The organism is Halobaculum sp. XH14, assembly GCF_032116555.1.
GTDB lineage: Archaea > Halobacteriota > Halobacteria > Halobacteriales > Haloferacaceae > Halorarum > Halorarum halobium.
Genome location: NZ_CP134949.1, coordinates 2548986 through 2602223 on the forward strand (window position 1 = coordinate 2548986; position 53238 = coordinate 2602223).

At 70.7% G+C, this 53238-nt stretch carries 58 protein-coding genes (1 of these 58 cut by a window edge); 28 read left to right on the forward strand and 30 right to left on the reverse strand.

Annotated features, from left to right (window positions below; all coding sequences use genetic code 11):
- On the forward strand, positions 1-104 hold the 3' portion of the coding sequence (gene gcvPA, locus RJT50_RS13045) for an aminomethyl-transferring glycine dehydrogenase subunit GcvPA (RefSeq protein WP_313691879.1). It extends 1228 nt beyond the left edge of the window; 104 of the gene's 1332 nt are visible here — the last part of the coding sequence; its start codon lies beyond the left edge, outside the window; its stop codon occupies positions 102-104.
- Positions 104-1582, forward strand: a complete 1479-nt coding sequence (gene gcvPB / locus RJT50_RS13050) for an aminomethyl-transferring glycine dehydrogenase subunit GcvPB (protein ID WP_313691881.1) — start codon at positions 104-106, stop codon at positions 1580-1582. The genes gcvPA and gcvPB overlap by 1 nt, the downstream gene beginning before the upstream one ends.
- Positions 1583-1625: 43 nt before the next feature.
- Here the strand turns inward: gcvPB and RJT50_RS13055 are convergent, their stop codons facing one another.
- A complete protein-coding gene (locus tag RJT50_RS13055; RefSeq protein WP_313691882.1) occupies positions 1626-2108 on the reverse strand; it encodes a hypothetical protein in 483 nt (160 codons plus the stop codon).
- A 312-nt stretch (positions 2109-2420) separates the two neighbouring features.
- Here RJT50_RS13055 and RJT50_RS13060 point away from each other — a divergent pair, with 312 nt between their 5' ends.
- The 6 genes from RJT50_RS13060 (at position 2421) to RJT50_RS13085 (ending at position 5883) form a co-directional block, all read left to right on the forward strand.
- On the forward strand, positions 2421-2549 hold the full coding sequence (locus tag RJT50_RS13060; RefSeq protein ID WP_313691884.1) for a hypothetical protein: 129 nt from the start codon (positions 2421-2423) through the stop codon (positions 2547-2549).
- On the forward strand, positions 2546-2716 hold the full coding sequence (locus tag RJT50_RS13065) for a hypothetical protein (RefSeq protein WP_313691886.1): 171 nt from the start codon (positions 2546-2548) through the stop codon (positions 2714-2716). Before RJT50_RS13060 ends, RJT50_RS13065 begins: the two co-directional genes overlap by 4 nt.
- Positions 2713-3750, forward strand: a complete 1038-nt coding sequence (aceA, locus tag RJT50_RS13070; RefSeq protein WP_313691887.1) for an isocitrate lyase — start codon at positions 2713-2715, stop codon at positions 3748-3750. The genes RJT50_RS13065 and aceA overlap by 4 nt, the downstream gene beginning before the upstream one ends.
- Before the next feature lie 132 nt (positions 3751-3882).
- Positions 3883-4557 carry a bacterio-opsin activator domain-containing protein gene (locus tag RJT50_RS13075; protein WP_313691888.1) on the forward strand — a complete coding sequence of 225 codons (675 nt, stop codon included), beginning with the start codon at positions 3883-3885 and terminating at the stop codon, positions 4555-4557.
- Positions 4558-4803: 246 nt separating this feature from the next.
- A complete protein-coding gene (locus RJT50_RS13080) occupies positions 4804-5118 on the forward strand; it encodes a HalOD1 output domain-containing protein (RefSeq protein ID WP_313691889.1) in 315 nt (104 codons plus the stop codon).
- A gap of 147 nt (positions 5119-5265) precedes the next feature.
- Positions 5266-5883 (forward strand): DUF2391 family protein, encoded by a 618-nt coding sequence (locus RJT50_RS13085; protein ID WP_313691891.1) that lies wholly within the window; start codon positions 5266-5268, stop codon positions 5881-5883.
- Between the two features lie 116 nt (positions 5884-5999).
- Here the strand turns inward: RJT50_RS13085 and RJT50_RS13090 are convergent, their stop codons facing one another.
- Entirely contained in the window at positions 6000-6797 is a 798-nt protein-coding gene (locus RJT50_RS13090) for an alpha/beta fold hydrolase (RefSeq protein WP_313691892.1), read from the reverse strand.
- 145 nt (positions 6798-6942) lie between these two features.
- Between RJT50_RS13090 and RJT50_RS13095 the strand changes: the two genes are divergently transcribed.
- The gene (locus RJT50_RS13095; protein ID WP_313691893.1) at positions 6943-7629 is read left to right on the forward strand and encodes a helix-turn-helix domain-containing protein; all 687 of its coding nucleotides are present in this window, start codon (positions 6943-6945) and stop codon (positions 7627-7629) included.
- A gap of 120 nt (positions 7630-7749) precedes the next feature.
- Here the strand turns inward: RJT50_RS13095 and RJT50_RS13100 are convergent, their stop codons facing one another.
- Positions 7750-7929 (reverse strand): DUF7838 family putative zinc beta-ribbon protein, encoded by a 180-nt coding sequence (locus RJT50_RS13100; protein WP_313691894.1) that lies wholly within the window; start codon positions 7927-7929, stop codon positions 7750-7752.
- Positions 7930-8028: 99 nt separating this feature from the next.
- Between RJT50_RS13100 and RJT50_RS13105 the strand changes: the two genes are divergently transcribed.
- The 3 genes from RJT50_RS13105 to RJT50_RS13115 all read left to right on the forward strand — a co-directional run bounded on the left by RJT50_RS13105 (position 8029) and on the right by RJT50_RS13115 (position 10196).
- Positions 8029-8514: an HPP family protein gene (locus RJT50_RS13105; RefSeq protein ID WP_313691895.1), complete on the forward strand. Its 486-nt coding sequence runs from the start codon at positions 8029-8031 to the stop codon at positions 8512-8514.
- A gap of 84 nt (positions 8515-8598) precedes the next feature.
- Positions 8599-8988 (forward strand): acyl-CoA thioesterase, encoded by a 390-nt coding sequence (locus RJT50_RS13110; protein ID WP_313691896.1) that lies wholly within the window; start codon positions 8599-8601, stop codon positions 8986-8988.
- Positions 8985-10196, forward strand: a complete 1212-nt coding sequence (locus tag RJT50_RS13115; protein ID WP_313691898.1) for an MFS transporter — start codon at positions 8985-8987, stop codon at positions 10194-10196. The genes RJT50_RS13110 and RJT50_RS13115 overlap by 4 nt, the downstream gene beginning before the upstream one ends.
- Before the next feature lie 38 nt (positions 10197-10234).
- Here the strand turns inward: RJT50_RS13115 and RJT50_RS13120 are convergent, their stop codons facing one another.
- The 6 genes from RJT50_RS13120 to RJT50_RS13145 all read right to left on the reverse strand — a co-directional run bounded on the left by RJT50_RS13120 (position 10235) and on the right by RJT50_RS13145 (position 14426).
- Complete coding sequence (locus RJT50_RS13120; RefSeq protein ID WP_313691899.1) at positions 10235-10753, reverse strand: TrmB family transcriptional regulator; 519 nt, start codon at positions 10751-10753, stop codon at positions 10235-10237.
- Positions 10754-10883: 130 nt separating this feature from the next.
- Positions 10884-11747 carry an NAD(+) synthase gene (nadE, locus tag RJT50_RS13125; protein WP_313691900.1) on the reverse strand — a complete coding sequence of 288 codons (864 nt, stop codon included), beginning with the start codon at positions 11745-11747 and terminating at the stop codon, positions 10884-10886.
- On the reverse strand, positions 11744-11920 hold the full coding sequence (locus RJT50_RS13130) for a DUF7501 family protein (RefSeq protein WP_313691901.1): 177 nt from the start codon (positions 11918-11920) through the stop codon (positions 11744-11746). Before RJT50_RS13130 ends, nadE begins: the two co-directional genes overlap by 4 nt.
- Positions 11921-12155: 235 nt before the next feature.
- On the reverse strand, positions 12156-12992 hold the full coding sequence (locus RJT50_RS13135) for an NAD-dependent epimerase/dehydratase family protein (protein WP_313691902.1): 837 nt from the start codon (positions 12990-12992) through the stop codon (positions 12156-12158).
- 366 nt (positions 12993-13358) lie between these two features.
- The gene (locus tag RJT50_RS13140) at positions 13359-13814 is read right to left on the reverse strand and encodes a DUF892 family protein (RefSeq protein ID WP_313691904.1); all 456 of its coding nucleotides are present in this window, start codon (positions 13812-13814) and stop codon (positions 13359-13361) included.
- 90 nt (positions 13815-13904) lie between these two features.
- Positions 13905-14426 (reverse strand): archaemetzincin family Zn-dependent metalloprotease, encoded by a 522-nt coding sequence (locus RJT50_RS13145; protein ID WP_313691906.1) that lies wholly within the window; start codon positions 14424-14426, stop codon positions 13905-13907.
- A 40-nt stretch (positions 14427-14466) separates the two neighbouring features.
- Here RJT50_RS13145 and RJT50_RS13150 point away from each other — a divergent pair, with 40 nt between their 5' ends.
- The 3 genes from RJT50_RS13150 to RJT50_RS13160 all read left to right on the forward strand — a co-directional run bounded on the left by RJT50_RS13150 (position 14467) and on the right by RJT50_RS13160 (position 16039).
- Positions 14467-14895, forward strand: coding sequence for a UPF0146 family protein (locus RJT50_RS13150; RefSeq protein WP_313691907.1), 429 nt, complete (start codon positions 14467-14469; stop codon positions 14893-14895).
- A gap of 78 nt (positions 14896-14973) precedes the next feature.
- Positions 14974-15840 carry a TIGR01548 family HAD-type hydrolase gene (locus RJT50_RS13155; RefSeq protein WP_313691908.1) on the forward strand — a complete coding sequence of 289 codons (867 nt, stop codon included), beginning with the start codon at positions 14974-14976 and terminating at the stop codon, positions 15838-15840.
- A gap of 1 nt (position 15841) precedes the next feature.
- Positions 15842-16039 (forward strand): DUF7534 family protein, encoded by a 198-nt coding sequence (locus RJT50_RS13160; RefSeq protein ID WP_313691909.1) that lies wholly within the window; start codon positions 15842-15844, stop codon positions 16037-16039.
- A 44-nt stretch (positions 16040-16083) separates the two neighbouring features.
- Here RJT50_RS13160 and RJT50_RS13165 read toward each other — a convergent pair whose 3' ends face one another.
- Entirely contained in the window at positions 16084-16596 is a 513-nt protein-coding gene (locus RJT50_RS13165; protein WP_313691911.1) for a hypothetical protein, read from the reverse strand.
- A 217-nt stretch (positions 16597-16813) separates the two neighbouring features.
- On the opposite strand from RJT50_RS13165, the gene npdG reads away from it, so the two are divergent.
- Positions 16814-17482, forward strand: a complete 669-nt coding sequence (gene npdG, locus RJT50_RS13170) for an NADPH-dependent F420 reductase (protein WP_313691913.1) — start codon at positions 16814-16816, stop codon at positions 17480-17482.
- A gap of 397 nt (positions 17483-17879) precedes the next feature.
- On the opposite strand, the gene RJT50_RS13175 is transcribed toward npdG, so the two are convergent.
- The gene (locus RJT50_RS13175) at positions 17880-19406 is read right to left on the reverse strand and encodes a carboxypeptidase M32 (RefSeq protein ID WP_313691915.1); all 1527 of its coding nucleotides are present in this window, start codon (positions 19404-19406) and stop codon (positions 17880-17882) included.
- 92 nt (positions 19407-19498) lie between these two features.
- A complete protein-coding gene (locus RJT50_RS13180; RefSeq protein ID WP_313691917.1) occupies positions 19499-20620 on the reverse strand; it encodes a M20 family metallopeptidase in 1122 nt (373 codons plus the stop codon).
- A 91-nt stretch (positions 20621-20711) separates the two neighbouring features.
- Between RJT50_RS13180 and RJT50_RS13185 the strand changes: the two genes are divergently transcribed.
- Entirely contained in the window at positions 20712-22586 is a 1875-nt protein-coding gene (locus RJT50_RS13185) for a PINc/VapC family ATPase (RefSeq protein ID WP_313691919.1), read from the forward strand.
- A gap of 478 nt (positions 22587-23064) precedes the next feature.
- Here RJT50_RS13185 and RJT50_RS13190 read toward each other — a convergent pair whose 3' ends face one another.
- The 5 genes from RJT50_RS13190 to RJT50_RS13210 form a co-directional block, all read right to left on the reverse strand.
- Complete coding sequence (locus tag RJT50_RS13190; protein WP_313691921.1) at positions 23065-23385, reverse strand: NifU family protein; 321 nt, start codon at positions 23383-23385, stop codon at positions 23065-23067.
- A gap of 73 nt (positions 23386-23458) precedes the next feature.
- Positions 23459-24955 carry an LVIVD repeat-containing protein gene (locus RJT50_RS13195; protein WP_313691923.1) on the reverse strand — a complete coding sequence of 499 codons (1497 nt, stop codon included), beginning with the start codon at positions 24953-24955 and terminating at the stop codon, positions 23459-23461.
- A 109-nt stretch (positions 24956-25064) separates the two neighbouring features.
- Positions 25065-26525, reverse strand: coding sequence for an LVIVD repeat-containing protein (locus RJT50_RS13200; RefSeq protein WP_313691925.1), 1461 nt, complete (start codon positions 26523-26525; stop codon positions 25065-25067).
- A gap of 73 nt (positions 26526-26598) precedes the next feature.
- Complete coding sequence (locus RJT50_RS13205; protein WP_313691926.1) at positions 26599-27567, reverse strand: ROK family protein; 969 nt, start codon at positions 27565-27567, stop codon at positions 26599-26601.
- Between the two features lie 107 nt (positions 27568-27674).
- Positions 27675-28115, reverse strand: coding sequence for a universal stress protein (locus tag RJT50_RS13210; RefSeq protein ID WP_313691927.1), 441 nt, complete (start codon positions 28113-28115; stop codon positions 27675-27677).
- 145 nt (positions 28116-28260) lie between these two features.
- Between RJT50_RS13210 and RJT50_RS13215 the strand changes: the two genes are divergently transcribed.
- Positions 28261-28995 (forward strand): SDR family NAD(P)-dependent oxidoreductase, encoded by a 735-nt coding sequence (locus RJT50_RS13215; protein WP_313691928.1) that lies wholly within the window; start codon positions 28261-28263, stop codon positions 28993-28995.
- Positions 28996-29120: 125 nt separating this feature from the next.
- Positions 29121-29342: a DUF7535 family protein gene (locus RJT50_RS13220; RefSeq protein ID WP_313691930.1), complete on the forward strand. Its 222-nt coding sequence runs from the start codon at positions 29121-29123 to the stop codon at positions 29340-29342.
- Positions 29343-29385: 43 nt separating this feature from the next.
- Here the strand turns inward: RJT50_RS13220 and RJT50_RS13225 are convergent, their stop codons facing one another.
- The 4 genes from RJT50_RS13225 to RJT50_RS13240 form a co-directional block, all read right to left on the reverse strand.
- Entirely contained in the window at positions 29386-30378 is a 993-nt protein-coding gene (locus RJT50_RS13225; RefSeq protein WP_313691932.1) for an ornithine cyclodeaminase family protein, read from the reverse strand.
- A gap of 141 nt (positions 30379-30519) precedes the next feature.
- Positions 30520-32160 (reverse strand): thermosome subunit beta, encoded by a 1641-nt coding sequence (gene thsB / locus RJT50_RS13230; RefSeq protein ID WP_313696018.1) that lies wholly within the window; start codon positions 32158-32160, stop codon positions 30520-30522.
- Positions 32161-32400: 240 nt separating this feature from the next.
- Complete coding sequence (locus tag RJT50_RS13235; protein ID WP_313691934.1) at positions 32401-32817, reverse strand: DUF7383 domain-containing protein; 417 nt, start codon at positions 32815-32817, stop codon at positions 32401-32403.
- 49 nt (positions 32818-32866) lie between these two features.
- Positions 32867-33040, reverse strand: a complete 174-nt coding sequence (locus RJT50_RS13240) for a hypothetical protein (protein WP_313691935.1) — start codon at positions 33038-33040, stop codon at positions 32867-32869.
- A gap of 80 nt (positions 33041-33120) precedes the next feature.
- Here RJT50_RS13240 and RJT50_RS13245 point away from each other — a divergent pair, with 80 nt between their 5' ends.
- From RJT50_RS13245 to RJT50_RS13270, 6 genes are all read left to right on the forward strand, one after another.
- Positions 33121-35541 (forward strand): penicillin acylase family protein, encoded by a 2421-nt coding sequence (locus tag RJT50_RS13245; RefSeq protein WP_313691937.1) that lies wholly within the window; start codon positions 33121-33123, stop codon positions 35539-35541.
- Positions 35534-35911, forward strand: a complete 378-nt coding sequence (locus tag RJT50_RS13250; protein WP_313691938.1) for a hypothetical protein — start codon at positions 35534-35536, stop codon at positions 35909-35911. The genes RJT50_RS13245 and RJT50_RS13250 overlap by 8 nt, the downstream gene beginning before the upstream one ends.
- 219 nt (positions 35912-36130) lie before the next feature.
- Positions 36131-39109, forward strand: coding sequence for an excinuclease ABC subunit UvrA (uvrA, locus tag RJT50_RS13255; protein WP_313691939.1), 2979 nt, complete (start codon positions 36131-36133; stop codon positions 39107-39109).
- 36 nt (positions 39110-39145) lie between these two features.
- Positions 39146-39532, forward strand: coding sequence for a hypothetical protein (locus tag RJT50_RS13260; protein WP_313691940.1), 387 nt, complete (start codon positions 39146-39148; stop codon positions 39530-39532).
- 21 nt (positions 39533-39553) lie between these two features.
- A complete protein-coding gene (locus tag RJT50_RS13265) occupies positions 39554-40573 on the forward strand; it encodes a WD40/YVTN/BNR-like repeat-containing protein (protein WP_313691941.1) in 1020 nt (339 codons plus the stop codon).
- Between the two features lie 222 nt (positions 40574-40795).
- Entirely contained in the window at positions 40796-41875 is a 1080-nt protein-coding gene (locus RJT50_RS13270; protein WP_313691942.1) for a geranylgeranyl reductase family protein, read from the forward strand.
- Between the two features lie 240 nt (positions 41876-42115).
- Here the strand turns inward: RJT50_RS13270 and ygfZ are convergent, their stop codons facing one another.
- Positions 42116-43219, reverse strand: a complete 1104-nt coding sequence (gene ygfZ / locus RJT50_RS13275; protein ID WP_313691943.1) for a CAF17-like 4Fe-4S cluster assembly/insertion protein YgfZ — start codon at positions 43217-43219, stop codon at positions 42116-42118.
- Positions 43220-43289: 70 nt separating this feature from the next.
- Positions 43290-43589, reverse strand: coding sequence for a DUF6432 family protein (locus RJT50_RS13280; protein ID WP_313691944.1), 300 nt, complete (start codon positions 43587-43589; stop codon positions 43290-43292).
- A gap of 105 nt (positions 43590-43694) precedes the next feature.
- Here RJT50_RS13280 and RJT50_RS13285 point away from each other — a divergent pair, with 105 nt between their 5' ends.
- From RJT50_RS13285 to leuS, 3 genes are all read left to right on the forward strand, one after another.
- A complete protein-coding gene (locus tag RJT50_RS13285) occupies positions 43695-45080 on the forward strand; it encodes a DUF7093 family protein (RefSeq protein ID WP_313691945.1) in 1386 nt (461 codons plus the stop codon).
- A 135-nt stretch (positions 45081-45215) separates the two neighbouring features.
- Positions 45216-45599: a DUF5611 family protein gene (locus RJT50_RS13290; protein WP_313691946.1), complete on the forward strand. Its 384-nt coding sequence runs from the start codon at positions 45216-45218 to the stop codon at positions 45597-45599.
- A gap of 491 nt (positions 45600-46090) precedes the next feature.
- Entirely contained in the window at positions 46091-48793 is a 2703-nt protein-coding gene (gene leuS / locus RJT50_RS13295) for a leucine--tRNA ligase (RefSeq protein WP_313691947.1), read from the forward strand.
- Positions 48794-49031: 238 nt separating this feature from the next.
- On the opposite strand, the gene hsp14 is transcribed toward leuS, so the two are convergent.
- The 7 genes from hsp14 to RJT50_RS13330 all read right to left on the reverse strand — a co-directional run bounded on the left by hsp14 (position 49032) and on the right by RJT50_RS13330 (position 53129).
- On the reverse strand, positions 49032-49463 hold the full coding sequence (hsp14, locus tag RJT50_RS13300; protein WP_313691949.1) for an archaeal heat shock protein Hsp14: 432 nt from the start codon (positions 49461-49463) through the stop codon (positions 49032-49034).
- Between the two features lie 166 nt (positions 49464-49629).
- Positions 49630-50076, reverse strand: coding sequence for an Hsp20/alpha crystallin family protein (locus RJT50_RS13305; RefSeq protein ID WP_313691951.1), 447 nt, complete (start codon positions 50074-50076; stop codon positions 49630-49632).
- A 196-nt stretch (positions 50077-50272) separates the two neighbouring features.
- Positions 50273-51094, reverse strand: a complete 822-nt coding sequence (gene pheA / locus RJT50_RS13310) for a prephenate dehydratase (protein WP_313691953.1) — start codon at positions 51092-51094, stop codon at positions 50273-50275.
- A gap of 84 nt (positions 51095-51178) precedes the next feature.
- Positions 51179-51817, reverse strand: a complete 639-nt coding sequence (hisH, locus tag RJT50_RS13315) for an imidazole glycerol phosphate synthase subunit HisH (RefSeq protein ID WP_313691955.1) — start codon at positions 51815-51817, stop codon at positions 51179-51181.
- Positions 51818-51927: 110 nt separating this feature from the next.
- Entirely contained in the window at positions 51928-52275 is a 348-nt protein-coding gene (gene hisE, locus RJT50_RS13320) for a phosphoribosyl-ATP diphosphatase (protein ID WP_313691957.1), read from the reverse strand.
- Positions 52272-52889, reverse strand: coding sequence for a pyridoxal 5'-phosphate synthase glutaminase subunit PdxT (gene pdxT / locus RJT50_RS13325; protein ID WP_313691958.1), 618 nt, complete (start codon positions 52887-52889; stop codon positions 52272-52274). The genes hisE and pdxT overlap by 4 nt, the downstream gene beginning before the upstream one ends.
- Positions 52890-52967: 78 nt before the next feature.
- Positions 52968-53129 (reverse strand): preprotein translocase subunit Sec61beta, encoded by a 162-nt coding sequence (locus RJT50_RS13330; protein WP_313691959.1) that lies wholly within the window; start codon positions 53127-53129, stop codon positions 52968-52970.
- Positions 53130-53238: the final 109 nt, after the last annotated feature.

The window sequence follows — 53238 nt, forward strand, 5'->3', positions numbered from 1 at the left end:
CGGTCCACGTCCTCGACGGAGACACGCTGCAGGTCTGTGTCACGGACCTCACCGCCGGGGAGACGGACGGACTGGTCGCGGCGTTCACGGAGGTGGCGAACTGATGAACTACGATCAGGCGCGGTACGGCGACGACGAGCGGTACGAACCGCTGCTCTCGGAGAAGGACGGGAAGGCGGTCGACCCGGGCGAGGACTCGGCGCTCCCGGACGAGTTGACCCGCGACTCGCTCGAACTCCCCGAGCTCTCGGAGCCGGAACTCGCCCGGCACTACACCCGGCTCTCACAGATGAACTGGAGCGTCGAGGCCGGGCCGTACCCGCTCGGCTCGTGCACGATGAAGTACAACCCGTCGTTCACGGACGTCGTCGCAGCCGACCCGAACGCCGCGGTCCACCCGGACCGGGACCCGGAGACGGTTCAGGGGACCCTGAAACTGCTCTACGGGTTACAGGAGTACCTCGCGGAGGTCGGCGGGATGGACGCCGTGACGCTCCAGCCGCCGGCGGGCGCCGCGGGCGAGTTCGCCGGCATCACCGTCGCCAAGGCGTACCACGAGGCGAACGGCAACGACCGGAGCGAGATAATCGTCCCCGCGTCGGCCCACGGCACCAACTTCGCCACGGCGGCGATGGCCGGCTACGACGTGGTCGAACTCCCGTCGGGCGAGGACGGCCGGGTCGACCTGGAGGCGCTGGAGGCGGCCGTCTCCGGGGACACCGCGGCGCTGATGCTCACGAACCCGAACACGGTCGGGCTGTTCGAGCGCGACATCGAGGAGATCGCGGGGATCGTCCACGACGCGGGCGGCCTGCTCTACTACGACGGCGCGAACCTGAACGCGCTGCTCGGCCGCGCCCGCCCCGGCGACATGGGCTTCGACATCATGCACTACAACGTCCACAAGACGTTCGCGACGCCTCACGGCGGCGGCGGACCGGGCGCCGGCCCGGTCGGCGTCGTCGACGACCTCGCCGAGTTCCTCCCCCGACCGCAGGTTCGTGAGGTCGGGAGCGACTCGGACGGGAGCGACGTGGACGGGGGAGCCGGCGACGACGCCGCCGGCTACGAACTGTTCGACCCCGAGCGGTCGGTCGGCAAGGTTCACGGCTTCGGCGGCAACTGGCTGGTGCTGATCAGGGCGTACGCCTACATCCACCGGCTGGGTGACGAGGGCCTGCTCGACGCCTCCGCGAAGGCGGTGCTGAACGCGAACTACCTCGCCGAGCGGGTCGAGTTCGACGTGCCCTACGGCCCGTTCCACCACGAGTTCGCCGCGACCTCGGGCGACCGGGACGCGGCCGACGTCGCGAAGCGCATGCTCGATTACGGCGTCCACCCGCCGACGACGAAGTGGCCCGAGATGGTCCCGGAGGCGATGCTCACCGAGCCGACCGAGGCCGAGAGCAAGGCCTCGCTGGACGACCTCGCGGCCGCGTTCAACGCCGCCGCGGCCGACCCGGTCGAGGACCTCGAAGCCGCGCCCTCGAAGACGACTGCCCGCCGCATCGACCAGACGAGCGCGGCGCGGAACCCGCGGCTCTCCTGGCACGCGCTGGCCGGGTCGGACGACGACTCGTAGCGGGCGGGCCGTCGTCGTCACCTGCCTGGAGAACCGTCGACGCTCAGGGGTCCCCCCACGCTGCCCGTCGCCGCCTGAGCGCCCCAGACAGCGACTCGGCGGTGTCCCGGTCGGCGTACAGGTAGTAGGTTTTGTCCCCCGTCGCGAGTCTGAGCCGCACGAGCGGCTCGGTCGCGACTACCTCGTTCGCGTAGCGCGAGAGGCCGTGGGGCGTGACTGGGTTGGCGGTGGTCAGTCGCCGGCCGAGGGCGGTGGCGCCGGTCAACACGATGGCCGCGCCGAGGACGACGAGGTCGGCGACGATGCGCGTCTCGCCGTGCCGGTCGCTGACCGGGACCGAGTCCAGCGCGCGCAGGTCGACGTACCGGAGGATCGCACGCCGTCCGTCCCCCGAGAGCGTCAGCGTGTCCGCCTCGAGCACCGCCCGGGTCCACGACTTCCCGAACGGCCCCGGCACCGCGAGCCGGTACGTCTCGCCCTCCCGGTCCGGCGGCTCCTCCCCGCCGCCGGGCGCGTCGTCGCTCACGGTGCAGTCGCCGGCGTCGAGCGCCCTATGCCTTGCTACCAGTTGGTACGAGTCCCCGGGTCGGTGCCGACGCTCGCGGGGTCGACGTCGGACGGGTCGGGCGGTCGCCGGGGTGTGTCACGCCGTCCCAATTAAACGTCCTTCCAGCCTCAAAATGCATTATAGAATATTATCATTATAGTTCATTAACTTTATTTGGTCCCTCCCACTCCATCCCGACGAGGTGCCACAGATGGGCGTACACGGACGACTCACCGACGATGGTAGCGCGCGACCGACCACACCCGAACCACCCACACCACCAGAACGAGAATGCAGTTGACCTTCGACCCGAACCCGAGCACGGACATCGACCGAATCGACGACCGAGAACTGAGCCTGTTCGACGCCGAGGGGAGCGGCCCGACCACGACCGCGGGGACGCGGGGGCGACGCCGATGACCCGCCGCCGCCCGACGGTCGACCGGCCGGCCGCCCCCGTGGGCGAGGCGGACGCGCCGCTGGTTCCCGACCTCGGCCGTCCCGGCCGCGCCGGCGAACCCGGTCCCCGACCCCGCCGCCGACGAACCGACCCGTTCGAACTCGACCTCATGGAGGACGCCGAATGAACCCGACCGAACTCGACACCGACCCGTACATCCGCGACGTCGACAACCCGAAGGGCCGACAGCTGCGCGACATGCTCGACGAGCAGGAGTTCGTCTTCGCGCCCGGCCTGTATCACGCGCTGGACGCCCGCCTCGCCGAGATGGCGGGGCTCGACGCCGCCTACATGAGCGGCTACTCGACCGTGCTCGGCCAGTTCGGCTTCCCCGACCTGGAGATGGTGACGATGACCGAGATGGTCGAGAACGCGAAGCGCATCGTCGAGGCGACGTCGCTCCCGGTGATCGCCGACTGTGACACCGGCTACGGCGGCACCCACAACGTCCGCCGCGCCGTCCGCGAGTACGAGAAGGCCGGCGTCGCCGCCGTCCACATCGAGGACCAGACGACGCCCAAGCGCTGCGGGCACATCGCGGGCAAGCAGATCGTCTCCCGCGAGCAGGCCCGCTCCCGCTTCGAGGCGGCCGTCGACGCCAAGCAGAGCGAGGACACGGTCGTCATCGCCCGCACGGACGCCTACGGCTCCGCCAACGGCGACTGGGAGGAACACCTCGAACGCGGCCGCATCTACGCCGACGCCGGCGTCGACATGGTCTGGCCCGAGATGCCCGACCCCTCGCGCGAGGACGCCGTCGAGTACGCCGAGACGATCCACGAGACCCACCCCGACCTCTCGCTCGCGTTCAACTACTCCTCGTCGTTCGCGTGGAGCGAGGAGGAGGACCCGCTCACGTTCGCGGAACTGGGCGACCTGGGCTACGAGTACATCTTCATCACGCTGTTCGGCCTCCACTCTGGCGCACACAGCGTCTACGAGGACTTCTCGAAGCTGGCCGAGGCCGACGAGGAGGGCCAGTTCGATCTGGAGGAACGCTACCTCGGCCACGAGACCGAGAGCCACCACGAACTCTCGTTCGTCGACCGCTTCCAGGACATCGAGACGCGGTTCGACCCCGAGGCCGAGGAGCGCATCGCCTCCTCGGAGGGGTTCAGCGAGGACCAGTCGGACCCCATCTCCTCGGAGACCGACGACTGACCGGCCCGTTCGGCGGCGCGACCGCCGGAACCGGGACCGAACTCCGCGGCCGCCGTCCTCACACGCCGGGCCGCCGCGGCCACCCGCCCGGCGCATCACTTTACGGTGCCGCGGCCCGTATTTCTTCCACCGATGAGCATCCTCGCCGAGTTCACGGTGCCGGCGGACGAGTTCGTCCTCGCGGACACGCTGACGGCGGCCCCGGGGATGCGGATCGAGATCAAGCGCGTCGTCGGGGGTGAGGCGTCCGTCACGCCGTACTTCTGGGCCGCCGACGGCGACTTCGGCAGGTTCGAGGACGCGCTCCGGGACGACGAGATGGTCCGGGAGGTGCTCACGCTCGAGGAGCACGACGACCCCGACGAGGGGCTCCAGCGGGAGGAGCGGTTCTACCGCGTGACCTGGGCGACGGACGTCCCCAACGTCATCGCCGCCGTCTCGGCCGCCAGGGCCACCGTCCTGGAGGCGGTCAGCGGCGACACCGGTCGCTGGGAGCTCCGCGTCCTCTTCCCGGCCGACGAGGCGCTCTCCGAGTTCTACGACTACTGTCTCGAGCACGGGTTCGACGTCGAGCCGACCCGGGTGTACAGACCGGAGAACCCCGAGGAACGGGCCGAGTACGACGTGACCGCCGACCAGCAGGAGGCGCTGGAGGCGGCCTACCACGCGGGCTACTTCGCCGTCCCGCGCGAGCGGACGCTGACCGACGTCGCGGCGGACCTGGACCTCTCGCGGAACGCCCTGTCGGCCCGCCTGCGCCGCGGCCACCGGAACCTCCTCGCCAACACCCTCATCCACGAGGAGTGAGTCGGGCCGCGGACGACGTCCGCGCCGGCACCGTTCAAAAGCAGTGGTCGTACGAACACAGAACGCTCTCACCGCCTCGTCGGCAATACCGTCCCGGGGTAGCAGTGGTACCATGACCAGTACAGACACGTCAGAGGCAGTCGAACGCGGGATGCAGCGTCGGACGATCACGCGTCGAGGGGTGTCGTCCGCGGGAACCTCGGGGGGGGCTGGCGGGCCCGGACGCGCGCCGGAGGTCCCCCCGGGATGACCGCCTCACGCGAGCGTGGGGACCCGACGCCGACCAGCGAGCGGGTCGTCGAGGCCGTCGCGGCAGAGATCGGAACGACCCCCGATCGGCTCGACCCGCTGTACTACACCGTCGACCCGGAGAGCCTGGACCGGTTGTTCCCGGCCGGCGTCGACGGGTCCGATCCGAACCGTCGGCTCCAGTTCACCTACGAGGGCCACGTCGTGAGCGTCCCGGCCGACGGGCCGGTCGACGTGTTCCGGCCCGGCACCGCCGCCTCCGACGGCTCCTCGGTCGCCCCCGACGGGGGAACGACCGGGACGCCGGACTGAGCGGAACCGACCGGACGCGACCGGCCGTGTTGCCGACCGGGACCCGAGCGTCGAGGAGTATCGGTCCGTTCCGATCGACGGGCGCGGGACCCCGGACGGATGCTCCGACCGGCGGAACTACGTCGAAGCGGGGAGAGCCGACCCAACATGAGCGATGGCACGGCTGGTCCGACCGCCGACACGAGGCCGACGGCGGGCGACGGCGGGACCGACGGCGACCCCGAATCGGAACCGACCGTCGACGACCTGCTCGACCAGCTCGAGACGCTGGAGGAGACCGTCGACGAGGAGGAGGAGGTAGCGAAAGTCCGCGACGCGATGCGGACGGCCACGAAGCTCTCGCGGCCCACCGTGTTCGGCCGCATCGTCCACGGCTTCGACCGCGGCGACATCGCGGAGGCGCTGCTGGGCAGCATCATCTTCGGCGTCCCGATGCTGGTCGAGGGCGGCACCCAGGAGGTCGGCGCGCACCTGGCGACACACCCGGCGTACCTGGTCGGCACGTTCGTCGTGACCGTCGCGGCCGTGGTCGGCATCGTCTACGTCGCCGACTTCCAGGACGTCCGGGTAGACGACCCGTTCCTGGGGGTCGTCCCGCGACGGCTGGTGGGCGTGCTCGGCGTCGCGCTTGCGGTCGCCGTCCTGGGGTTGACGGCGTGGGGCCGGATCACCTGGGCGGAACCGATGGTGGCGCTCGGGAACGTCGTGGCCGCGCTCCTCCCGATGGCGGTGGGCGGTGCGCTCGGCGACCTGCTCCCCGGCTGAGGGGAGACCAAGCGGGGAACGGGCCGCCGTCCGAGCACGCCATCGGACGACGGATCTCACCGGACGACGAACCCACCGGAGGACGGACCCATCGGACGACGGTGTCGTTCCGACCGCTACCGACACCCCCGGAGGAAGGCGTCGACTTCCGCCGAGATGAGCTCCGGCGCCTCGCCGGGCCCGCCGTGGCCGACGCCGTCGAACTCGACGAGGCGACTCTGGGGGAGCGCCTCGTGAACGCGGCGAGCGCTCTCGCGGAGGAACGCCGGACCGTCGGTGCCGGTCAGGACGAGCACGGGCGCGTCGACGTCGAGCCGGTCGGGAAGCCGATACCGCTCGACGGCGCGGTTCATCCGGACGACCTCCTCGGCGAGCTCCACGCAGTCGGGCCAGACCGGCCACTCGGCCAGCCACGCGTCGAGGTCGTCGATCCCGTCGGGATGGAGGACCTGCTCGACGTAGCGTTTCACCGCCTCGCCGGGTTCGTCCTCCTCGACCAGCGCCTCCATGCGGTCGGCGAGGTCGGCCTCCCGCCGGAACTCGTCGGGGAGGACCGCCGGTTCGTACGCGAGGATGGCCCCGACGTCCGCCTCCGTCGCGGCCTCGATCGCGGTGAGCGCGCCGTACGAGTGGCCCAAGAGGATCGGATCGCCGTCCACGGCGTCGACGAGCGTTCGGACGTACTCGGTCTCGCGTTCCAGCACCTCGTCCGCGCTCGTCCCCGCCGGGTCGTCGAGACAGGTGCCGAACCCGGGACGCTGGGGGACGACGGCGGCGTACTCCTCGAAGTGGGGGACGACCGGGTTCCAGTACGCCGGGGGCGCCATCCCCCCGTGGAGCAGGATCAGCGGCCGCCCGTCGCCGTGTCGTTCGTAGGTCACTCCCGTGTCGTCTACGGATCGTGTCGTCTGCATGCGGGTTCGCGTTCGAGCGCGACCGGGCTAACCCGTTCCCTCAGTGATGGGGCCTTTTATGAAGGGGCGATGGTGACGGGTCCCGGCCGTTCCGTCGGCCCGAACCGGTAGACTCTCGCGGTAGCACGGACAGGGGCGATACCGTATGGGACTCGTCGCCGAGTTCGAGATCCACTGTGACGCGCTCCCGCTCGTTACGGTCCCGACAGCGGTCCCCGAGGCGACGGTGACGCTCGACCTGCAGTTCACCCACGGCGACCGGCCGCTGTTCATCGCCACCGTGACCGGGGGCTCCCGGACGGCGGTCGAGAACGCTCTCGACGACGCCGTCGACGTTCGGGCGTGGACCCTCGTGGGTCGCGCCGGGGACACCCGTCGGTACCAGGTCCACCCGGCGCTCAGCCTGGAGGAACAGCTCGGCGAGCGCCTCGACGACCTCGCGGGGCTCGAAGCGCTCGCCACGGCCGACGCCATCATCGAACGCATCGAGGTGGAGCCGGACGGGTGGCGCCAGACGGGCTGGTTCGCCGACCGGGACGCGTTCGGGTCGTTCTCGTCGTTCTGGCGGCGGAACGTCGGGTTTCGGCTGCACCGGCTCACCCGTGACGGCGAGCCCGAATCGCCGGGCGACGGGCTCACCGACCGCCAGCACGAGGCGCTCCGAACGGCCTACGAACTGGGGTACTTCGACGTTCCACGCCGGACGTCGCTGGACGCGGTTGCGACGGAGTTGGGTATCTCGGCGTCCTCGGCGTCGGAGCGGCTGCGTCGCGCTCAGAGCCGGCTCATCGAGGAAACGGTGGCGACGACGTGGCCGCCCCTCCCGGACTGACGGCTGCGGGCGTCTCCGAAAACGGATGCGGAACGGACGGTCGCGGAACGACCGACGAAATCGACTCGACCGTCGCCCCACGAACCGTGACCGACGACGGGAGTTCGGCGGAGCGGTCGATTACGCGTCGATGCGCGAGGAGTCGATGTCGGCCCCCTCGTTGATGAGCACGAAGCCGTAGTCGCACTCCGGACAGCGCCACTTCGTCTTCTCGCCGAGGTGGACCTCCATGCTGGCGGTCCGCCAGAACGTCCGTGACTCCTCACAGCGCGGACAGCCGTGTTCCAGTTCGAGGCTCATACGACCCCGTCGGACCCGGTACGGTTTCAAAACTCCGATTGCCGGGATGCCCGTGGTCGGAATCAACGAGTTCATCCGACGCTGCACGAACGGGCCACCGTGAAACGAACGCTCGCGGAGGCGACGTACGCCGGCGCGCTGCTCGCGGCGGCGGGCGCGCTCGCGTGGGCGACCGGCAGGCCGCTCGTCTTTCCGAGCCTCGGCCCCTCCGCGTACCTGCTCGCGACCGCGCCCGAGCGGACGAGCGACCGCGAACTGCTCGGGGGCCACGCGATCGGCGTGCTCGCGGGGCTCGTCTCCTATCACGCGCTGGCGGCCGGCAACGGAATCCTGGTCGGCTTCGACCCCGGCGGCGCGGTCGGCGCCCACGTCGTCGCCAGCGGGGTCGTCTCGGTCGTCCTCACGACGGCCGGGATGGCGCTCACCGACGCCCGGCACGCGCCGGCCTGCGCGACGACGCTCATCGTCTCGCTCGGCCTGCTCCCCACGCTGGGCGACGCGCTCGTCATCGCCGTCGGCGTGAGCGGCCTGTACGCCGCCTCGGTGGTCGCGGAACGACTGGGGTTCGCCGGCCGACCCCGGTAGCCCGGACCGGGACGCCGGCACTCGACGGCCGTGGCGAATGCCGGGAACGGTACGCAAAAGCCCCCGCCCCGAGACGTGTCGACCATGACCTTCGAGACGACCGTGGAGCCGCGGTATCGGGACCTCGACACGATGGGTCACGTCAACAACGCGGTGTACGCCTCGTATCTCGAACACGGACGCGCCGCGTTCTTCCGCGAGGAGATCGGGACCGAGCTTCACGAGTCGAACGTCGCGCTCGCCTCGCTCTCGATCGACTTCCGGCGGCCGATCGAGGGGCTCGACGAGGTGACCGTCTCGCTGGCCGTCGAGGACCTCGGGACCACCAGCGCGACGATCGCCTACGAGATCAGCCACGACGGCGAGCCGGCCGCGTCGGCCGAGACGGTGCAGGTCGCGCTGGACGACGACGGCCGACCGACGCCGATCGAGGGCGCGGCCAGGGACGCGTTCGAGCGTCATCTCGACTCGTGAGCGACCAGCAGGTGGCCGACGGCGTGGCGACGGGCCGGACCGGAACCGGATCGCGGCGCGTGCTCGCGGTGGTCGCGGGCGCGAACTTCAGTCAGCTGGGCGTCAGGTTCCTGCTCGGCGCGGTCGTCCCGTTCGTCCTCGTCGAGTTCGAGACGTCCAAGTCGGTCGTCGGGCTCGCGCTCACCGGGATGTGGGCCGCCTACGCGCTGTTGCAGTTCCCGAGCGGCGTGCTCGCCGACCGGTTCGGCGAGCGCCCGCTGCTCCTCGCCGGGGTTGGTGGCGCGGCGGGCGGCGCGACGCTGGTGGCGGTCGCGCCCTCGGTCGCGCTGTTCGGCGTCGCGGCGGTCCTGCTCGGCGCGGGGGCGGGGTTGTTCTTCGCCCCCGCGTCGTCGCTGCTCTCCCGGCTCTTCGAGGCACGGGGCGGCGCGCTCGGCGCGCTGACGGCCGGCGGCGCGTTCGCCGGCGTCGCGTTCCCGGCGCTCGGCGGGGTCGTCGCCGAGGCGTGGGGCTGGCGGGTCGCCGTCGGGCTCGGCGCGCTGGTCGCGGTGCCGGTGCTCGGGGCGACGGCGGCGATCGTGCCCGACCTCGACCCGACCAACCCGGGCCGCGAGTTCGCCGCCGCCGTGGACCCCGGTCGGCTGGTCGGGCTGCTGACGCGGCCGGGCCTCGCGTACACGACCGTCGTGGCCAGCTGCACCGGCTTCACGTTCCAGGCGGTCTCCTCCTTCTTCCCGACGTTCCTCGTCGAGTACCGGGGTCTCGACCCCGCGACCGCGGGGCTGGCGTTCGGAGCCGCGTTCGCCCTCTCCTCGCTCGCCCAGCCGCTGGCCGGCCGGGCGTCGGATCTCGTCTCGCGGGACGCCGCGATCGCGGGGAGCGTCACGCTCGCCGGGCTCGGGATCCTCACGCTCGTCGAGGTTCCCGGGACGGGAGGGCTCTTCGTGGGCACCGCGGTACTCGGGGTGGGAATCTCGTGGCCCGGGACGATCCAGGCGCGGGTCATGGACCGGCTCTCGGACGCCGAACGCGGCTACGGCTTCGGGCTCGTCAGGACGACGTACATGCTGCTGGCCGCGTCCGGGAGCGTCGTGGTCGGCGCGCTCGCGGACGCGGGCGGCTGGCCGCTGGCCTACGGGACCGTCGTCGGGCTGCTGTCGTGCTGTCTGGCGCTGCTCGGGCTGAACCGGGCGCTTCGGCTCGGGCTGTAGGGAGTCCGGCGTCGGGACGGCCCGAACGGGACCCGACGCTACCCGTCCGAGAACGGCGCTTCCATCGCGCCAACGTCCAGAACGACCTCGTCCGCGGTCTCCGCGACCGCCTCGACCGCGCCGACGACCACGAGCTTCGAGACGGGGGTCGGCCCGACGACGACCGGATCGCCGACCGCGAGCCCGTCGACGGCCTCCTGGAAGTGGATCCGCGCCCGGCAGCGGTCCGGCTCCCCGACGTCGATCAGGTCGATCGTGTCGACGGTCGCGCTGACGCGGTCGTGTTCGTGCGCGAGGACGAGCCGTTCGGGCTCCTCGAGGTCCTGATAGCTCAGGACGTCGTAGGCGGCCGCGGTCGGCTTGTAGCCGCCTTTCGGCCCGGGAATCCCCTCGATCAGCCCCAGCGCCTTCAGGCTCCGGAACTCGTTGCGGGTGCTCCCCGCGGTCCGGTCGAGGGCGTCCGCGATGATCTCCCCCTTCACGGGCGCGCTCTCGTACTCCTCGAGCAGCGTCGCGAGTATCCGTCGCTGCGTCGCGCTCAGCTCCACCTGGCTCATGCCGGGAATCGTCGGTGTCCACATTTATAGGTGTGGGAGGAGGACGGTTCTGTCCCCGACCGTGACGATTTCGACCGAACGTCGTCAAAGACGCGAAGATAGTCGTCGTTCGTGAACGTCGAGCGAGTAGTCATCCGGAAGTCGCCTCGTTTCGGTCGGGACGTGCGGGACGACGCCGCTTGTGGCGGGTGCCCGCGTGCCGGCCGGCGAGGTGTTCGACCAGTTCCGCGTCGACGCCGAGCGCGTCCGCGGTGCCCTCGACGGTCCGACCGTCCTCGATCGCCAGCGCGAGGACGCGATCGACCGTCTCGGCGGGGACGTCCCGGGTCGGTTCGTCCGCGAACCCGCCCCACCGATCCGGTCCCGCGGATGGTTCGATCACGAACTCGGGCACGTCGAGGTGGGCCGCGAGCGCCCGAACCTCCGTCTCGAACAGGTGGCCGAGCGGGAGCAGGTCGGCCGCGCCGTCGCCGTGTTTCGTCCAGTCGCCGAGCAGCCGGTCGGTACGCGTCGTCGACCCGACGACGAGTCGGCGGGTCGCGTTCGCCAGGAAGTACGCGCAGGTCATCCGGAGCCGGGCGACCACGTTCATCGTCGTGACCGTGTCCGCGGCGGGGGCCAGTTCGCCGCCGACGGTCTCCCGGAAGCCGGCGAGGAGCCTGTGGAGCTGAACCCGCGTCGCGTCGACGCCGAGCAGGTCGGCGACCGCCTCGGCGTCCCGGGCGTTCGCCTCGCTGCCGAGGGTGCAGGGCAACACCAGCCCGTGGACGTCGTCGGCTCCGAGCGCGTCGACCGCGACGGCGGCGGTCACCGTCGAGTCCACGTCGCCGCGGAGCCGGACCACGACGCCGTTCGCGCCGCTCTCGTCCACGACGCTCCGCACGAACGAGGTCGCTCGCTCGTGTGTCGACGCCAGCCGTTCCGGGTCCGTTCGCAGCGCCCGCCGTGGCTCGCTCCGGCCGGCGTCGGCCCCGCTCGTCTCGGTGCCCGTCACCCGCTCCAGTCTCCCTGAATGTCGTCGCCGATCCGATCCCGCCAGACCCCGAAGCGGGACTCGCAGTCGGGCGTCTCGTCGATGTGGTCGACGAACCCCGCCCCCGGCGACGGCAGCTGTTCGCCACAGAACGGGCAGCTGTTCGGGTCGGTCCACGTCTCGGTCGCTGACATGGGAGACGATGGCGTCCGAGACGCATTAAACGTTGCCGGAGAACAACACAAACGGACTAATATTCCTTTTATCCATATCCGAACGTCACGCCGGTTCGCGTAATAACGAAGGAACACCCATTATTTATCGCTCAGGTGGACGGGCGGACAAGCCGGGTCGACACACCGGCCGACGAACTGGACGCCCGTCCGGAGCCGTCGGGAGGACCCGGGGTGAACCGGCGTGACGCGACGGTCACTCGGGCGGGCCGTCCCACTCCTCGCCCGCGTCGCGGGGGTCGTAGCCCACGGTCTCGCGGGCGTACGCCAGGTCGTCGAGCCAGCGGCGCTCGTTCGCGCTCACCCCGTAGAAGTGGTCCCACTCGACCGACTCGTCCTGCAGACAGCAGTCGACCATGTGGGCCACGTCGCGGCGGGACTGCCAGAGCCCCTTCAGGCGGGCGACCTGCTCGTCGTACGCCTCGCTGCCCCGCTCCCAGTCGCCCCGGTCGACGCCCCGTTCGGCGTCGCCGTACGGGTGGTCGTACTCGGGCGGCTTCACGGAGCCGAGCCGGAGCCCGTAGAACCTGATCCCGTGCGCTTGGGCGGCCAGCCTGCCCAGGTCCTCGCCGTAGCTCTTCGTCAGCCCGTAGCGGGAGTCGGGTCGGTGCGGTTCGTCGTGGCCGGCCAGCACCTCGCCGTCGTGATAGACGTCGGGGGCGTTCCGGACCTCGACCATCCCGACGGCGTGATTCGAGGAGGCGAACACGAGCGAGTCGAGGTCGGCGTCGACGGCGGTCTCGGTGACGTTGTGGAGCGCCTCGAGGTTGTCCGCGAGCGGCTCGGACCAGCCGAGTTCGCGTGACCACGCCCCGCCGGTGCCCGGAACCAGCGCGAGGTGGACCACGGCGTCCTTGCCCTCGAAGTGCGGGCGAACCTCGTCGTACTCGCGCACGTCGGCGACGACGGTCTCGCCGGGACCGTCGCCGGGTTCGACGTCGAGCAGCGTGAACTCGTAGCGCGCGTCGTCGCCGAGGTAGTCGGTGATGGCGGTGCCGACGACGCCGTGCGCGCCGGTGATGAGGACGTCCATAGGGGGTTCTGGACTCGGACGGGGTTAGTCTCTCGGGGGTGGAAGAGCTCCGAACCGGTGCCGTTCAGATCTACGATGGGGAGCAGCGCTGGGTTCGAAAGCCACCTGGCGATCGGTTCGAGGGTTGGTTCGGTCGTAATGACGATTGCCTCGAAAGCCCCCGGCTGGCTACGCTCTCGTGAACGGCACGGACCGACAAGCACCGCAAGGGGCGACCGAAGTGAGCGACGAGGAGCACGGCGGCCGCACCGAGTCGAGCGCCGCGGGGCTTGCGCGGTCGTCACCACGAAACGGTCCTGACGGCCGTCAACCCGGCAAACCGCGAACCAACCGCAGATCCAAACTCGCCTCCGTCAACCCACACGACTACTCGCGCTCGTACTCCTTCTTGAACCCGCGGAACTCCGTCCGGTGGGCCTCCTCGTCGGCGAGCACCGTCACGCCGAGGTCCTCGGTCACCGGGTCGTCCGCCTCCCTGGCGGCCTCGATGAGCGACTTGTACGTCGAGATGGCGTCCTCCTCGGCGTCGAGCACGCCGTTGATGACCGCGAGCACGTCCGTCGTGTCCGCGGGCGGCTGGAGGCTGTGCTGGTTGGCCGTGAACTCCGCCGACCCGGGGGGGCGCGCGTCGAGCTGTTTGAGACGCTGACCGATCCGTTCGGCGTGCCCGAGCTCCTCCTGGACGTCGGCCTTGAGGCTCTCCTTGATCTCCTCGGCGCTCACGCCCTCGAGGACGATGGCGTTCGCCTGGTAGTTCATCACCGTCTCCATCTCGTCGCCGTACGCCTTCCGGAGCAGTTCGATGACGCGGTCGCTGGACATGACGGTTCGACGTTCGGCCGCGAAGGGGAAATAGCTACTCGCCGCGTGCGCCGGGGTGGCCCGTCCGCGACTCGGCGGAGCGCCCGCGACTCAGCGGACCGTCCGCGAGCAGGTGCCACAGAGGTTCTCCTCCTTCACGTCGACCTCGCGCACCGTCGGGGAGAAGCTCATCACGCACTTGTTGTTGTCACAGTGTTCCAGCCCGAGCGTGTGGCCGATCTCGTGGACGATCTCCTTGCGGACGCGGTCCGAGAACACCTCGCCGGAGGGCTTCGAGGAGATGCCGCCGTCCGAGGAGGTCTGCAGTCGGTAGGTGGAGATGACCGAGCCGTTGCCGTTGAGGTAGGCGAGCCCGAACACGTAGTTGCGCCGCCGGTAGTAGAGGTCCTCCGAGGTGATGCCGATGTTCTTCTCGCCCTCGCCGACCCGGGAGACGAGCTCGATGAACTGCTCGGCCCGGTACTGGCTCCGGCTGCGGTCGTACGCGCCCTCGGGGATGGTCTGCTCGTCGTGTACGGACACCTCGCAGTCGTACACGGAACGGAGCGCCGCCGACGCCTCCCGCTTTTCCTCGGCGGAGACGTCCCCCACGGGCACGATGTCGACGAGCATGAACTGGTTTATGCGTGGCCCCTCCATAAGTTTCCCGCCCGTGTCCGAGAGTCGCCGTCACGCCGTCGCCGAGTTCCTCGCCCGGTACGCGACGCTCTGTGAGGTCGGCGTCGGCCGCCGCCCGGAGGTCGCCGCCGACCTCGCCGAGCGCGGCCGAACGGTCACGGCGACCGACGTCGAGGAGCGGCCGGCCCCCGACGGCGTCCGGTTCGTCCGCGACGACGTGGTCGACGCCGCCGACCGCGCGGACCCCGGCGACCACTACCGCGCCGACGCGGTGTACGCGCTGAACCTCCCGCCGGAACTCCACCGGCCGATCCTCGCGGTCGCCCGCACGGTCGACGCCGATTGCCTGTTCACGACGCTCGGCGGCGACCCACCGACCGTCGACGCCAGGCCGGTGACGCTCGCGGGGGGCGAGACGCTGTACGTCGCCCGCGAGCGCCACGGAGCGGCCGACCACGAGTGACGATCCACCCGCCGAAGGGCAGCCGGCTACCGGACCCGAGTCGCAACGCACATACGCCGCGGCCGCGCCCCTTCCCCCATGCGAGTTGACGCGGTCGTGCTCGACGTGGACGGCGTGCTCGTCGACGTCGCCGACTCCTACCGCCGGGCGGTCGTCGAGTCCGTCGAACGGCTCCACGGCGACACGCTGCCGAAGGCGGACCTCCAGGCGTTCAAGGACGCCGGCGGGTTCAACAACGACTGGCTGCTGTCGGACGCGGTCGCGCTGTACGTCCTCGCCCGCGAGCGGGGGCTGGCGGCCGACGTGGCCGAGTTCACCGACCGGATCGCCGAGCGCGGCGGCGGGCTGGCGGGGGCGCGAGCCGTCGTCCGAAACGCGCTCGGCGACGAGGCGGCCGACGCGGTGGAGGCCGACCGGGACCACGACCGACTGCGCGAGACGTTCCAGGCGCTCTACCTCGGCGGTGACCTGTACCGCGACATCGAGGGCGGCGAGCCGCCGTTCGAGGCGCGCGGGTTCATCCACGACGAGCCGGTCATCCTGACGCCCGAAACCCTCGGCGCGCTCCGCGACGGGTACGACCTCGGCGTCGTCACCGGCCGGCCGCGGGACGAGGCCGACATCGCGCTGGAGCGCGCCGGGGTGGCCCTCCCCGAGGAGCACCGGTTCACGATGGACGACTGGGATGAGGGGAAGCCCCACCCGCGAGCGCTCGTCACGCTCGCCGAACGGCTCGGGGCCGACCGGATCGCGTTCGTCGGCGACACGCTCGACGACGTGCGGACGGCCGTCAACGCCGCCGCGGCCGACGACGAGCGCGCCTACTTCGGCATCGGCGTCCTGACCGGCGGATTGACGGGCGAGGAGGGGCGGGCGAAGTACGCCGACGCGGGCGCGACCGCCGTCGTCGGGAGCGTGAACGACCTGCCGGGGCTGCTGGAGTGAGATGCGCCGAACGCGACTGCTGCAGTTCCTGACGTACGTCGCGCTGCTGGACGTGCTTGCGCTCGCGCTCGCAGCGCGGTTCGCACCGCCCGACCCGTTCACGCAACTCGTCGCGCTCGGTCCGATGCTGCTCGTCGCGCCCGTGCTCGCCTACTGGTTCGTGTACGTCCGCGGGCGGACCGAACCCGAGCGGGACTGATCGAAGCCGTCCGAGCGAGATCGACCGAAGCGGTCGGACCGTTTTCACGCCGCGTCGCGCCCGTCTTCGTCCGGCGCCTGCTCGTCCAGCGGGAGCAGCCGCGTGCGCCCGCCGGGATCGAAGACGGTCGGCTCCGCGCCGGCCTCGCGTGCCAGTCCGCGGAGCGCCCGAGCGAGTGCGACCGCCTCCGCGCGCTCGTCGTCCGACCGGAACGCGAGCCTGATCTCGTCCGGCCGGTTCGCGACCCTGAGGTGCAACGAGAAGCCCGTCGGCCGGACGAACGGCGCGAGGCCCTCGATGTCCGCGTAGCGAACCCGAACCGTCTCGGGGTCGTGGGTCGCCTCGGTCCGGGAGACTGCGTGCGGGTCGTACAGACCCAGCGACTCGGGAAGGTGCCCGAACAGCCCGTTGACCGCGCCGCCGGCGAACCGCGCGAGCCGGCCGTGCCGGGAGTGAGCGAGCAGGACGTCGTCGTCGCCGAGGAAGACTCTGCCCGGACGAGCGCTCTCGTCGGGAGTCGGGCGGAGGATGACGTCGAAGGCGTCGGGACCGTCCATGGATCGGCGTGTTCCGCCGGTCGTATCAACGTGTCGTCGCGAGCGCGAGCGCGGCGGCGGTCATCGCGCCGGTCGACCGCGAGCGGCTCGACGACGGCGAGCGGTCCGCTGGCAGCTCTCCCGACGACGACGAGCGGCCCGCCGACGGCCCGGACCGATACCGACAGCGCTGTCCGGTCACGCAACGCTTACCGCCGGCCCCCACGCAGACCCGGGCATGCGAATCGCGTTACTCGGCGGTACCGGCGACGTCGGCGAGGGGCTGGCCCTCCGCTGGGGGCTGGAAACGAACCACGAACTGCTCGTCGGCTCCCGCGACCCGGAGAAAGCACGCGACGCGGCCGAGTCGTACGTCGGGACCGTCTCGGCGGCCGGCGGAGACGCGACCGTGAAGGGGTTCACCAACGGGATGGCCGCCGACCGCGCGGACGTGGTCGTCCTCTCGGTCCCGCCGTACCACGTCTCGGACACGGTCGAGTCGGTCGCCGACGTGCTCGACGACGACGACGTGGTCGTCACGCCCGCGGCGGGGATGAAACGGGACGACGACGGCTTCCACTATCACCCGCCGGGCGCGGGCAGCGTGACGGCGCTGGTCCGCGAGGCCGTGCCCGAGCACGTTCCGGTCGTCGGCGCGTTCCACAACCTCGCGGCCGGTCGGCTGGCTGACCTGGAGGCCGACCTCGGCATCGACACGCTGGTCATCGGCGACGACGCGGACGCGACCGCGACGGTCTCGCGGCTGGCCGAGGAGATCGAGGGGCTGCGGGCGCTCGATGCGGGCGGGCTGGCGAACGCCGCCGAGGTGGAGTCGCTGACGCCGCTTCTGGTGAACGTGGCGACGAACAACGAGGGCATGCACGACCTGGGCGTTCGGTTCTCCTGAACCGCGTTTCGGGAGCGTCGGGTTCCGGGGCTCCGTGAGATTCGGGTTCAGTCACGTCGCAGGAAGAGCTCGGCAGTCCCGCCCCGTGGACGGTCGGGCCCGTCGCGTGGGCTCCCCACGCCTCCCCGGTGGGCGCGGCTCGCTCCTCGCGTCGCTCGCGTGTGCGCCCGCCGCATCCCGCCGACCGTCGGCCGGCCAGCGTCACGGTGGACTACCCGCGGCGTGTACGGGCGGTAGTCGGGCCGGCGTAGGCTCGGCCGGAAGACTGGCAGGGTTGGACTGGAAGGGACCGTCGGGAGTCACGGGGGCTTCCGAAGACACGGAAGTGGCCGTCGTGCTCGAATCGACGTCCGGAAAGAGACGATCGAAAGACGGCGTTTACGCTCGAGCCAACTGCTCAGACGGACGATTCCAGTTCGTACAGCTCCCCGTACTTGTCGGCGGCGTACGACGTGAAGTAGTCGGCCGTGAACTCCTCGCCGGTCGCGCGCTTCACGAGTTCGTTCGTCTCGTACTTCGCGCCGTGGCGGTGGACGTTCTCGCGGAGCCAGTCCTGCAGGTCCTCGAAGTCGCCCTCGCGGATCTTCGACTCCAGGTCGTCGATCTCGTCGCTCGCGGCCTCGAACAGCTGCGTCGCCATCACGGAGCCGAGCGAGTACGTCGGGAAGTAGCCGAAGTTGCCGTGGCTCCAGTGGATGTCCTGCAGGCAGCCCTCGGCGTCCGTCTCGGGACGGATGCCGAGGTACTCCTCGTACTTGTCGTTCCACACCTCGGGCACCTCCGAGACGTCGAGTTCGCCCGCGATCAGGGCTCTCTCGATCTCGAACCGGATGACGATGTGGAGGTGGTAGGTGAGTTCGTCCGCCTCGACGCGGATGAGGTTGTCCTCGTACACCTGGCTCGCCGATTCGTACGCCTCCTCGACCGACGCGTCGGTGTCCGGGAACTGTTCGCGGACGCTCGGCAAGATCTGCTCCCAGAACGCGCGCGACCGACCGACGTGGTTCTCCCAGAGGCGGCTCTGGCTCTCGTGGACCGACAGGTCGCGCGACTCGCCCAGCGGCGTCCCGAAGTGCTCCCGCGGGAGCCCGAGGTTGTAGTACGCGTGCCCGAACTCGTGGACCGTCGCCATCAGCGCGCCCAGCGGGTCGGCCTCGTCGAAGCGCGTCGTGACGCGGCAGTCGAACTGGTTCCCCGAGGTGAACGGGTGGCTGGAGACGTCGAGGCGCCCGCGGTCCCAGTCGTACCCGAGCGTCGAGAGCACGTCACGCGAGAGCGCCTCCTGGGCGTCGGTGTCGAACGTGCCCGTGAAGGCGTCGGTCGTCACGTCGGCGTCGCTTTCCCGGATCTCCTCGATCATCGGGACGAGCGTCTCCTTCAGGTCCGAGAGGATCTCCTCGGCCTGCGAGAGCGGGAGGCACGGCTCGTACTCCTCGAACAGCACCTCGTAGGCGTCCCGGTCGGGGTCGACGTGCTCGGCGTACTCGCGCTTGAGTTCGACGTGTTTCTCCAGGTACGGCGCGAACGTCTCGAAGTCGTCCTCCGCCTTCGCCTCCTCCCAGGCGGAGAGCGCTTCCGCGGACGTGCTCGAGATCTCCTCGACCAGGTCGCGGGGCACGGCGTCGGCGCGCTCGTACTTCCGTCGCGCCTCCCGGAGGACCGCCGCCCGTCCCTCGTCGAGATCGAGTTCCTCGCAGGCGTCGAGCAGGTCGCCGGTCCGCTCGTCGGTGAGCATGTCGTGGCTCACCGACGAGAGCACCGAGAGCTGTTTCGACCGCGCGGGGGTGCCGCCCTCGGGCATCATCACCTGCTGGTCCCAGCCCAGCACGCCGCCCGCTCCCTCCACCGCGTTGACCCGTTCGAGCCTGTCCGTCAGTTCCGCGTAGGCGTCGGCCTCCCCGTCCGACGTCGCCTCTGTTGCCATCACGGGAAAATCGCGTCCCGAGAGCCTTCAAACGTGCATTCCCGGACGGTCGATCGAACGGCTGCGAGCACGCCCGAGACGGTCGGTTCGGCCTAGTCGACGAACGCGGTTCCCGCCTCCGCGACGCCCCGGTAGATCCGGTAACACCGGGCGAGCACGTCGAGCGAGACGCTCTCGGTGTCGGTGTGGGCCTCGCCCGGTTCCGACGCGCCACAGACGACGCAGGCCGTCCCGGCGTCCGAGAGCCATCCGGCGTCGGTCGCGTGGGGTTTCGAGACGTGCTCCGGGTCGCCCGCCTGTGCGTCCCGCGCGGCCGCCAGCACGGCGTCCGCGAACGCGTCGTCCGAGCAGGCCATCGGCGGGAGGTCCTGGTCGACGCGCCACTCCACGCCCTCGATTCGCTCAGCGTCCTCGAGCGAGGCGTACTCGCCCGGCACCGTCCGCTCGTCGACGGTCACCTCGCACTCGTCCGGGATGACGTTCCAGGCGCTCCCGCCGTCGATCCCGGTGACGGCGACGCTTCCCCGGACCCGCTCGCCGAGCACCTCGACCTCCGGGAACTCGAGTTCCCGCACCACGTCGACCGCGTCGCAGGCGCGGTAGACGGCGTTGACGCCGTTCTCCGGGACGCTCGCGTGGGCGTTCTCGCCGCGTGCGACGAGCGTGCTCGCGCGCCGGCCCTTGTGCGCGATGACGACGTCCGTGACGCCCGTCTTCGAGTAGTTCGTCGAGCCCTCGGCGACGACGGCGTAGTCGGGAGCGAAGCCGTCGGCGATGGCGCCGCGTGCGCCGACGCCGCCGACCTCCTCGCCGACGAACGAGGCGAAGACGAGTTCGAAGCCGGACTCGAGGTCCGCGTCCCGGAACGCCAGCATCGCCGCGGCGACCGCCCCCTTCATGTCGGCGCTCCCGCGGCCGTACAGCCGTCCGTCGCGCTCCTCGACGGCGTAGTTGCCCTCGTCGTCGACCTGCGGTTCCCCCGGCGGGACGACGTCGTGGTGGCCGACCAGCGCGAGCGACGGTGCCGACTGGTCGCCGCGCCGGGCGATGACGTTGCCGTGCTCGTCGCGGGTCACGTCGGCGTCGGTCTCCGCGCGGAGCCAGTCCTCGATGGCGTCGCCGGCTGCGGTCTCGTCCTCGTGGCTCGGGATCGAGACGAGTTCGCGCGTCAGCGAACGCAGTTCCTCCTCGGTCCGTTCGGGGGGCGTCTCCATGTCTACGATCGGGTCCCGACGCGGCTTAATTCCGGTCCTCCCGACCCCGCGTGTGAGCACGCTTAAAGGGTTCCCGACCCGACGTAGTCGCATGAACGTCGTACCGGACACCAGCGCCGTCGTCGACGGCCGCGTGTCCGAACGCATCGAGGACGGCAGCTACGAGGGGGCGACCGTGTTCGTCCCGGAGGCCGTCGTCGCCGAACTGGAACGCCAGGCGAACGAGGGGCTCGACACCGGCTGGGACGGCATCGCCGAACTCCAGCGCATCGCGGAGGCGTCGAAGGCGGGGACCCTCCAGGCCGAGTTCGTCGGCCGGCGACCCTCCGCGGCCGAACAGGAGGGGGCCGGCGAGGGCGACGTCGACGCGCTCATCCGCGAACTCGCCCTCGAGCACGACGCGACGCTCCTGACGAGCGACTACGTGCAGGCCGAGACGGGCGAGGCGACCGGCCTCGACGTGGAGTACGTCGAACCGCAGGTCCGCGGGCGCGAGGACGACGGGCTCGCCATCGAGTCGTTCTTCACCGACGAGACGATGTCGGTCCACCTGAAGACGGGGACCCGGCCGAAGGCCAAGCGGGGCACCATCGGCGAGATGCGCTACGAGTTCGTCGACGACGAGGTCGTCGGGGAGGAGCAGATGGCCGACTGGGCGAACGACGTGGAGGCGACCGCCCGCGCGTCCCCGCAGGGGTTCATCGAACTCTCCGAGCCGGGGATGACCATCGTCCAGTACCGCAACTACCGGGTCGCCGTCGCGCGCCCGCCGTTCTCGGACGGCATCGAGATCACCGCCGTCCGGCCGATCGCCAAGACGACGCTCGACGACTACGAGTTCGCGGACGAACTCCGCGACCGGTTCCTCGAGCGCCAGCGCGGCGTCCTCATCGCGGGCGCGCCCGGCGCCGGCAAGTCGACGTTCGCGCAGGCGGTCGCGGAGTTCCTGAACGACAACGACTACGCGGTGAAGACGATGGAGAAGCCGCGCGACCTTCAGGTGTCCGAGGAGATCACCCAGTACACCGCGCTCGCGGGCGACATGGCCAAGACGGCCGACTCGCTGCTCCTGGTCCGCCCCGACTACACCATCTACGACGAGGTGCGCAAGACCCACGACTTCGAGGTGTTCGCGGACATGCGCCTCGCGGGTGTCGGCCTGGTCGGCGTGACGCACGCCACCCGCGCCATCGACGCGCTCCAGCGCCTCGTCGGCCGGGTCGAACTCGGGATGATCCCGCAGGTCGTCGACACCGTCGTCTTCATCGAGGCCGGCGAGGTCGACACCGTCTACGACGTGACGACGGAGGTGAAGGTGCCCTCGGGGCTCACCGCCGAGGACCTCGCGCGGCCCGTCATCCAGGTCGTCGACTTCGAGACGGGCACGCCCGCCTACGAGATCTACACGTTCAACCGCCAGGTCGTCACCGTCCCGCTCGGCGACGAGTCGGAGGCGGAGGCCGAGACGGGCGTCGGCCGCATCGCGAGACAGGAGATCGAACGCGAGATCCGCTCGGTCGCGCGCGGCCACGTCGACGTGGAACTCCAGGGGCAGAACGACGCCGTCGTCTACGTCGACGAGGACGACATCAGCTACGTCATCGGGAAGGGCGGCGGCCGCATCACCGACATCGAGAACCGCCTCGGCATCGACATCGACGTCCGGACCCACTCCGAGCGGCCGGCCGGGGCCGGCGGCGTCGAGGCCGCGAGCGGCGGGTCGGGCGGCGGGACGCCGAAACCGCAGGGCGAGATCGTCCAGCCCGAGATCACCAGCCGCCACGTGGTCATCCGCATGGACGAGCACGTCGGCGAGACGGTCGAGGTGCGCGCGAACGGCGAGTACCTGTTCACGGCGACGGTCGGGCGCGGCGGCGACATCCAGGTGTCGCGCGGCTCGGCCATCGCCGAGGAACTCGAGGACGCCATCGACAGGAAGCAGACGGTAACGGTAGTGCCGGCCTGAGGCCGGCGGCGACGCCGCGCGGCGGCGCGACGTCAGAGCACGGGTATCTCCACGGAGACAGCTCCGGTCCGCCGACGGCCATGGCGTCGGCGGACGGGAGTGGTGTCGTTGGGCGGGTCGGGCTACTCGCGTCCCACCTCCCGGGCCGAGCGGCTGCTCGACCCGAACGCGCCGGTCACCCACGTCGCTCCCACGGTGCGAGGTCGGGAACCGACGTCGCCGGATGAGCGGACGAACGTTTTCTTTTCATCGGACATTGCATCCGATTCGAGAAGGAAATGACGGATAAGGTTTTTCTATAGCCACCCTATTCGCCTTTAAGGTGTATGGATGGGCGACCTTGATACTCGGACGGTTCGCGCTCCGGCACGGGGTCGGCTTCGGAACGAACGGTCAGTTACGCGGTCGTCCGTTGGGGGCGGTCCGGGCGAGGCCGGGTGCTCGGACCGTCGGAGCCGGTGAGGGGGCGGGGCCCCGCTCAGAAGTGGTCGCTCGACTCGGTCGAGTACTGGAGGTCGCCGCCGCGGCCGCCCTCCACGGTGCTCGCACCCATGTCGCCGGTGTCGGGCACCTTTACCTGCACGTCCTCGACCTCCTCGAAGTCCATGATGAGATCGCGCGTGATGTTCTGGGCGGTGATGTCCGAGATGCCACAGCCCGAACAGGTGCCGCCGAGTTCGACGACGACCAGCCCCTCCTCCGGGTCGGCCTCGCGCACGACGCTCGTGCCGCCGTGCATCTGAATGATGGGCATCTGCCCCACCATCCACTCCTCCACGCGCTCGGCGAGATCGGTCATTACCCGACGATAGCGGGCCGAGCCTTGAAAGCTTGCGGTTGCGCCGGCCCTGCGACGCCGGAACGAAAGTGTCTCAGGATTCTTCACGGCCGCTCAGCCGGCGCCAGGCCGCGAGGCCCGCGCCGCCGAGCGCGGCCGGCGCGCCGAATCCCGGCACCGACGTCTCCGAGGCGGGGCTCTCGGGTTCGGTCACCACGTCGGTCGGTGACCCCGTCGGCGTCGGATCCGGCGTCGGCGAGTCCGTCGGCGGTTCGGCGGTCGACGCCGGCGACTCGGTGGCTGCCGGCGTCCCGGTCGGCTCCGGGAACGGCTCCACCGACCGCCCGTCGGCGTCCGGGAACACGTAGAGGCGCGCGGGCGCATCCTCGTCCGGGATACCCTTGCTCGCGGCCAGGAACGTCTCGCCGGGCGTGAGCACGCGGGCGGTCCACATCGACGCGGCCATCGGCCGACGCCAGTTCGTCAGTTCCGTCGGGTCCGTCGGGTCCGACACGTCGTGTCGCTTCACGCCGCCCCGGTACCACGACGAGTAGAGGACGCCGTCGCGGAGTTCGAAGTTGTGCGAGGTGGCGTCGACGCCGGTTCCGAGGTCGCTGTCGGGCGATTCGGGCGGTTCGATGGTCGCCAGTGCCGTCGGGTTCGCGGTGTCAGACACGTCGTAGAGGTCGATGCCCGAGGGCCCGCCCTCGCCCTCCATCGTCCAGGACTCCCCGCCGACGCCCAGCAGTTCCCCCGCGTCGTCGGTGGCGACGTAGTGGGCGTTTCCCGGCGGGCGGAACGTCTGGAGCCGCCGCTCCTCCTCGGACATGTCGGCGAGTTCTTCGGGCGGGACGCCGCCGACCGACGAGAGCGCGGTCGGCGCGCCCGGGTCCGACACGTCGACGAGCCACGCGCCGGCGTCCCAGCAGGCGAGATATGCGACGTCGTCACGGACCCAGAGGTCGTGGGCGGCCGGCGAGCCGCCCGGGTACACCTGGTCGTAGCCGGAGTCGGCGTCCAGCACGCCCCAGCCGCCGAGCCGCTCGACGCCGTCGTCGCCGACGTCGTAGACGCTCATGGACTCGGTCACGTCGGCGCTCGCCCCGAAGTAGGCCCGCTCGCCGTCGAAGAAGCCGTTGTGGATGGGGAACTCGGTCTCGTGGAACAGCACGCGCTCCGGCGAGGCGGGGTCGCTCACGTCGACCAGCAGGAAGCCGGTGAACCGCTCCTCGCGCCGGAAGTCAGTCTGGGCCATCACGAGCAGGCGGTCGTTCGCGTACTTCACGTCCCAGACGCCCGCGAGCGTCGCTTCCCCCTCGCCCGGCGCGAGTCCGCGTCGCTCCGCGAGGATCGTCGGGTTCGCCGGGTCCGAGACGTCCACGGACGCGTAGCCGTCGTCGACGGCGAGATACGTCACGTCGCCGTCGCCCCGGACCGCCTCCTTTGCGGTCTCGATCTCGACGCTCCCGAGCGGTCCGTACTCGTCCTGGCTGCCGGTCGAGCGGGCGGAGCCGGCGGCCGATCCGACGCCGAGGAGCGCCGTCGTTCCGAGTCCGGCGGCGCCGGCTCGGAGGAGGGTCCGTCGATGCATGGCGAACGGTGCCGGGGCGGCGCAAAAACGATGTCCGTTACTCAAATCGCCGCTTCACCGACCGGGTTGGACCGGAGACCCCGCCGGAGCGCCGTCCCGAGCCCCCACCTCATCGCCGGCCGAGCAGTCGCCACGCGGCCAGGCCGAGCCCGCCCAGCCCGGCCAGCACGCCGAAGCCCGGCGCGGCGGCGCTCGACCCCCCGGTTCCGGTCGCCGTCCCCTCCCGGACCGAGGTCGCGCTGGCGGGCGTCGCGGTCGCCGACGGCGTGGGGCTGTACGCGTCGGCCGGGTCCGTCTCGGGCCGCTCCCGTAGCGCCTCCGGGTCGCCGCCGGTCCCCGCCTCGTCCGGGAACGTCCAGAGGCCGGCGGACGCCTCGCCCGTTCCCATCGAGGACGCGACGAAGCTATCACCGGCGGCGACGCGGGCGGTCCAGAACCGCGTCTCGCCGGGTCGAACCCACCAGGTCTCCTCGACGGGGGTCGCGGGGTCCGACACGTCGTGGCGCTTCACGCCGCCACGATACCACGACGTGTACAGCGTCCCGTCGCGGAGTTCGAGGTTGTGCGCGGTGGTCCAGACGCCGCCGTACGTCGGATCGGCCGCGGACGGCGGCGAGATGCCGGCCAGGCGTGTCGGGGCGCTCGGGTCCGAGACGTCGTAGAGGTCGACGCCGCTCGGGCCGCCCACGTACTCGCCCTCGACGCGCGCCCCCCAGGACTCCTTCCCGACCGCGAGGAGGTCCTTCGTCGGGTCGGTGGCGACGTAGTGGTGGTTCCCCGGCGGCAGCAACGACGCCCGGAGCGGCGGGTCCGACAGTTCCGCCGGGTCGCCCGCGGGGATCGTTCCGACGTGGATCGGGTCCGCGGGGTCAGAGACGTCGAGGAGGTACGTCCCGGCGTCCCAGTAGGCCAGCGCGGCGAGGCCGTCCCTGACCCACACGTCGTGGAGCGGCCGGAGGCCGCCCGGCACGTCCCGCCAGGCGGCCTCGTGGTCGGTGAGGCTCCAGCGCGCGAGTTCGGCCGGCTCGTCGCCGCTCACGTCCACGACGACGAGCGGGTTGCCCGACGGGCCGTTGGCGGTGAGATACAACTCAGACCCGTCGAGGAAACAGTTGTGGATCGGGTACTCGGTCGGGAACACGGCCCGTCGGGTGGGTGCGGCCGGGTTGGACACGTCCACGATGACCGCGCCGGACCAGCCCTCGCCGACGGGGTTCGCGGGCCCGACCACGGCGAGAGTGTCCCCCGACAGCGTGACGTCGTATATCTGGGCCATCGCGCCCGCCTCGGTGTCCGACTGCAGGGTTCGTCGTTCCGCGAGGACGGTCGGGTCCGCCGGGTCCGAGACGTCGACGATGCCGTAGCCGTCGGTGAGCGCGAGGTAGACCGTCTCGCCGTCGGGGCCGACGACGGCCTCCTTGGTGCCGGCGAGTTCGAGGTGCCCGAGCGGTCCGTAGTCGGACTCCCGACCTGCCGCGGTCGCGCTGACGGTCCGCGTCCCCCCGGACGCTCCGAACAGCCCCGTCCCGATCAGGGCTCCGCCCGCTCGGAGCGCATCGCGTCGTCGCATACCTCCCGCTGCGGGGTCGGCGGGGATAGGAATGGCGGAGTCCCCCACGTGAACGTCCCGGCCGGTCGCCCCGTCAGAGCCGGGCGCGGTCGCCGGTGCCGTCCGTGAGCGCGGAGGCGAGCGCACCCTTCACCACGACGTCGTCGCCGTGTTCGGTGAGCCGGACGTCGGGGACGTTGGTGAACACCTCGTCGGCGAGGTGCTCCCGGACGTGGCCGACGACGAGGTCGGGGTTCTTCAGCGCGACCGCGCCGCCGACGAAGATCACGAGCGGGGCGTACGCGTGGACGATGTTCGTGACGCCGATGAGGTTCCAGCGCTGTATCCGCTCGACGACGAGGTCCGCGAGCGGGTCCTCGCCGTGGGCCGCGAACACGTCCGCCGCGCCGAAGGAGTCGGCACCGACCCGCAGGTCCGTCGCCACGTCGGTCGTCTCGTGGAGGTGGCGGGCGTACGCGGGCACGTTCTCGCCCGAGCAGTACGCCTCCCAGTGGCCGTCACGCCCGCACCCGCACGTCATCGCGCCCTCCGGGTCGACGACGACGTGCCCGAACTCGCCGGCGTTGCCGTCCCACCCGGAGAGGACGCGACCGTCGACGCAGACGCCGGTGCCGATGCCCGAGGAGACGGTCAGATACACCATGTCGTCGGGGTTGCGCTCGCTGTGGAAGCGCTCGCCGATGACGCCCGCGGCCGTGTCGTTGTGGAGGTGGATGTCGTCAGTGTCGAGCAGTTCAGCGAGCGGGCCGGTGAGCGGGATGCGACCCACCGTGTCGGGGAAGTTCGCGGGGTTGTCGACCGCGCCGTCCGCGAGGTCGAACGGGCCGAAGGAGGCGACGCCGGCCGCGCGGACGGTTCCGGGGTCGACGTCGGCGTCGGCGCAGGCGGCACGGACCACGTCCAGCACGGCCTCGGTGATCGCGATTCCGGTCGGGCCGTCGGGGGTCGGCCGGCGCGCTCTACCGCGGATCCGTGCGTCCTCGTCGCCGACGACGGCGCGGACGTTCGTCGCGCCGAGGTCGACGCCGACGTACGAAGCCATCACTCCGAGGGTACGCGGGGCGCTACGTAACGGTTCGGTTTCTCACCCGGTGACGAGTGAACGTTCGTGACGGAGCGGTCGGCGTTCGACCCGCGGGCGTCACCGCCTCACTCGCGGACGAACGTCACCGGACACGGCGCCGAGAGGAGAATCTCCTGGGCGGTGCTGCCGAAGACCGCCTTCCCGGTCGGCGAGCGGCGTCGGCCCCCGACGATGACGCGGTCGGCACCGATCTCGCCGGCAAGATCCGAGATGGCCTGGCCGGGCTCGCCGACGACGCCCCTGACCTCGAACTCGACGTCGGCCGCCTGGAGCTCCGTGCGGGCGACCCGGACGCTCTCCAGTCGTCTCGTCACGTCGTCGGCCGATCCCCCTTCGCTGTCGAGCCGGTCGAGCGCGTCGTCGACCGCGCGCTGTGATTCGAAGGCGTGGGCCACGACGACCCGTGCGCCGGTCGTCGCGGCGAGGTCGGTCGCTGCCTCCGCCATTCGTTTCATCCGGGCGTCGTCGTCGCGTCCGACTGCGAGCAGGACGGTTTCGATCGGCATGTGCTGGCACTCGAAGCCCCGTGGCAAAAGCGTAGCGACGATTGACCCGGTTTCGGATCCGGGTACTCCCCGGTCGCCGGGGCGCGCCCCACGCGGTGCCCGCGCGGTGGGCACCGTTTTGTCCCCGGCACCCGACCGTCTGCGTATGACTCCCGACCTGCGCGGACGGACCGCGCTCGTCACCGGCAGCGCGTCGGGCATCGGCCGGGGCTTCGCGCTTGCCTGTGCCGAACACGGCGCGGACGTGGCGGTCCACTACCGATCCAGCGGGGCCGAGGCGACCGCGACCGCCGGCGAGGCGCACGAGCACGGCGTCGAGGCGCTCGCGGTGCAGGGCGACGTGACCGACCCGGACGGGGTGGACGAGATCTTCGCGGCGGTCGAGGCCGAACTGGGGAGCGTGGACGTGCTCGTGAACAACGTCGGCGCGTTCGCGCCCGAGCACTGGGCGGAGCTCGACTTCGGGACGTGGCAGACCGTCCTCGAGACGAACGTCAACGGGACGTACCTCTGCTCGAAGCGCGCGCTCCCGGGGATGCGCGAGGCCGGGTGGGGTCGGATCGTCAACGTCGGCTACGCCGGCAGCGAGAGGGCGCTCGTCAACCCGAAGAACGCGCCGTACTTCATCGCCAAGACGGGCGTGTTGATGTTCACGCGGATGCTCGCGGCCGACACCCAGGACGACGGCGTCACGGTCAACGCGGTCTCGCCGTACGTCGTCGAGACCTCCGACGAGTTCCCCGAGGACGCGCCGCGGGGCCGCTGGGCGTCGGTCGAGGACCTCGTGAACGTCCTGCTGTTCTTCCTCCGCGAGGAGTCGGGCTACGTCTCGGGCGAGAACGTCGAGGTCGACGGCGGCTACCTGCCGGAATCGGTTTGATCGGGACCCCGCCGCGGCGGATTTCGAGACGGACGCCACCGGGGCTCGCCTCGGGGATCCGACCTGCCACACGCCGAACGGACCCCACGGAGCCTTTTTCGCCGTTCGAACCCAACTACGACGCCATGAGCCAGTCCACCGAACCCGAGGACCCGAGCCTGGTGTGGAGGGCGTACGACACGGTGACGCCCGGCTACCGTGGCCGCCCGGACGTGGAGATGAACGCCGTCGGGTGGGGACTGTTCCTCGGCCTCGTGATCCTGCTCGTCCCGCTGTTGCCGTTCCTGGTCGTCGTCTGGCTCGTCGGAAAACTCCTCGACGCGGTCGTCCCGACGGAGAGGGAGTAGCCGCCGGTCGTCCGTCGAATCCAGCCCACCTGCAGACCCGAACTCAGTCCGCCAGGCCGAGCAGGTCGAACGGGTAGCCGTTGTCCCGCTCGTTCGCGTGCTCGTAGACGACGTGGGCCGCAGCGACGTCCTGGATCGCCAGGCCCGTGGAGTCGAAGACGGTGATGCCGTCGGCGTCGGTGCGGCCCGCCCGGTCGCCGACGAGGATCTCGCCGATCTCGCCGTAGATGTCCGCGTCCGTCAGCACCCCGGCCGCGTACGGGACGTTGATCTCGCCGGAGTGGGTCGTCTGCGCGTGGTCGTCGATGACGATCTTGGCGTCCAGGAGGAGGTCGTCCGCCAGTTCGTGTTTCCCCTCGGCGTCCGCGCCCATCGCGTTGACGTGGGTGTGCTCGCCCACGGCGTCGCGCGGGACGATGGGGTCTTCGACCGGGGTCACGGTCGAGAGCACGTCGCAGGCGGCCGCCTCGGCGATGGAGCCGGCCCGAACCGCGAATCGGTCCTCGAAGGCGTCGATGAAGCGGGCGACCCGCTCCTCGTCGAGGTCGGAGACGACGACCTCCTCGATGTTCCGCACCGAGGCGATCGCCTCCAGTTGCGTGTACGCCTGGACGCCCGCGCCGACGATGCCGAGCGAGGAGGCGTCCGCGACCGCGAGGTGGTCCGTGGCGACCGCGGCGGCCGCGCCCGTGCGCTTCATCGTCAGTTCCGTGCCGTCGAGGATGGCGAGCGGGAACGCGTTCCGGGGGTCCGAGTAGATCATCGTCCCCATCACCGTCGGCAGGTCGTACTCGTCCTCGTTGTCGGTGTGGACGTTGACCCACTTCACGCCCGCCGCGTCCCAGTCGCCCGCGTCGAGGTAGGCGGGCATCGACCGGAAGTCCCCGTTGTACTCGGGGAGGTCGATGTAGGACTTGGGGGGCATCTGGGCGTCGCCGCGTTCGTAGGCGGCGAACGCCTCCTCGACGGCGGGCACGAGCTCCGCCATCTCGGCGTTCTCGTGGACCTCGTCGCTGTTGAGCAGCAGCGTCTCCATGCGCGCAAAATTTGCACGCCGGGATTAGAAGCCTCCGAAAGCGGTCGCCGTCGGTCGTCGTCCGCCGGTCGAAAGAAGTCGTGAGTCGGTCGGAAGGCGGTGCGCGGTCGGATCGGGTGTGACGTGTGCCTCAGTCGAGGGTCACATCGCGCCGCCCATGCCGCCCATTCCGCCCATGCCACCCATGCCGCCGCCGGGCGCGCCGCCCTCGTCGTCGTCGCCGGCGGTCGACAGGTCGCCCGCGGCGATGATGTCGTCGATCTTGAGGACGAGGTTCGCGGCCTCGCTGGCCGAGGAGAGCGCCTGTTCCTTCGAGTGGGCCGGCTCGACGACGCCCGCCTCGAACGTGTCCTCGACGTCGCCCGAGAACACGTTCAGGCCGGCGTTCGCGTCGCCCTCCTCGTGGGCCGCGCGGAGGTCGACCAGCGTGTCGATGGAGTCGAGCCCGGCGTTCTCGGCCAGCACGCGCGGGACGAGTTCCAGCGCGTCGGCGAACGCCTCGACCGCGAGCTGCTCGCGGCCCTCGACGGAGTCCGCGTAGTCGCGGAGCCGCGAGGCGAGTTCGACCTCGATGGCGCCGCCGCCCGGCAGCACGCGGCCGTCCGAGACGGTCGTGGCGACGACGTCGAGCGCGTCCTCGACGCCGCGCTCGAGCTCGTCGACGACGTGGTCGGTGGAGCCGCGCAGGAGCAGCGTGACGCCGTGGGCGTCGTCGCCGCCCTCGACGTAGAACAGCTCGTCCGCGTCGTCACGCGAGACCGAGCCGTGGCCCAGGTCCGCGGCCGTCGCGGACTCGACGTCGGAGACGACGGCCGCGTCGAGGATGTTCTGCAGGAACTGGAGGTCGGACTTCTTCACGCGGCGGGCCGCGAGGATGCCCTCCTTCGCGAGGTAGTGCTGGGCCATGTCGTCGACGCCCTTCTGGCAGAAGACGACGTTCGCGCCCGTCTCCTTGATGGCCTCGACCTTCGCGCGGAGCTGCTCCTCCTCCTGGTCAAGGAACTGCTGGAGCTGGTCCGGGTTCTCGATGTTGACGGAGGTGTCGACGTCGGCCTCCTCGACCTCGATGGGGTCGTTGAGGAGGAGCACCTTCGCGTCCTCGACGCTGCTCGGCATGTCGTCGTGGAGGGGGTCCTTGTCGACGACGGCGCCCTGCAGCAGTTCGGACTCGCCGGCCGAGCGGCCGGTCTGGGTCTCGATGGCGACGTTCTCCAGGTCGACGACGTGGCTGCCGTCGTCGGCCTCGACGGTGACCTGCTGGACCGCGCGGTAGATGAGGTCCGCGAGCACCTCCTTCTCGAGCTCGGCGCCCTTGCCGGTCATGGAGGTCTCGGCGACCTTCCTGATCCGGTCCTCGTCGTCGGGGTCGACGTGGGTCGCGATGTCGTCGACCTCGGCGCGGGCCTGCTCGCTCGCGAGGTGGAAGCCCTTGATGATCGCCGTCGGGTGGATCTCCTGCTCGATGAGGTCCTCGGCGTTCTTCAGGAGTTCGCCCGCGATCGCGACGGCCGTCGTCGTGCCGTCGCCGGCCTCGTCCTCCTGGGTCTCGGCGACCTCGATGATCATCTCGGCCGTCGGGTTGTCGATGTCCATCGTCGTCAGGATGGTGACGCCGTCGTTCGTGATGGTGACGTCGCCCATCGAGTCGACGAGCATCTTGTCCATGCCTTTCGGGCCGAGCGTCGAGCGGACGGCCTCGGCGACGGCGCGTGCCGCGGAGATGTTGTATTCCTGAGCGTCCTTGTCCTTCACGCGCTGGGAGTCCTCACCCATGATGATCATGGGCTGACCCTGCATTCGTCGCTGACTCATGGTCAGTCCTGAGTGTGGTTGTGATTCTACAAAAGTTTTTCCTTCCCGTCCCGCTCCCCCGTGCTCCGGCCAGCGTTACTGAACCGCGGAGAAGGAGGGACGTGACGGCCCTACACCGTGTCAACGACTGCCACAATGATCGCGTCCCGTGTTGGTTCCGCGCCGAGCGAACGGTCGTTTATATACTGGTCCCGACGGGGCGATCCGCGGTCAGCCGTCCGAGGGCGCGGCGTCCTCGGCACCGGCCGGCTGCTTCCAGTGGACGCGGACGGTTCCGACGGCGAACGCGTCGTCGGTTCCCTCGTCGCGACGGACCGCGAGGACGTTCTCACCCTCGATCAACGACGCGCCGGTCACCGCGTCGGTCCAGTGTTGCCACCCGTCGTTGGGCGGGATGTCGAACCCCGAGAGCGGCTCGCCGTTGAGCAGGATCTCGTGACCGTACTCGCCGACGTCGAACGCCTGGATGCCGACGAACGGGTCCCGCGGGTCGTCGGTTCCGACCTCGAACCCGTACTCGTCGGTCACGTCCCCGACGTCGTCGGCCCAGTCGAGCGAGAGAGAACTGTCGGACGGGCCGAGGTGAGCACCGACGTAGACGGTGGCGTAGGTTGCGTGGGTTCCCATTCCCGTCCAGTTCGGACCGGCCGGTACAAAGAATCGCGGGTCCCGGGGGCTACTCGTCGGTGTCGGCGGGGGCCGACAGCAGGTCCGAGTCCGTCTCCGTGGGCGGATGCTCTGGTTCGTCCTCGGCGTCGATGGTCTCCACCTCGCGCCGGTTGAGGCGGGCTTCGAGCTGCTCGCGCTTCTTGCGTCCCTGACGTTCGCGCCCACGTTTCGTGTCTGGCATTGACGTGTGTGTCAACTATACCCATGGTAAAGAAGCTTTCCGCCCGCCTCATTTATCAGGCCACACCAGACTGAACGAGCATGGATCGAGAGACGACGAGGCGGTCCCTCCTCGCCGCGATCGGTGGCGGCGCCGCGGCCGGGGGGTTTCTCGGACCGGTGCGCGGCTATCTCGACGGGTTCGCGCCGCTTTCGGGGGACGCGTGGCGTGCCGCCCGCGACGACCCGCCCGAGCGGATCGAGAGTCCCTACGGCCCCGCGGCGCTCCGCTACGACGGGGAGGCCGTCCCGCGCGTCGACGCCGACGACGAGCTGGCCGCCTACTTCGCCGTCGGCTACGCGCAGGGGGTGGACCGGCTGTTCCAGATGGACCTCCAGCGCCGGCAGATGCGCGGGGAGCTCTCGGAGGTCGTCGGCGAGGTGACGCTGGCCTCCGACCGCTTCCACGTCGAGATGGACTTCGCGGCCGCGGCCGCGGCGACCTGGGACGCCGTCGCCGGGAGCGACGCCGGCGCGGTGACCGAGGCGTTCTGCGAGGGCGTCAATCGCGCAAGGGAGGATCTCCCCCTCCCGCTGGAGTTCGGGCTGCTCTCGTACGAACCCGACCCCTGGACCCCCGAGGACGTGATGCTCGCCGAGAAACAGATCTCGTGGGGGCTGACCGGGAGCTTCCGCACGCTCCGAAAGGAGTCTCTCGCCGCCCGACTGGGGGAGGAACGGGCCGATCAGCTCCTGCCCGACAGGCTGGATCACGACGCCGCGATCCTCGGCCACGGGGGCGCGACCGACGACTGGGAGCCCGGGTCCGGCGCCCGAATCTCCGAGCAGGTCGGCCGACGGCCCCGCGAAACCGACCCGGCCCTCGAAGCGCGCCTCGCCGCGTTCGAGCCAGCGCCCTGGATCGGTTCGAACTCGTGGGCCGTCTCCGGCGAGCACACCGACTCCGGCGCGCCCATCCTGGCGAACGACCCGCACCTGTCGCTCATGGCGCCGCCGATCTGGTACGAGCAGGTCGTGCGGGTCGGCGACCAGACCGTCCGCGGCGTCACGTTCCCGGGCGTCCCCTTCGTCGTCATCGGCGAGAACGATGCGGGTGCCTGGGGGTTCACGAACGCCGGCGCGGACGTCATCGACTGCTACGAGTACGAGACGCGGGGCGGCGGGGCCGAGTACCGGTACGGCGACGAGTGGCGCGAGTTCGACACCCGCGAGCACGTCGTCGGCGTCGCCGGCGGCGAGGACCGAACCGTCACGGTCCGGAAGTCGGTCCACGGCTCCGTCGTCGGTGCCGAGTCGGACGGCGACGAGTTCCGCTCGGCCGTGGGGATCGCCTGGACCGGGCTCTCGGCGACCCGAACGACCCACGCGATCCGCGACATGACCTACAGCGAGGGGATCGACGATTTCGAGGCGGCGGTCGAACGGTTCGACGAGCCGACCCAGAACTGCGTCTACGCGGACCGGGACGGGAACGTCCTCTACCGGACCATCGGGAAGGTGCCCATCAGGCGAACGGACGGCGACCCCGTGGCCGGGAACCGCGTGTTCGACGGCTCCGCGCGCAAGGGCGAGTGGCCGGGCTACACGCCGTTCGGCGAGTCGTCCTGGGACGGGTTCATCCCGTTCGAGGAGATGCCACACGACCGGACCCCCGACTACGTCGGGACGGCGAACCAGCGGATCGTCGACGACGCCGACTACCCCCACTACCTCGCCGAAGCGTACGGCGCGCCGTTCCGCGGTATCCGGCTGTGGGAGCGACTGGACGACCTGGTCGGCGACGGCGACGTGACGCCCGCGGACATGCGGGAGCTCCAGCGGGACGTGGCCGACACGCGGGCCGACGTCCTGTTGCCACACGTCGAGGCCGCGGCCGACTCGCTCTCGGGCGATCCAGCGGACGCGGCCGCGGTGCTGCTCGACTGGGACCGGCGGATGGACCGTGACTCGCGGGCCGCGCTCGTCTTCGAGTTCTTCTGCCGGGAGTACCGACGGGAGGTCGTCGGAGAGGTGCTCGCGGACGCGATGGGGGCCACGCGCGACCCGACCGAGTACTACCCGAACTACTGGGCGCTCGCGGCGCTGCCGGAGGCCGATCCCTGGTTCCCGGACGGGCGTGCCGCGACCGTCGAAGCCGCGCTGACCGCCGCCCTCGAGACGCTGGAGTCCGAGGGGTGGGAGACCTGGGGGGAGTACAATCGCACGGCGATCGACCACCAGTTCGACCGCCCGTGGTTGAACTACCCCCGATATCCGATCGACGGCTCGGAGGCGACGCTGTTCAACTTCCGCCGCGAGTCGGGCATCGGCAGCAGCTGGCGACAGGTGTGTCCGATGGACGGCGAGTCGCGCTGCATCCTCCCCGGCGGCAACGCGGGGTCGGCCTACGACGAGGAGTATCACGGCCAGTTGCGCCGCTGGGCGGACGGCGAGTTCAAGCCGATGGACCGGTCGATCCGCGGCGACGTCGCGGTGCGGTTCACGGGGGAGACCGATGAGTGAGGACTCGACCGTCGAGGCTCGCGGCGACACGGCCGGCCGAGCCGGGCCCTCGCCGTCGCGCTGGGCGGCGACGCTGCTGCTCGCGCTCGTCGGCCTCGGACTCGCGTGGTCCCACTGGCTCGGGCTGGTCGCGGGCGCCGCGCTCGTGTCGCTCCCGCAGCGGACGCTCGCACGCGGCGTGGCCGCCGGGCTGGCGTTCGGCGCGCTGGCCGCGCTCGCCAACGCGTTCGTCGTCGCCAGCGCGGGGCCCGCTGCGCTGGAGACGTATCTGTCGATGGGACAGGCGTTCGCGGTGAGCGTCGCCATCCCGCTGGTCGCGGGGCTCGCCGGCGGACTGTTCGGCGGGCTCTCGGCGGGAGTCAGGGGCTAACTGGCGGTCGTTGATCGGGTCCGCCGAGGGGGCGACCGCACGACCGCTGGCCCCTCGACGGCGGTGTTCAGGTCACGGCGGGGATGCTCCCGTCATCCGATTTGAACTCCGGGGCTGGACCAGGACGGGCCGGTTAAGTGGCTCGGACCCCTGAACCGGTACAATGAGAGATCGGGTGTCGAGCACCCCGGGCCGGGTGCTCCGACGGGGTGGTCGGTAGTGGCGAAAGAGTTCATCGAGGTCACCGGCGCGGAGGAGCACAACCTCAAGGACCTCGACGTGACGATTCCGCGAGAGGAGTTCACCGTCGTCACGGGGCTGTCCGGGTCGGGCAAGTCCTCGCTCGCGTTCGAGACGGTGTACGCCGAGGGCCAGCGGCGCTACATCGAGTCGCTGTCGGCGTACGCCCGGAACTTCCTCGGGCAGATGGACAAGCCGCAGGTCGAGAGCGTCGAGGGGCTCTCGCCGGCCATCTCCATCGACCAGAAGAACGCCGCGAACAACCCCCGCTCGACGGTCGGGACCGTCACCGAACTGCACGACTACCTCCGACTGCTGTACGCGCGCGTCGGCCAGCCGCACTGCCCCGAGTGCGGCCGCGAGGTCGGCGAGCAGTCCGCCCAGCAGATGGTCCGCCGGGTGTTCGAACTCCCCGAGGGGACGCGGGCGAAGATCGCCGCGCCCGTCGTGCGCGACCAGAAGGGCGCGTTCGATGACCTGTTCGAGGAGCTGCGCGGGGAGGGGTACGCCCGCGTCGAGGTCGACGGCGAGGAGTTCGACCTCGCTACCGAGACGCCGGATCTGGACGAGAACTACGACCACACGGTCGACGTGGTCGTCGACCGCGTGAAGGTGCGCGAGGCGGATCGGTCGCGCATCACCGACTCCGTTGAGACCGCGCTCGAGGAGGCCGACGGCGTGCTCAACGTGATCCTCCCCGACCCGCCCGAGGACGTCGACCTCGGCACCGAGGCGCGCTCGACGGGCGACCTCGCCGGCGAGGAGGCGGAGCGGCTGGTCGTCGAGTTCTCCGAGGAACTCGCCTGCACGCACTGTGGAATCGACTTCTCGGAGATCGAGACGCGGTCGTTCTCGTTCAACTCTCCGCACGGGGCCTGCCCGGAGTGTGAGGGGATCGGCTCCACCAAGGAGGTCGACGAGGACCTCGTCGTCCGCGACGAGTCGAAGCCGATCCGCGACGTGTTCGAGCCGTGGAGCTACAACCGGAACTACTACCGGACCCGGCTGGACAACGTCGCCGAGCACTTCGGCGTGAGCGTCGACGCCGCGTTCGCGGACCTGGACGACGCGGTGCAGCGCCAGTTCCTCTACGGCACCGACGAGGAGGTGAACTTCACCCAGCAGACGAAGAACGGCGTCCGCCGCAAGACCCAGCGCTTCGAGGGCATCATCCCGAACCTGGAGCGTCGCCACGTCGAAACGGACTCCGACCGCACGCGCGAGCACATCGAGGAGTTCATGGCCGTCACCGAGTGCCCGGCGTGTGAGGGAACCCGCCTGAAGCCCCAGTCACGCTCGGTGTACGTCGCGGAGACCGGCATCGCCGAGGTGAACCGGATGTCGATCGGCGACGCGCTCTCGCACTTCGAGGGGATGGAGGCGACGCTCACCGAGCGCGAGCGCACCATCGCCGAGGAGATCCTGAAGGAGATCCGCGCGCGCCTGGGCTTCATGGAGGAGGTCGGGCTGGAGTACCTCACGCTCGACCGCGAGGCCTCGACGCTTTCGGGCGGCGAGAGCCAGCGCATCAGGCTCGCCACGCAGGTCGGATCGGGGCTCGTCGGCGTGCTGTACGTGCTCGACGAGCCGTCCATCGGCCTCCACCAGCGCGACAACGACCGCCTGCTCAACACCCTCGAGGGGCTCCGCGACCTGGGGAACACGCTCATCGTCGTCGAACACGACGAGGCGACGATGCGCCGGGCCGACGAGATCATCGACATGGGTCCCGGCCCGGGCAAGCACGGCGGCGAGGTCGTCGCGCAGGGCGACTTCGACGACATCGTGGCGTCCGAGGAGTCGGTCACGGGCGACTACCTCGCCGGCCGGAAGGACGTCGAGGTGCCCGCCGAGCGTCGCGAGAGCGACGCCGCGCTGACGATCCGGGGCGCGCGCCAGCACAACCTCAAGGACGTCGACGTGGACGTTCCCATCGGCCAGTTCACCGCCATCACGGGCGTCTCCGGGTCGGGCAAGTCCACCCTGATGCACGACGTGCTGTACAAGGGGCTCGCCCGGACGATGAACGACAACACCGAAGTCGACCCCGGCGAGCACGACGCCATCGAGGGCACCGAGCACGTCGAGGGCGTCCGGCTCATCGACCAGTCGCCAATCGGCCGCACGCCGCGCTCGAACCCCGCGACGTACACCGACGTGTTCGACTACGTCCGTGAGCTGTTCGCCGACACGAAGCTGTCGAACCAGCGCGGCTACGAGAAGGGCCGCTTCTCGTTCAACGTGAAGGGCGGCCGCTGTGAGGAGTGTGGCGGCCAGGGCACCGTGAAGATCGAGATGAACTTCCTCTCGGACGTGTACGTCCCCTGCGAGGAGTGTGGCGGCGCGCGCTACAACGACGAGACGCTCGACGTGACGTACAAGGACGCGACCATCTCGGACGTGCTCGACATGACCGTCGAGGAGGCGTACGACTTCTTCGAGTCCCACACCGGCCTCCGCCGCCGGCTCGGCCTCCTGAAGGACGTCGGCCTCGACTACATGCGGCTCGGCCAGCCATCGACGACGCTTTCGGGCGGGGAGGCCCAGCGCATCAAGCTCGCCGAGGAACTCGGCAAGAAGGACTCGGGCGACACGCTGTACCTGCTCGACGAGCCGACGACCGGCCTCCACAAGGAGGACGAGCGGAAGCTCATCGACGTGCTCCACCGCCTCGCGGACAAGGGCAACACGGTCGTCGTCATCGAGCACGAACTCGACCTCGTGAAGAACGCCGACAACGTCCTCGACCTGGGCCCCGAGGGCGGCGAGGGCGGCGGCGAGGTCGTCGCCACCGGTACCCCGGAGGAAGTCGCACGGACGGAGGGCTCCTACACCGGGGAGTACCTTCGCGACTACCTCCCGGACGTCGACATGGAGGGGCCGCGCGCCGACCGTCGGCTCCCCGCCCAGGAGGACGAGACGGAGGACGCCGAGGCCACGGCCGCGACCGACGACTGACAAGGGTTTTCCGCTCGCGTTTCCATCCCCATCCGGATGCCCTCCCGACGCCCCGGCGACCTGGCGTTCGCGTTCGTCGGCTGGTACCTGCTCGCGTTCGCTCCGGTCGTCGAGGTCGGCGAACTGCTCACGTCCGACCTCGTCGTCGGCGACACGACGTTCCTCGTCGTGGCGGTCGTCGCGCTCCCGCTCGCCGTCGGCCACTGGCTCGACCGCCGGTCGGTCGGCCCGCTCGGCGCGATGTTCTTCTGGACGCTCGCGTTCGGCGTCGTCGTCGGCCTCCCGCTCGCGTACCTTCTGGACGAGTTCGGCGTCGCCGGCGGCCTCGGCGAAGCGGGTGCGAGACTGCTGTTCCTCGCGGTCGTGTACGGCGCCGCCTACGCCGTCGGCGTCCGTCGCCGTGCCGACGCGAGACTTTTGTGATTCTGCGTCGCATACTCGCGTATGAGCACGGCTTACGCCGCCATGCGCGACCGGTTCCTCGCGGTCGACCTCGACACCGGATCGGTCCCGACGACGTCGCTCGACGGACGGTCGCTGGAATGTGTCGCCGTCCACCCGGCGTCCCCCGAGCGCGTCTTCGTCGGCACGTTCGAGTCCGGCCTCCACCGCTCGACCGACGGCGGCGAGTCGTTCGAGCGCGTCGACGACGTCCCTCACGACGCCGTGATGTCAGCGGCCGTCTCGCCACACGACACCGACGTGGTCTGGGCGGGCACCGAGCCGTCCCGGGTGTACCGATCGACCGACGGCGGCGGCTCGTGGGAGCACCTGGACGGCCTCGTCGACCTCCCATCGAGCGGGAGCTGGTCGTTCCCGCCGCGGCCCCAGACCCACCACGTCCGGTGGCTCGAACCGGACCCCGCCGACCCGGACCACTGGTACGTCGCCATCGAGGCCGGCGCGCTCGTCCAGACCCACGACAGGGGCGCGACGTGGGAGGACAGAGTCCCCGATTCCCGGGTCGACAACCACACGCTGGCGACGCATCCGGACGCGCCCGGCCGGGCCTGGGTCGCGGCGGGCGACGGCTACGCCGAGACCGACGACGCCGGGGAGACGTGGCGGCACCCCCAGACCGGGCTCGACCGGACGTACTGCTGGAGCGTCGCCGTCGACGCCGGCGGCGACCGCGACCACGAACTCGTGCTCGTCTCCGCTGCGCGCGGCGCGTACGAGGCACACACGGCCTCACGGGCGGAGACGTACGTTTACCGCCGCGAGGGGGACGCCGACTGGGAGCGACTCGACGGCCGTGGCCTCCCGCTCGGCGAGGGCGTCACCCGACCGGTGCTCGCGCGTGGCCCCGCCGGCGGGTCCGACGAACGAGGCGAGTTCTACGCGCTCTCGAACCGCGGACTGTTCCGCACGGTCGACGCCGGCGACTCCTGGACCGCGGTGAAGACCGACTGGTCGGACCGCTTTGCCGACCAGACGGCCCGCGGACTCGCGGTCGTCCCGTAATTCGCGGGCACCCCGTCTCGCCGTCGTCCCGTAGGTTCAAGTCCGAAACCGGAACCAGCACCCCCGATGACGTAGCGAGTCGCCGGGCGGAGCGCCGCGGGTGTGCGACGCACCTCCGCCCGGATCCGTCGTATCACCGTCCCGACCATCCCGTCAGGACGTGCACGTCGCCTGTCAACTTCAAACCACGAGACATATCTTCCCCCGTGCGTACTCGGACCCATGTACGATTTCGTCGTGGTCGGCGTCGGCCCGGCGGGGGCGCGCTTCGCCCGACGCGCCGCCGAGTCGCGGTACGACGTGCTCGCGCTGGAGAAGGGCGAGGTGGGGACGCCGCTCGCCTGTTCTGGCCACGTCTCCACGGACCTCTGGGACTACGTCCCCGATTCGGCGCGCGAGGACCTGTTCCAGAACCGCGTGTACGGCGCGGAGTTCCACGTCGGCGGCCCCGACGAGGACGGCTACCGCTTCTACAAGAACGAGGCGGTCTCGAACGTCATCGACCGCGTCCGGCTGGACGAGACGCTCGCCGAAGCCGCCCGCGAGGCCGGCGCGGACGTGCGCGAAGGCCACACCGTCACGAGTGTCGAGGAGCGCGCGGGCCACGTCGCCGTCACCGCCAGCGTCGGCGGCGCGGAACGCACCTTCGAGGGGCGGATGGTCGTCGGCGCCGACGGCCCCGTCTCGCGCGTTCGCCGGGGGCTTGGGCTCCCGGAACCCGACGAGACGCTCCACGGCGTGCTCGCGTTCGACGAGACGCCGGACGACGGCGACTACGTCTCCGTCCACCTCACCGCGCCGCGCTTTTTCGCCTGGCGCATCCCCCGCGGCGACGCGGGCGTCGAGTACGGCCTCGCCGCGCCGCCGGGCCACGAGGTGAACGACCTGTTCGAGGAACTCACCGACGCCTACGACGTGGAGACGGACCACTTCTGCTCGGGCGCGATTCCCATCGGTCCGCCCGAGCGGACGACGGCAAAGCGTGGCTTCCTGCTGGGCGACGCCGCGGCCCAGACGAAGCCGTTCACCGGCGGCGGCATCCTCTACGGGATGCGCGCGGCCGACGTGGCGGCCGACGTCGTCGACCCGGAGGACCCGACGACGCTCCCGCGCTACGAGGCGGCCTGGCGCGAGGAACTGGAACGCGAGATACGGTTCGGCCACTGGATCCGGCGGGCGTACTCGCTCCCGGAGCCGGTTCAGCGGGCCGGGCTGTGGGCGCTCTCGGGCGAGATCGGCGTCCACATGGACGAGCCGAGTTCGTTCTTCTCGCGTAAGCATCTGCGGAAGCTGTTCTCCTGAATTAGCTCGTGGCCCGGTACGGTCACACCCTGATGGGTTTGGGATGACGGCCATCAACCAGCGGTTGGAAGCCCCCGCTCGCTGACCGGCCGCGCCTCGCTGCGCGCTTCGCGCTCACTTCGTTCGCGCTCCAGTGCTTGCGTCGTCGGGGCTCGGTCAGCGAGCGGCCCCTTCCAGTCCCACCCGGACCGTAAGCGAAGGCGACGCGTCCCGTCGGAAAAGTGGCCCCGTCGCCGTCGGTCACTCGGGGTACGTCGGGAGGCGGGCCGAGGACGCGCCGCCTTCGACGAAGGGGAGGGCGACGCGCTCGACGGGGACGTCCTCGCCGTCGATGCGGACGGACAGGTCCACGGCGTCGGTGCCGAAGTCGACGAACGCGAGGGCGGCGGGCGCGTCGAGCGTCGGCGACTCGGCGGCGCGGGTCACCTCGCCGACCGCGCCGTCACCGTCGAAGACTGCTGCCCCCGGGTCGGGGAGTTCCTCCGGTCGGAGGCCGACGAGTCGCCGGCTCGGCCGGCCGCGGTTCTCCACCTTCGAGACGACCTCCTGGCCGACGAAACAGCCCTTCTCGAAGTCCACCGCGTTGCGGAGGCCGACGACGTTCGGCAGGCGACCCCGGAGCTCCGGCTCGAACCGGGGCGTCCCGGCCTCCAGGGTGAGCGCGTCCCACGTCTCGTAGCCGAACGGCGCCGAGTTCAGCCCGCGGGTGAGCAGCGTGTCGAACACGTCCGGCGCGTCCGCTGCCGCACAGATGACCTCGTACCCTTCCTCGCCCAGCGGCGCGTCGGTCGCCACGACCGTGACGCCGATGTCGTCCTCGGGGCCGCCGTCGACCCGCCCACGGACGAACGAGAGCTCCGGTTCGGGCGCGCCGGCGCCGTTGAGCACGGAAGCGATCTTCTCGGTCGCCGTGGGACCGTGGACGCCGAACACACCGAACTCGTCGCTCGCGTCCCGTAGCTCCACGTCGTCGATGAACACCTTCTCGGACCAGTCCGCGACGAGCGGCTCCGCGCGGTCCGGCGGCGTGAACAACAGCAGGCGTTCGCCCGCGTTGTACACGTACATGTCCGTCTCGACGGCCCCCTGCGGGTCGAGCAGCAGCGCGTATGTCCCCTCGCCGTCCGCTCCGGGAATCCGGTTCGAGACGGCGTTGTCGACGAACTCGACCCGGTCCTCGCCCTCGACGACGACAACGCCGTACCCCATCTCGATGGTTCCGACGCCGTTTCGTATCGCACGGGCGGCGCTCTCGGGCCGGCCGTAGTTGGCGACGACCTCCCGACCGCCGCGCTCCTCGAACGCCGCGCCGTGGTCCTCGTGGAGGTCTGCGACGAGACTCATTGCCGGGGATAGGGCCCCCGGGGCAAAAGGACCGCCGTTCGACGGCGACGACGACGTCGCGACCGGCCGGTCACAGGCCGAAGCGATCGCGGATGGCGTCGAGGATGCTTCCGTCCTCCTCGGGAGCCTCGCCGGGGTCCGGGACGACCCGGTTCTCCGGGAAGATGCGGATGCGGTCGCCGTCGTCGTCCACCTCGATGAGTCCGTCCTCCTTCAGTCTCGCGAGCGCCTCCTCGAGTTCGTCGATTCCGGCGTCGACGCCCGAGCGGAGTTCGAGGACCGTCATCCCGTCCTCCCGTCGCCCCACGAGGGCGTCCAGCACCGCGACGTCCACGTCCGCCCTGTCGCGGAACTCCGGCCGCGCCTTCATGGGCCGACGTTCAGCGGGCGGCGGTTTACGTGTACCGGCGGCCCGTATGTCGGGCGTCAGACGCTGAGGGAACCCTTTTGTCCACGAAGCCGGTGGTGGTCGGTAATGGGACTCAGGTGTCTGCTCGGCCACGACTTCACGGAGCCGTCGACCGAGCGAGAGCGGGAGGAACGGGGGGACGAGGTCATCACTACCATCAGGGAGGTGAAAGAGTGCCGACGCTGTGGCGAGACCCAGGTCGTCTCCGAGAACACGGAGGTCACGTCGATGGGTGGGGCCGCCGGCGGCGCCGACGCAGGCTCGTGGCAGGCGGGCGCGAGCGCCACGGCGGCCGGAACCTCGGACGCCACGGACGGGACCGGCGACGCCGGGAACGTCATCGACGAGGCCGAATCCGCAGGCGGGGACGCAACCGGGACTGCCGCCGAACACACGAGCGAGGGGCCGACGGAACCGACGGGAGAATCGACCTCGACGCCGTCGTCGGCGGACGAGGGGTTCGACCATCCGCGGGGCGACCCGGGCGACGTCGACCCGTCGGTCGAGGACGACGCCGAGATCATCAGGGACGGTCCCGCCGGCGAGACGCCCCCGAAGTCGGCCGACGGATCGGCGAACCAGTCGAATCAGCCCGCCAGGCAGTCGGCCGAGCCGACGGCGGACGAGGAACCCTCCACCGAACGGGGCCACGGCGAGTGGCCCGACTCCGACCGGCCCGCGGCCGACACCCCGTCGGGCCGGGAGTCGGACGAGTCCGCCCCCGGGTGGCCCGATCCGGACGCCAGCGCCGACGCGGCTGCCGATTCGCAGGCCGAGGGGCGCGACGTGGAGGACGCGGCGGCATCGGAGGCGCGCTCGGGCGTGGCTTCCGACACGGAACGGCAGGCCGGGGACGCCGGCGCGCCGACCCCTGCGGGCGAGGAGGACGCGGAGTTCATCGACGCCGACGAGTCGGAGCCGACGGCCGAATGGCCCGAACAGGCGGGCGAGGACGAGGGGTTCGACGCCGAGGTCAGCGACGGGCGACCGGACGAGAACGTCACCGTGGACGGCAACCTCACCCCGCGGGTCGACCCGAACGCCGAGGTCGACGACGACGCGGAGTTCATCGAAGCGTCCTCCGACGCGACCGGATCGTCCGACGGGCGACCGCGCGAGGATGGGGTCGGCCGCTCGGCCGGCGAGCCCGAAACGAACGGGGCCGCGGGCTCGGCGAACGCGGCCGACCGATCCGGACCGGCCGGGGGTGCCGGCCAGTCCCCCGGTTCCCCGACGTCGACGCCCGAACACGCCAAGAACGGGGGCGGCGCGACGGGCGAGCGGTCGGGGCCGACCCACGACGTCGAACTCCGGACGACCGTCGACGACCGGGCCAGGGAGTACCGCTGTCCCGAGTGCGGCAAGCGCGAGCCGGTCGGCGCCTCCTCGATGCGCGCGGGCGACATCTGTCCCGAGTGCAAGCGCGGCTACATCGAGGAGCACGAACTGTAACGGCCGGGCGACCACGGACGGTCGACGATTCTCGTGTTCGGTCCACGACCGACGAGTCTCGACTCCGGCGCGTCAGGTCCCTCTCGCCGGGCGTCTGACGAAACTCGTTTAGGGCCCCCTGCCGAATCCCCGTCCATGAAGGAGTACAAGATGCGACGGGGGGAACACCTCGAAGACCGGATGCCGGACCTGAAAGCCGAGATCGAAGAGCGATTCGGCACCGTCTCGGGCACCGACGAGTTCAACGGTCACGAGCTGTACGTCGTCGAGGACCCGGACAACCCGGTGTTCGAGCGCGTCGTCGCCGGCCCGGCCGCCTACTCGGGGAAGAAGGACAAGCTCGCGGTCCACTTCGAGGAGCGGCCGGCCGAGGACGTCATCGCCGAGGGCAACGCCGACGCCGCCGCGGACGCGGTGGACGCCAAGAACTCCTTCCTGCTCGACGCGACGGGCCGGGACGCGAAGTCCCGCCGCGACTCGCTGAAGCGCGAGGTCGAGGACGACGCGCCCGACTACTGATTCCTCGGTGAGTTTTCGGTTCCCGATCCGCCCATCCTCGATACCGTCACAGGTGACGTGACGACCGTCTCGAAAGCCTCCACGGGCATCGACTCGTGCGGCCGCTGTCGTTCGAGAATCGAAGCCTCACGTGCTGCTGTCGGATTTCGGCCGAACCCGACTGCTGACCGGAAACGGGTGGTCTCCGTACCGACGAAAAACGTTCACATCTTCGAACCACGCGCCTCGGGCGCTCGCTTCGCTCGCGCCCTGCGTTGCTGTGGCGCCCGTCTCTCCTACGCGTTCGCTCGCCCCTCCGGGGCTCGCCGTCGCGCGGGCCACCGCCATCGGTCCCTGCTCGACCCACGACGACCGGCCGGCGCGGCCGATTTCCCCCGACACTCGGCCACGAACCACCCCAAAGCTGACCACTCCGGCCGGAACTCCCGCCGGAGTCCGACAGTTCGATGGAAAGGGATATGGGCCGAAGCCGACCACGTTCCACCAAGAGAATGTCCGACGAGGGATACGACCACGCCGCGGTCGAGCGACGCTGGCAGGCGGCGTGGGACGAGGCCGACGCGTATCGGACGCCCGACGAGGTCGAAGACCCCACCTACGTCCTGGGGATGTACCCGTACCCGTCCGGCCAGCTTCACATGGGCCACGTCCGCAACTACACCATCACGGACGCGTACGCCCGGTTCCGCAGAATGCGCGGCGACGAGGTGCTCCACCCGATGGGGTGGGACGCGTTCGGCCTGCCCGCCGAGAACGCCGCCAAGGAGCGCGACACGAACCCCCGCGACTGGACGGTCGACTGCATCGAGACGATGAAGGGCCAGATGGAGTCGATGGGCTTCGGCTACGACTGGGACCGGGAGGTCACCACCTGCACGCCCGAGTACTACCGCTGGAACCAGTGGCTGTTCCGCCGCTTCCACGAGGAGGGCCTGGTCGCGCGGGAGGCCGCCGAGGTGAACTGGTGTCCCACCTGCGAGACCGTGCTGGCCGACGAGCAGGTCGAGGGTGGCGACGCCGAGGGCCCCGGCGCACACGGGAACTGCTGGCGCTGTGGCACGGCCGTCCAGCGCCGCGAACTGGAGCAGTGGTTCCTGAAGATCACCGAGTACGCCGACGAACTGCTGGAGGACATCGACGACCTGGAGGGATGGCCCGACAGCGTCCGCCAGATGCAGCGCAACTGGATCGGCCGCCAGGAGGGCTCGCGCGTCTCGTTCGGCGTCGAGGGCCACGGCCCCGTCGAGGCGTTCACCACCCGCCTGGACACGATCTTCGGCGCGACGTTCTTCGCGCTGGCACCCGACCACCCCATCTCCGAGGAACTGGCCGCCGAGGACGACGACGTCCGCCGGTTCATCGAGGAGGAGGCCGACCCCGACGGCGACGAGCCGAACGGCGTCCGCACCGACCTGACCGCGACCAACCCCGCGACCGGCGAGGCGGTCCCCGTGTTCGTGGCGGACTTCGTCCTCTCGGACGTCGGCACGGGCGCGCTGATGGGCGTGCCCGGCCACGACGACCGCGACCACGCGTTCGCCTCGTCGATGGGCGTCGACGTCGTGCCGGTCGTCGCGCCGAAGCCGTCCGACGGCAAAGCCCCGGAAGCACCCGACGTGAGCGAGTCGGCGTTCACCGACGACGGCGTGCTGGTGAACAGCGGCGACTACGACGGTCTGCCCTCGGCCAAGGCGCGCGAGGAACTGACCGCCGACGTCGACTCCGCCGAGTTCCACACCCAGTACCGGCTGCGCGACTGGGGCATCTCCCGGCAGCGCTACTGGGGCACTCCCATCCCGGTGGTCAACTGCGAGGAGTGCGGCCCGGTGCTGGTGCCCGACGAGGACCTGCCGGTCGAACTGCCCGAGTTCATCAACACGACCGGGAACCCGCTGGACGCCGCCGAGGCGTGGAAGCACGTCGCGTGCCCGGAGTGTGGCGGCGACGCCGTCCGCGAGACGGACACGATGGACACGTTCGTCGACTCCTCGTGGTACTTCCTGCGCTACGTCTCGCCCGACCTGGAGACGGCGCCGTTCGACGTCGAGCGCGCGAACGACTGGATGCCAGTCGAGCAGTACGTCGGCGGCATCGAGCACGCCGTGATGCACCTGCTGTACTCGCGGTTCGTCACGAAGGTCGTCGCGGACATGGACATGCTGGAGCACCGCGAACCGTTCGAGAACCTGCTGGCCCAGGGGATGGTCCAGCTGGAGGGCGAGAAGATGTCGAAGTCGAAGGGCAACACCGTCTCCCCCCAGCGCATCGTCGAGGAGTACGGCGCCGACACCGCCCGCCTGTTCATCATGCAGGCCGCCCAGCCCGAGCGCGCGTTCGACTGGTCCGAGGAGGGCGTCCGCTCGACGTACCGCTTCCTGACCCGGCTGACCGAGCTGACGTCGTGGTTCGCCGACGGGCCCGGCGGCGGAGCCGGGAGCGGAAACGGCGCCGACGACCCGGTCGCGGCGTACGTCCGGAGCGAGGCGGACGCGACCGTCGCCGTCGCCACCGAGGACTACGATGACCTGACGTTCAACACCGCGTTGCGGGAGGCGCAGGGACTGGTCGGCACGCTCCGGTCCTACCGCGAGTACGCCGGCGAGCGCGGCGAGCCGGTCCACGCGGACACCTTCGAGCGGGCGCTGACGACGGCCGTGAAGCTGCTGGCGCCCGTCGCGCCCCACGTCGCCGAGGAGCTGTACGACGACCTGGGCGGCGACGGCTTCGTCGTCGACGCCGACTGGCCCGAACCCGCGGGCGAGGTGGAGGACGCCGACGAGCGCCGTCGCCTGGTGGAGAACACCCGCGAGGACGTCCGTCAGATCGTCGACGTCGCGGACATCACCGACCCGGAGCGCATCGACGTCGTGATCGCCCCCGAGTGGAAGCACCGCGCGCTGGAGATCGCCCTGGAGAGCGACGCGCCGAACCTGATCTCGGAGCTCATGCAGGAGGACGAAATTCGGGAGCAGGGCGACGCTGCGGCCTCATACGGCCAGGACCTGCAGGCGGAGCGCGAGGCGCTGCGGCCCGCGATGGTGCCCGACCGAGAGTACGAGTCGCTTGAGGAGGCGGCCTGGTTGATCGAGCGCGAGTTCGACGCGCCGGTCCGCGTCCTGCGCGCCGGGGAGGTGGCGGACGACCTGGCGAACGAGGCGGACCCGGGCCGGCCGGCCATCGACATCGAGGAGTAGCGGCCCGTCGCGAGCGAGCGGGCGGAGCAGTCTGCGGAAAACGGGCGTCAAAACGGTCGAAACCGTGACGTTCGAGGGGGTCACCCTCGACGTTGCCCCGCCCAAGCGCGGCGGCGACCTGCCGGCGGGGTGGCGCGAGGCGGTCGCGCGGGCCGCCGATGGGGTGTGATTCGGCCGAACCGGGTCCTGCCGGTGCCGGACCGGCCGACGCCAACCGGCGTCGGTCGGGTCGTCCCGCCTACTCCACGTCGATGTGGTGGTCCTCGCCCTCCTCCTCCTCGACGTGAACCCGCGGGAGGGTGACGGTGAGCACGCCGTTCGTGAACGTCGCGCTCGCGTCGTCCTCGCGGACCTCGTCGGGAAGGCGGATGCGCCGGTGGACGGACTCGGCGCGGCGCTCGCGACGTACCCAGGCGTCCTCCCCGCCACGCTCGTCCGCCTCGATCTCACGCTCGGCGGCGATGCCCAGCGTGTCACCGCGCACGGTCAGGTCGATGTCCTCCTTCTCGAACCCGGGGAGGTCGACCACGACGACGAGTTCGTCGTCGTACTCGGCGACGTCGACGGCGGGGCCCTCGATGCAGGCCATCGGGTCGAAGCCGCCCCACGTCTGGTCGAACTGGCGGGACATTCGGTCGAACATTCGGTTCATGTCGTCGAAGGGGGTCATGCGAGTCATCGTCGTTTCACCGGTCCAATAGAGGGTCGCCGAGGTATTAACCGTAGCTGGACGTTAGATAGCCAATCGCACGGCTCGTGGCCGCTATCCGTCTTTGAGACCACCTGAGTCGACTCGGAAAACTGCCCGTAACTCGGCCGGCCCGTGGCGAGCGCCGTTACGCCACGTCGATCCGCGTGCCGCCGTCCCCGTCGCCGGTTTCCTTCGGGAACGTGACGGTGAGCACGCCGCTGGTGTACTCCGCGTCGGCGTCCTCCTCCACTACGTCCTCCGGAAGGCGCAGTCGGCGGGTGACGCGGCTCCGCGTGCGTTCCCGGCGGTGGTAGCGTCGCTCGTCGGCCTCGTCGCTCTCCTCGCGCTCCTCCTCCCGCTCCGCCGAGAGGGTGAGTTCCCGGCCCGCGACGGTCACGTCGATCTCGTCGGTCTCGAACCCGGGCAGGTCGGCGACGACGACGACCTCGTCGTCCGTCTCGGCAACGTCGACGTCGACGTCGCCGACGAACTCGCCCTCGAACTGGCGGCTCAGCTCCTCCAGTTCCTCGTTCATCCGGTCGAACACGCTCTCGATGTCCTCGAACGCGTCGAAGGGGCTGCGTCGGGGCATACCCCATCTCGGCCGCGATTCCTCTTGAATCTTGTCGCAACCGGTGGGACGGATTGGGGCGGGGGAAAGCCCGAACGGCCGGTCATCGGCTCCGCCCCCGTCCGCCCCGCGTCCGCCTACTCCACGACGCGTCAGCTACTCTACGATGCGTCCGTCTATTCCACGACGCGTCCACACTACCCGACGATATGTCCGCCTACTCCACCACGTGCTCGGTGTCGTACGAGCCCAGCACCCGGACCCAGCCGTTCGAGGCAAGCTCCTCCACGTCGGCCAGCGCCGCCCGGGTGCGCTCCTCGTAGAGGCCCGCCTCGAAGTCGACGTGGAAGAGGTAGTCGCCGAGTCGGTCGCCGCTCGGCCGCGACTCGATGCGCGTGAGGTTGATGTCCCGATCCGCGAACGCCGACAGCAGTTCCAGCAGGAGTCCGGGGTAGTTCGCGCTCGGGTACACGACGATGGAGGTCTTTCCGCCCGCATCCGTGCGTTCCGACGCCGGCGCGATGACGAGGAACCGGGTCGCGTTCGACGAGCGGTCCTGGATGTCCTCGGCCAGCAGCTCCAGGGCCACCCCACCGTCGTCCGGCTCCGCGGTCGCCGGATGCCCGATCCCCGCCACCGTGGGGTCCTCGCGTGCCCGCTCGACGCCGCGGGCCGTGGAGGCGACCGCCTCGTGGTCGACGTCGGGGTACTCCCGTTCGAGGAAGTCGCGGCACTGCGCGAGCGCCTGCGAGTGGGACGCCACCACCGAGAACTCGTCGGACTGGGCGAGCAAGCCGTGTCGGATCGGCGTGACGACCTCGCGGACGACCGCGACCTCGCCCCGGGAGAGCGCGTCGAGGCTCTCCGAGACGCTGCCCTCGATGCTGTTCTCGACCGGGACGACGCCGCGCTCTGCCTCGCCGTCGGCGACCGCCTCGACGATGGCCGTGACGGACTCGCGGAACGTCACGTCCTCCGCCACGGACCGGGCCGCACGGTGGGAGTAGGTTCCGGTCGGCCCGAGGGTGACTGCCTGCATGCCACACGCTGGGCCGGGACCGCGGATAAACGCTCGGGTGGGACAAATTCTCGCGTGGGGCCTCCCGCGTGGCGGGTCCGGCGACTACCGGTCGGCGCAGTAGTCGACGAAGTTCCGGAGGATGCGCAGGCCCGTCTCGCCGCTCTTCTCGGGGTGGAACTGGGTGCCGAACACGTTGCCGGCCTCGTTGGCGACGACGGCGGGGAAGCGGCCGCCGTACTCACAGCTAGCGACGACGGCCTCGGGGTCCTCCGGTTCGGCGTAGTAGGAGTGAACGAAGTAGGCGTACCCGCCGTCGACGCCGTCGACGACCGGGTGGTCGCGCTCGACCGTGAGGTCGTTCCAGCCCATGTGGGGGACCGTCTCGACGTCTCGGAAGCGGACGTTCGTTCCCGGAATCAGGTCGAGCCCCTCGACGTCGCCCTGGCCCGCGCGCTCGGCCTCCTCGCTCGTGGTGAGGAGCATCTGCATGCCGAGACAGATGCCGAACAGCGGGCGGCCCGCTTCGGCGTGCTCGACCAGCGCGTCGCGGTACGGTCCGGCGTTCTCCATCCCCTCGCGGAACGCGCCGACGCCGGGGAGTACGACGCCGTCGGCGGCGGCGAACGTGGTCGGGTCGTCCGAGACCGTCACGTCCGCGCCGGCCCGCTCGAGCCCCCTGGTGGCGCTCCGGAGGTTCCCCAGCCCGTAGTCGACGAGCACGATGTCGGCTCGGCTGCTCATGGGGAGCCGTTGCCGGCGGGAGGATAAGTAGTCGTCCGTTGCGGCACCGGTTCGCGGCCCGTCCGGCGCTTCCGCGTCGCCGCGACCGGGCACGTCCCCCGGTCGTCCGATCAGAACCGGTCCCGAAGCTCCGCCCGCAGGTCCGCCACGTCGAGGTCCTTCATCGAGAGCAGCACGAGCAGGTGATAGACGAGGTCGGCGCTCTCGGCGAGCAGTTCCTCGTCGTCGTCGTCCGTCGCCGCGAGGATGGTCTCGGTGGCCTCCTCGCCGAGCTTCTCGAGCACCTCGTTCTCGCCCTTCTCGTGGGTGAACAGCGACGCCGTGTAGGAGTCCTTCGGGAGGTCGGCCTTGCGCGACTCGATGGTCGCGAACAGGTCGTCGAGGACCGCCTTCGTGTCCGTGGGGGTCGCCCCGTCCGACCCGCCCCCGTCCACGGAAGGGTCCGTCCGGTCGCTCATTCGGCCACCTCGACGTCCGCGTCCGGCGCGACCGCCTTCGCCGGGAAGAACGTGAGGTCGTGGATGCGCGCGTCGTCGGTCAGTTCCGGGTGGAAGGAGGTGCCGACGACCGGGCCCTGCTTCACGGCGACCGGGTCGCCGTCCCACTCGGCCAGCACGTCGACATCGCCACCCACTTCGTCGATGACCGGCGCGCGGATGAACACGGCCGGGAACGGCTCGGTCAGTCCGTCGACGTCGAGTCCGGCCTCGAAGGAGTCCGCCTGTCGGCCGAACGCGTTCCGGTCGACGGTCACGTCGAGCAGGTCGAGCGTGTCGACCCTGTCGTCCTTCGCGTCGCGCGAGGCGACGATGAGCCCCGCACAGGTCGCCAGCACGGGCTCGCCCTCGCGGACGTGGCGGACGAGTTCCTCGTCGATTCCCTCCTCGCGGAGCAGCCGCGAGATGGTGGTCGATTCACCGCCCGGCAGCAGGATGACGTCGCAGTCGGGGACGAGTCCCGCCTCGCGGATCTCGACGACCTCGGCGTCGATCCCGTGGCTCGCCGCGGCGCGGCGGACCGCGTCGGCGTGCTCGGAGACGTCTCCCTGGACGGCGATGACGCCGGCTCTCATGGGTGGAAGTCGGCGCGTTGGGCGGGAAAAGCTATCGTTCGTGTGGGAGCGGCTGACCCGGCGGGTGCGGGACGCGAGTCAGTACGCGAAGTTCAGGAGGATGATCATGATGCCGAAGAGGACGCCGAACGCGACCACGGTCTTCGGGTCGATTCGGATCGCGTTCCGGTCCTCGGCGTCGAAGTAGCGGACGAGCCCCGCACTGGACATGAGCCCGCCGCTGTTCTGTCCGCTGCTCATGTCCACACCGTTGCGGCTGGTCCGCCTAAGCCTTTCGACTCGGCCGACCGGCCGGACGCGGACGGCGCCGGCCGGAGAAACGTCCGGGTGAGTAACCCTTATGCGCGGC

Coding starts and splice junctions, on each gene's coding strand:
- gcvPB (WP_313691881.1), top strand. CDS start 104: ATGAACTACGATCAGGCGCGGTACGGCGACGACGAGCGGTACGAACCG.
- RJT50_RS13060 (WP_313691884.1), top strand. CDS start 2,421: ATGCAGTTGACCTTCGACCCGAACCCGAGCACGGACATCGACCGAATC.
- RJT50_RS13065 (WP_313691886.1), top strand. CDS start 2,546: ATGACCCGCCGCCGCCCGACGGTCGACCGGCCGGCCGCCCCCGTGGGC.
- aceA (WP_313691887.1), top strand. CDS start 2,713: ATGAACCCGACCGAACTCGACACCGACCCGTACATCCGCGACGTCGAC.
- RJT50_RS13075 (WP_313691888.1), top strand. CDS start 3,883: ATGAGCATCCTCGCCGAGTTCACGGTGCCGGCGGACGAGTTCGTCCTC.
- RJT50_RS13080 (WP_313691889.1), top strand. CDS start 4,804: ATGACCGCCTCACGCGAGCGTGGGGACCCGACGCCGACCAGCGAGCGG.
- RJT50_RS13085 (WP_313691891.1), top strand. CDS start 5,266: ATGAGCGATGGCACGGCTGGTCCGACCGCCGACACGAGGCCGACGGCG.
- RJT50_RS13090 (WP_313691892.1), bottom strand. CDS start 6,797: ATGCAGACGACACGATCCGTAGACGACACGGGAGTGACCTACGAACGA.
- RJT50_RS13095 (WP_313691893.1), top strand. CDS start 6,943: ATGGGACTCGTCGCCGAGTTCGAGATCCACTGTGACGCGCTCCCGCTC.
- RJT50_RS13100 (WP_313691894.1), bottom strand. CDS start 7,929: ATGAGCCTCGAACTGGAACACGGCTGTCCGCGCTGTGAGGAGTCACGG.
- RJT50_RS13110 (WP_313691896.1), top strand. CDS start 8,599: ATGACCTTCGAGACGACCGTGGAGCCGCGGTATCGGGACCTCGACACG.
- RJT50_RS13120 (WP_313691899.1), bottom strand. CDS start 10,753: ATGAGCCAGGTGGAGCTGAGCGCGACGCAGCGACGGATACTCGCGACG.
- RJT50_RS13130 (WP_313691901.1), bottom strand. CDS start 11,920: ATGTCAGCGACCGAGACGTGGACCGACCCGAACAGCTGCCCGTTCTGT.
- RJT50_RS13135 (WP_313691902.1), bottom strand. CDS start 12,992: ATGGACGTCCTCATCACCGGCGCGCACGGCGTCGTCGGCACCGCCATC.
- RJT50_RS13140 (WP_313691904.1), bottom strand. CDS start 13,814: ATGTCCAGCGACCGCGTCATCGAACTGCTCCGGAAGGCGTACGGCGAC.
- RJT50_RS13145 (WP_313691906.1), bottom strand. CDS start 14,426: ATGCTCGTCGACATCGTGCCCGTGGGGGACGTCTCCGCCGAGGAAAAG.
- RJT50_RS13155 (WP_313691908.1), top strand. CDS start 14,974: ATGCGAGTTGACGCGGTCGTGCTCGACGTGGACGGCGTGCTCGTCGAC.
- RJT50_RS13160 (WP_313691909.1), top strand. CDS start 15,842: ATGCGCCGAACGCGACTGCTGCAGTTCCTGACGTACGTCGCGCTGCTG.
- RJT50_RS13165 (WP_313691911.1), bottom strand. CDS start 16,596: ATGGACGGTCCCGACGCCTTCGACGTCATCCTCCGCCCGACTCCCGAC.
- npdG (WP_313691913.1), top strand. CDS start 16,814: ATGCGAATCGCGTTACTCGGCGGTACCGGCGACGTCGGCGAGGGGCTG.
- RJT50_RS13175 (WP_313691915.1), bottom strand. CDS start 19,406: ATGGCAACAGAGGCGACGTCGGACGGGGAGGCCGACGCCTACGCGGAA.
- RJT50_RS13180 (WP_313691917.1), bottom strand. CDS start 20,620: ATGGAGACGCCCCCCGAACGGACCGAGGAGGAACTGCGTTCGCTGACG.
- RJT50_RS13185 (WP_313691919.1), top strand. CDS start 20,712: ATGAACGTCGTACCGGACACCAGCGCCGTCGTCGACGGCCGCGTGTCC.
- RJT50_RS13190 (WP_313691921.1), bottom strand. CDS start 23,385: ATGACCGATCTCGCCGAGCGCGTGGAGGAGTGGATGGTGGGGCAGATG.
- RJT50_RS13195 (WP_313691923.1), bottom strand. CDS start 24,955: ATGCATCGACGGACCCTCCTCCGAGCCGGCGCCGCCGGACTCGGAACG.
- RJT50_RS13200 (WP_313691925.1), bottom strand. CDS start 26,525: ATGCGACGACGCGATGCGCTCCGAGCGGGCGGAGCCCTGATCGGGACG.
- RJT50_RS13205 (WP_313691926.1), bottom strand. CDS start 27,567: ATGGCTTCGTACGTCGGCGTCGACCTCGGCGCGACGAACGTCCGCGCC.
- RJT50_RS13210 (WP_313691927.1), bottom strand. CDS start 28,115: ATGCCGATCGAAACCGTCCTGCTCGCAGTCGGACGCGACGACGACGCC.
- RJT50_RS13215 (WP_313691928.1), top strand. CDS start 28,261: ATGACTCCCGACCTGCGCGGACGGACCGCGCTCGTCACCGGCAGCGCG.
- RJT50_RS13220 (WP_313691930.1), top strand. CDS start 29,121: ATGAGCCAGTCCACCGAACCCGAGGACCCGAGCCTGGTGTGGAGGGCG.
- RJT50_RS13225 (WP_313691932.1), bottom strand. CDS start 30,378: ATGGAGACGCTGCTGCTCAACAGCGACGAGGTCCACGAGAACGCCGAG.
- thsB (WP_313696018.1), bottom strand. CDS start 32,160: ATGATCATCATGGGTGAGGACTCCCAGCGCGTGAAGGACAAGGACGCT.
- RJT50_RS13235 (WP_313691934.1), bottom strand. CDS start 32,817: ATGGGAACCCACGCAACCTACGCCACCGTCTACGTCGGTGCTCACCTC.
- RJT50_RS13240 (WP_313691935.1), bottom strand. CDS start 33,040: ATGCCAGACACGAAACGTGGGCGCGAACGTCAGGGACGCAAGAAGCGC.
- RJT50_RS13245 (WP_313691937.1), top strand. CDS start 33,121: ATGGATCGAGAGACGACGAGGCGGTCCCTCCTCGCCGCGATCGGTGGC.
- RJT50_RS13250 (WP_313691938.1), top strand. CDS start 35,534: ATGAGTGAGGACTCGACCGTCGAGGCTCGCGGCGACACGGCCGGCCGA.
- RJT50_RS13260 (WP_313691940.1), top strand. CDS start 39,146: ATGCCCTCCCGACGCCCCGGCGACCTGGCGTTCGCGTTCGTCGGCTGG.
- RJT50_RS13265 (WP_313691941.1), top strand. CDS start 39,554: ATGAGCACGGCTTACGCCGCCATGCGCGACCGGTTCCTCGCGGTCGAC.
- RJT50_RS13270 (WP_313691942.1), top strand. CDS start 40,796: ATGTACGATTTCGTCGTGGTCGGCGTCGGCCCGGCGGGGGCGCGCTTC.
- ygfZ (WP_313691943.1), bottom strand. CDS start 43,219: ATGAGTCTCGTCGCAGACCTCCACGAGGACCACGGCGCGGCGTTCGAG.
- RJT50_RS13280 (WP_313691944.1), bottom strand. CDS start 43,589: ATGAAGGCGCGGCCGGAGTTCCGCGACAGGGCGGACGTGGACGTCGCG.
- RJT50_RS13285 (WP_313691945.1), top strand. CDS start 43,695: ATGGGACTCAGGTGTCTGCTCGGCCACGACTTCACGGAGCCGTCGACC.
- RJT50_RS13290 (WP_313691946.1), top strand. CDS start 45,216: ATGAAGGAGTACAAGATGCGACGGGGGGAACACCTCGAAGACCGGATG.
- leuS (WP_313691947.1), top strand. CDS start 46,091: ATGTCCGACGAGGGATACGACCACGCCGCGGTCGAGCGACGCTGGCAG.
- hsp14 (WP_313691949.1), bottom strand. CDS start 49,463: ATGACCCCCTTCGACGACATGAACCGAATGTTCGACCGAATGTCCCGC.
- RJT50_RS13305 (WP_313691951.1), bottom strand. CDS start 50,076: ATGCCCCGACGCAGCCCCTTCGACGCGTTCGAGGACATCGAGAGCGTG.
- pheA (WP_313691953.1), bottom strand. CDS start 51,094: ATGCAGGCAGTCACCCTCGGGCCGACCGGAACCTACTCCCACCGTGCG.
- hisH (WP_313691955.1), bottom strand. CDS start 51,817: ATGAGCAGCCGAGCCGACATCGTGCTCGTCGACTACGGGCTGGGGAAC.
- hisE (WP_313691957.1), bottom strand. CDS start 52,275: ATGAGCGACCGGACGGACCCTTCCGTGGACGGGGGCGGGTCGGACGGG.
- pdxT (WP_313691958.1), bottom strand. CDS start 52,889: ATGAGAGCCGGCGTCATCGCCGTCCAGGGAGACGTCTCCGAGCACGCC.
- RJT50_RS13330 (WP_313691959.1), bottom strand. CDS start 53,129: ATGAGCAGCGGACAGAACAGCGGCGGGCTCATGTCCAGTGCGGGGCTC.